The sequence below is a fragment of the Paenibacillus lemnae genome (genome assembly GCF_012933385.1).
Taxonomy (GTDB): domain Bacteria; phylum Bacillota; class Bacilli; order Paenibacillales; family Paenibacillaceae; genus Paenibacillus_AQ; species Paenibacillus_AQ lemnae.
In genome coordinates this window covers 1-57,671 of the sequence record NZ_JABBPN010000003.1, presented here as the reverse complement: position 1 = coordinate 57,671, position 57,671 = coordinate 1, and the positions used below count along the sequence as shown (strand labels likewise).

General features: G+C 45.1%; 39 protein-coding genes (1 of these 39 running past the window's edge). 7 read left to right on the top strand and 32 right to left on the bottom strand.

Going from position 1 to position 57,671, the window contains the following annotated elements; all coding sequences use genetic code 11:
* Positions 1-2,317, bottom strand: the 5' portion of a protein-coding gene (locus HII30_RS04035) for a glycoside hydrolase family 2 protein (RefSeq protein WP_169503743.1). The gene continues 359 nt to the left of window position 1, outside the view; the window shows 2,317 of its 2,676 coding nt (coding positions 1-2,317); it begins with the start codon at positions 2,315-2,317; the stop codon falls past the left edge of the window.
* A 160-nt stretch (positions 2,318-2,477) separates the two neighbouring features.
* Between HII30_RS04035 and HII30_RS04030 the strand changes: the two genes are divergently transcribed.
* Positions 2,478-3,374: an AraC family transcriptional regulator gene (locus HII30_RS04030; RefSeq protein ID WP_169503742.1), complete on the top strand. Its 897-nt coding sequence runs from the start codon at positions 2,478-2,480 to the stop codon at positions 3,372-3,374.
* Between the two features lie 142 nt (positions 3,375-3,516).
* On the opposite strand, the gene HII30_RS21775 is transcribed toward HII30_RS04030, so the two are convergent.
* A complete protein-coding gene (locus HII30_RS21775) occupies positions 3,517-6,093 on the bottom strand; it encodes an S-layer homology domain-containing protein (RefSeq protein ID WP_425495975.1) in 2,577 nt (858 codons plus the stop codon).
* A gap of 251 nt (positions 6,094-6,344) precedes the next feature.
* Here HII30_RS21775 and HII30_RS04020 point away from each other — a divergent pair, with 251 nt between their 5' ends.
* Together HII30_RS04020 and HII30_RS04015 are read left to right on the top strand one after the other, a co-directional pair.
* Complete coding sequence (locus HII30_RS04020; RefSeq protein WP_246246096.1) at positions 6,345-8,657, top strand: AraC family transcriptional regulator; 2,313 nt, start codon at positions 6,345-6,347, stop codon at positions 8,655-8,657.
* Between the two features lie 46 nt (positions 8,658-8,703).
* Positions 8,704-10,437 (top strand): extracellular solute-binding protein, encoded by a 1,734-nt coding sequence (locus HII30_RS04015; RefSeq protein WP_246246095.1) that lies wholly within the window; start codon positions 8,704-8,706, stop codon positions 10,435-10,437.
* Positions 10,438-10,510: 73 nt separating this feature from the next.
* Here the strand turns inward: HII30_RS04015 and HII30_RS04010 are convergent, their stop codons facing one another.
* From HII30_RS04010 to HII30_RS03975, 8 genes are all read right to left on the bottom strand, one after another.
* Positions 10,511-10,999 carry a hypothetical protein gene (locus tag HII30_RS04010; RefSeq protein WP_169503741.1) on the bottom strand — a complete coding sequence of 163 codons (489 nt, stop codon included), beginning with the start codon at positions 10,997-10,999 and terminating at the stop codon, positions 10,511-10,513.
* Between the two features lie 28 nt (positions 11,000-11,027).
* On the bottom strand, positions 11,028-12,404 hold the full coding sequence (locus HII30_RS04005; protein WP_169503740.1) for a hypothetical protein: 1,377 nt from the start codon (positions 12,402-12,404) through the stop codon (positions 11,028-11,030).
* 168 nt (positions 12,405-12,572) lie between these two features.
* Positions 12,573-12,899 carry a DUF6944 family repetitive protein gene (locus HII30_RS04000; RefSeq protein ID WP_169503739.1) on the bottom strand — a complete coding sequence of 109 codons (327 nt, stop codon included), beginning with the start codon at positions 12,897-12,899 and terminating at the stop codon, positions 12,573-12,575.
* Between the two features lie 84 nt (positions 12,900-12,983).
* Positions 12,984-13,607: a TVP38/TMEM64 family protein gene (locus tag HII30_RS03995; RefSeq protein ID WP_169503738.1), complete on the bottom strand. Its 624-nt coding sequence runs from the start codon at positions 13,605-13,607 to the stop codon at positions 12,984-12,986.
* 25 nt (positions 13,608-13,632) lie between these two features.
* Positions 13,633-14,796, bottom strand: coding sequence for a DUF4317 domain-containing protein (locus tag HII30_RS03990; protein WP_169503737.1), 1,164 nt, complete (start codon positions 14,794-14,796; stop codon positions 13,633-13,635).
* A 287-nt stretch (positions 14,797-15,083) separates the two neighbouring features.
* Entirely contained in the window at positions 15,084-15,374 is a 291-nt protein-coding gene (locus HII30_RS03985) for a type II toxin-antitoxin system VapC family toxin (RefSeq protein WP_343045060.1), read from the bottom strand.
* A 170-nt stretch (positions 15,375-15,544) separates the two neighbouring features.
* Positions 15,545-17,434, bottom strand: coding sequence for a DUF2075 domain-containing protein (locus HII30_RS03980; RefSeq protein ID WP_169503736.1), 1,890 nt, complete (start codon positions 17,432-17,434; stop codon positions 15,545-15,547).
* A gap of 11 nt (positions 17,435-17,445) precedes the next feature.
* Entirely contained in the window at positions 17,446-17,781 is a 336-nt protein-coding gene (locus HII30_RS03975; protein ID WP_169503735.1) for a MazG-like family protein, read from the bottom strand.
* 553 nt (positions 17,782-18,334) lie between these two features.
* On the opposite strand from HII30_RS03975, the gene HII30_RS03970 reads away from it, so the two are divergent.
* Complete coding sequence (locus tag HII30_RS03970) at positions 18,335-18,772, top strand: hypothetical protein (protein ID WP_169503734.1); 438 nt, start codon at positions 18,335-18,337, stop codon at positions 18,770-18,772.
* 504 nt (positions 18,773-19,276) lie between these two features.
* Here the strand turns inward: HII30_RS03970 and HII30_RS03965 are convergent.
* The 3 genes from HII30_RS03965 to HII30_RS03955 form a co-directional block, all read right to left on the bottom strand.
* Positions 19,277-19,954: a helix-turn-helix domain-containing protein gene (locus HII30_RS03965; protein WP_169503733.1), complete on the bottom strand. Its 678-nt coding sequence runs from the start codon at positions 19,952-19,954 to the stop codon at positions 19,277-19,279.
* A 296-nt stretch (positions 19,955-20,250) separates the two neighbouring features.
* Complete coding sequence (locus tag HII30_RS03960) at positions 20,251-23,601, bottom strand: HEAT repeat domain-containing protein (RefSeq protein ID WP_246246094.1); 3,351 nt, start codon at positions 23,599-23,601, stop codon at positions 20,251-20,253.
* 142 nt (positions 23,602-23,743) lie between these two features.
* A complete protein-coding gene (locus HII30_RS03955; RefSeq protein ID WP_169503731.1) occupies positions 23,744-24,727 on the bottom strand; it encodes a tRNA dihydrouridine synthase in 984 nt (327 codons plus the stop codon).
* Between the two features lie 283 nt (positions 24,728-25,010).
* Here HII30_RS03955 and HII30_RS03950 point away from each other — a divergent pair, with 283 nt between their 5' ends.
* A complete protein-coding gene (locus HII30_RS03950) occupies positions 25,011-26,756 on the top strand; it encodes a sensor domain-containing diguanylate cyclase (RefSeq protein ID WP_169503730.1) in 1,746 nt (581 codons plus the stop codon).
* A gap of 80 nt (positions 26,757-26,836) precedes the next feature.
* Here HII30_RS03950 and HII30_RS03945 read toward each other — a convergent pair whose 3' ends face one another.
* The 8 genes from HII30_RS03945 to HII30_RS03910 form a co-directional block, all read right to left on the bottom strand.
* Positions 26,837-30,274, bottom strand: coding sequence for an InlB B-repeat-containing protein (locus tag HII30_RS03945; protein WP_169503729.1), 3,438 nt, complete (start codon positions 30,272-30,274; stop codon positions 26,837-26,839).
* A gap of 1 nt (position 30,275) precedes the next feature.
* Entirely contained in the window at positions 30,276-31,934 is a 1,659-nt protein-coding gene (locus HII30_RS03940) for a dockerin type I domain-containing protein (RefSeq protein ID WP_169503728.1), read from the bottom strand.
* Positions 31,935-32,178: 244 nt separating this feature from the next.
* A complete protein-coding gene (locus tag HII30_RS03935) occupies positions 32,179-33,282 on the bottom strand; it encodes a response regulator (protein ID WP_169503727.1) in 1,104 nt (367 codons plus the stop codon).
* Positions 33,260-36,364, bottom strand: coding sequence for a hybrid sensor histidine kinase/response regulator (locus HII30_RS03930; RefSeq protein ID WP_169503726.1), 3,105 nt, complete (start codon positions 36,362-36,364; stop codon positions 33,260-33,262). The genes HII30_RS03935 and HII30_RS03930 overlap by 23 nt, the downstream gene beginning before the upstream one ends.
* Before the next feature lie 163 nt (positions 36,365-36,527).
* The gene (locus HII30_RS03925; RefSeq protein ID WP_169503725.1) at positions 36,528-36,878 is read right to left on the bottom strand and encodes a DUF2178 domain-containing protein; all 351 of its coding nucleotides are present in this window, start codon (positions 36,876-36,878) and stop codon (positions 36,528-36,530) included.
* The gene (locus HII30_RS03920) at positions 36,868-37,107 is read right to left on the bottom strand and encodes a helix-turn-helix transcriptional regulator (RefSeq protein ID WP_169503724.1); all 240 of its coding nucleotides are present in this window, start codon (positions 37,105-37,107) and stop codon (positions 36,868-36,870) included. The genes HII30_RS03925 and HII30_RS03920 overlap by 11 nt, the downstream gene beginning before the upstream one ends.
* A 137-nt stretch (positions 37,108-37,244) precedes the next feature.
* Complete coding sequence (locus HII30_RS03915) at positions 37,245-37,994, bottom strand: DUF4085 family protein (protein WP_169503723.1); 750 nt, start codon at positions 37,992-37,994, stop codon at positions 37,245-37,247.
* 102 nt (positions 37,995-38,096) lie between these two features.
* Positions 38,097-39,113, bottom strand: coding sequence for a GTPase (locus HII30_RS03910; RefSeq protein ID WP_169504067.1), 1,017 nt, complete (start codon positions 39,111-39,113; stop codon positions 38,097-38,099).
* Positions 39,114-39,277: 164 nt separating this feature from the next.
* Between HII30_RS03910 and HII30_RS03905 the strand changes: the two genes are divergently transcribed.
* Together HII30_RS03905 and HII30_RS03900 are read left to right on the top strand one after the other, a co-directional pair.
* Positions 39,278-39,475, top strand: coding sequence for a hypothetical protein (locus tag HII30_RS03905; RefSeq protein WP_169503722.1), 198 nt, complete (start codon positions 39,278-39,280; stop codon positions 39,473-39,475).
* A gap of 325 nt (positions 39,476-39,800) precedes the next feature.
* Positions 39,801-41,564: a leucine-rich repeat domain-containing protein gene (locus HII30_RS03900; RefSeq protein ID WP_246246093.1), complete on the top strand. Its 1,764-nt coding sequence runs from the start codon at positions 39,801-39,803 to the stop codon at positions 41,562-41,564.
* Positions 41,565-42,755: 1,191 nt separating this feature from the next.
* Here HII30_RS03900 and HII30_RS03895 read toward each other — a convergent pair.
* The 11 genes from HII30_RS03895 to HII30_RS03845 all read right to left on the bottom strand — a co-directional run bounded on the left by HII30_RS03895 (position 42,756) and on the right by HII30_RS03845 (position 57,370).
* Positions 42,756-43,616, bottom strand: coding sequence for a hypothetical protein (locus HII30_RS03895; RefSeq protein ID WP_169503720.1), 861 nt, complete (start codon positions 43,614-43,616; stop codon positions 42,756-42,758).
* A gap of 9 nt (positions 43,617-43,625) precedes the next feature.
* Positions 43,626-44,000 (bottom strand): hypothetical protein, encoded by a 375-nt coding sequence (locus HII30_RS03890; RefSeq protein WP_169503719.1) that lies wholly within the window; start codon positions 43,998-44,000, stop codon positions 43,626-43,628.
* A gap of 465 nt (positions 44,001-44,465) precedes the next feature.
* The gene (locus HII30_RS03885; RefSeq protein ID WP_211184424.1) at positions 44,466-45,590 is read right to left on the bottom strand and encodes a DNA gyrase C-terminal beta-propeller domain-containing protein; all 1,125 of its coding nucleotides are present in this window, start codon (positions 45,588-45,590) and stop codon (positions 44,466-44,468) included.
* A gap of 102 nt (positions 45,591-45,692) precedes the next feature.
* Entirely contained in the window at positions 45,693-46,802 is a 1,110-nt protein-coding gene (locus HII30_RS03880; RefSeq protein WP_169503717.1) for a sigma-70 family RNA polymerase sigma factor, read from the bottom strand.
* Positions 46,803-46,827: 25 nt separating this feature from the next.
* On the bottom strand, positions 46,828-47,379 hold the full coding sequence (locus HII30_RS03875) for a hypothetical protein (protein WP_211184423.1): 552 nt from the start codon (positions 47,377-47,379) through the stop codon (positions 46,828-46,830).
* Entirely contained in the window at positions 47,376-49,370 is a 1,995-nt protein-coding gene (locus tag HII30_RS03870) for an AAA family ATPase (RefSeq protein ID WP_169503716.1), read from the bottom strand. Before HII30_RS03870 ends, HII30_RS03875 begins: the two co-directional genes overlap by 4 nt.
* The gene (locus HII30_RS03865) at positions 49,361-49,525 is read right to left on the bottom strand and encodes a hypothetical protein (RefSeq protein WP_169503715.1); all 165 of its coding nucleotides are present in this window, start codon (positions 49,523-49,525) and stop codon (positions 49,361-49,363) included. The genes HII30_RS03870 and HII30_RS03865 overlap by 10 nt, the downstream gene beginning before the upstream one ends.
* Positions 49,526-49,543: 18 nt before the next feature.
* Positions 49,544-51,775, bottom strand: a complete 2,232-nt coding sequence (locus HII30_RS03860; RefSeq protein WP_211184422.1) for a DEAD/DEAH box helicase family protein — start codon at positions 51,773-51,775, stop codon at positions 49,544-49,546.
* A 496-nt stretch (positions 51,776-52,271) separates the two neighbouring features.
* On the bottom strand, positions 52,272-53,063 hold the full coding sequence (locus HII30_RS03855) for a phosphoadenosine phosphosulfate reductase domain-containing protein (RefSeq protein WP_246246092.1): 792 nt from the start codon (positions 53,061-53,063) through the stop codon (positions 52,272-52,274).
* 22 nt (positions 53,064-53,085) lie between these two features.
* On the bottom strand, positions 53,086-56,544 hold the full coding sequence (locus HII30_RS03850; protein ID WP_169503712.1) for a 2OG-Fe(II) oxygenase family protein: 3,459 nt from the start codon (positions 56,542-56,544) through the stop codon (positions 53,086-53,088).
* Positions 56,483-57,370 carry a DUF4007 family protein gene (locus HII30_RS03845; RefSeq protein ID WP_169503710.1) on the bottom strand — a complete coding sequence of 296 codons (888 nt, stop codon included), beginning with the start codon at positions 57,368-57,370 and terminating at the stop codon, positions 56,483-56,485. The genes HII30_RS03850 and HII30_RS03845 overlap by 62 nt, the downstream gene beginning before the upstream one ends.
* Positions 57,371-57,671: the final 301 nt, after the last annotated feature.

Sequence of the window (57,671 nt, the reverse complement as noted above, 5' to 3'; positions counted from 1 at the left end):
CATTGGCATGATTCTTGCTGTATCCATAAGCTTCGCTGCTTGCTCCGTTCGGCCGGTAGGTAGACAGCTCCAGCAGTTCTTGCAGTGCAGGCTGAGCTTTCTCAGGATCATTTTGCACCCTTGGAATGCTCATATCCGGTTCTTGGGCAGTGCCTTCCCCTACTGTTGTAATCTCTAAACTTGCGCTATTCAGGCCCGGTGATGCCGCCTCAATCGTAGTCACGCCCGCATAATAAGAACGGAACGTAATCGCTCCCAAGCCTTCGATTATCTGAAGGCCGGATTCCGCATTCATGACCTTGGAATCATAGGAAGGCAGCTGTCCCGGCCCCGTAACCGTAAGGGTCACATCTGCAGCAGCATCCACTCTGCGTCCGTCTTCATCCACCAGCTCCACGATCAGCTGCACATCATCTGTACCATCGTTTCGGATGCTAGTATCACTGCCCACACCGGGATACAGCTTGATTCGTACCGGAACCCCGGCTTTTGGCCACTCAGGTTCAATGCTGCCCGCAGCAGGAGGGTCAATGCCCAGATAACTGAGCTCCTCGGGGGTCACACCGATTTCCGGCAGGAAATTGAACCGGTACCAGTACCAGGTGCGCAGCGGCAAACGGTAATAATCAACAATTCCCATATGCCCCATATCATTTGCCAGACTGCCGTGGTGGAATCCGCACCAGACTGCCTGGCCGCTTCTCCACACCGGTGCAGCATGGCGGTTGGGGTCTTTCCGGCTCACCGAGACATGGTCGAAGAAGGGGCGGTATTTCCCGGGTCTGTCCATGACCTCACTTCCGTATTCGGAAATCACCTGTGGACACTTCGGCCGGTTCGATGCCGGATCCTCAACCCGTTCTTCTCCCTCCCACTTCAGGTAAAAGCCGCCGCCATCACCATTCAGACCCGCTACATCCGCAATTTCCGGGTCATCCAGACCCCAGCGCTGTGCACCGCCGGCCGCGGCTTTACGTGTAGGATCTTCTGCGTGCGATACCTGCACCATTTTTTTAAGAAATGCGATGGCTTTCTCTTTCACCGAATCATGGCTGAAAAACGGCTCATTGCTCATGCTCCAGACAATAATGCTGGGATGATTACGATGAATTCGAATCATCTCCCGCAGCTGATGAATAGCGCTCTCTTCAAATGCTTCCTGATCTTCTTCCAGTACAGGATAAGCGCTGGATCTCCAGTCTTTTCTCTCACCGTTATCTCCAGCTCCGCCGCCCATCCCCCAGAAGGTCGCTTCTGACCAGAAGAGAATGCCGTATTCATCACATGCGCGCGAGAAGGCCGGGTGATGCGGATAGTGACTGCCGCGAATGAAGTTCATGCCAGCATCCTTAATCATTTTCACGTCCCGGTAGATCGCAGCCTGTGTCACCGCGTCGCCCCAGCCGGCTTGATCCTGATGAACATTCGCCCCGTTCAGAAACACATGCTGGCCGTTCAGATAAAAGCCTCGATCCGCCGTCCACTCCATCCACCGGAATCCGATCTGATCCATAACCACATCCGTCACGACTCCATCGACAATGACTTCCGTGACAGCCTGGTATAGATACGGGTCTTCAGGACTCCACAGCCGGGGGTTGTGAACGGGTTCGCTCACTGCATCAAACTGAAGACTGTAGTCTGCCGGTATTACATCCGTACTCTCCAGTACTGTGAGCACCTGTCCTTCCCGGTCGGTCACTACCGTGCGCACGGTGGTCTTCTCAGCCTTACCGCTATGGTTCAAGACCTCAGCCTTCATCCGTACCTGCATTTGAACGCCTGCATCCTCATTGGAAATAAGAGACGTCGATACAAAAGTACCGTACCAGTCTACATGAACAGGCTCTGTCACAGTTACCGTGACATCCCTGTATATTCCCCCAGAAAAGGTATGCTCTCCTGCCCGGGGCGCAATCTTTCCGTTCCATTCATTGTTGACCCACACGGCGATAACATTATCTCCCGAAACCAGATGCTTCGTAATATCCAGGCTGAACCCGGTATACCCGCCCTCATGCTGCCCGGCGAGATGCCCGTTCACATAAACATGCGCAATTTGGAAAACGCCTTCAAAATTCAAGTGAACAAACTTCCCATCCCAATCGGCTGGAACATGAAGATGCTTGCGGTACCATCCTTCACCGATATACCACTCATTCTCCATGAAATATGGCGTACTGAATGAGTGCGGCAGACCTACATGAGCCCATGCGGAATCATCAAAATGAATTTGTTCAGAACCTTGGGCTTGATACCCCTCCCAATCTCCTCGAATAAATGTCCATTCCCGGTTGATATTCATGCTGTTTCTCAATGGTTACGAACTCCCCTCTATAATTTCGCTCTGGATTCATCATTCATATATAATAAAACTACTCTATAGTTGTAATTATGTAACACTGTATATGGTATAGTAAATAATATAATGCTACTTTAAATGCAACAATACTACGCTATAAGAGGTGAGCTGCCGAATGTTTCGCCATCACTTTCTGCCGGCCTTCGATGAATTCAACTTTTTCTGTTTTCCTCATTCTGTAGGAAAATACACTTGCCCTGCTGACCACAACGTAACCCGCGATGAAGGCGTCAAGGATTTCAGTCTGCATTATGTCGTCGGCGGCAAGGGCTATATTGAGCTGAACGATAACCTGTATACCATGAAGGCAGGAGATGCTTTCCTCCATGTTCCTTTTCAAAGAATGCGTTACTACACTTCCGAGGACGATCCCTGGGTAGTCTACTGGATGCAGTTTAACGGCAGCAAGCTGGCGGACTTTTTACTGGAAAAGGGCTTCTATGAAACCTCCATCTGGTTCTTAAACGATGCTGACCTGCTGGAGCAGTCCTTCCTGGATCTGATGGATGAGATTGAGAGGTATGATATTTCACGCCCTTCCAAAATGTCCGCCCTTTCCTATACAATCCTGACCGAATTTACGACCCGGGCCATTCCGTTCGCCAGCCGAAAAGGAAAAGCCAAAATCGAAATGATTATCGAACTGCTCCCAAACATGCAAAAAAATGCCCACCTGCCTTTCGTAATGAAGGACTGGGCCGATCAGGTCGGACTTACACCCAACTATTTCTGCAACCTGTTTAAAAAAGTGACTAAAACTACGCCGCTGGCCTATATCACAAAATGCCGAATTCACAGCAGCAAACAGCTGCTGCTCAGCCACCCGCACATGCCCATTCATCAGATCGCGGAAGCTTGCGGCTACCCTACCGCCAGTTATTTCAATAAGATTTTTATGGAGATGGAGGGCGTGACACCGACGGAATTCCGCATGAAATACAGCGCTGTGACGGGCGGAATCATTTCGAATAGGGGCGTGGAGGGTTATAATATAGAAAATGCTGAAAGGTAGAGTGCTGGGGCTGCTGATAAATCACACTTTCAAGGGAGGTGCTGTTACGTACATATTGAGATGAAACGCAGATACTGAAAGGCAGGTGCAATAAAGAAAAAGACCCCGCTATAGAGCGAGGCCTCATCACAAATCTAATCTATTATTTCAATCCGGCAATGAGCTCTTTGATCGAGCTGTCGCTTTCCAGAGCACGGATCATCAGTGCTGCAGCTTCGGCACGGGTTGCCTGGTTCTGAGGTGCGAACGCAGCAGCAGATACTCCCTGCACCAGATTGGCCGATGCCGCCTGCTGTATGGCGTTTGCAGCCCAGTAATTGCTGCTTACATCGGTAAAGCTTGCGGCTGTACCCGTGGACAGTGCACCAAGATTCATGATGCGTGACAGAATCGCGACCATCTCAGCACGGGAAATCGGTGCATTCGGCTTAAAGCTGCCATCCGGATAACCCGTGATTACTCCTTTATTCGCCAGAACGCCGATATAACCCGCAGCCCAGCTGGATCTTGTATCCTGAAAAGCTGCTGAAGCTGTACCTGGCGCTAGCCCAAAAGCACGAGCAGTCATTGCTGTGAATTCCGCGCGGGTAACCGGTGCATTCGGACGGAAGGATCCATCTTTATAGCCGTCCACAATGCGCAGCTTCACGGCTGCAGCTATGGCGCTGCTGCCCCAGTGACTGGCCGTATCGCTAAAGGATGTATTCATGTTCATCGTTGCCGCAATCGAGCTGCTCACTGCCTGCAGAACCGCCTGCTGACTCACAATATTCGACAGGAACGGATTGACCTTCACCGGCTCTTGAGGCACTGGCGGAGCTGTTGGTTTTGCCGGCACTGTGACTGGCGGTGTTGTTGGTGTTGTCGGAGGATCTGTTGGCGTGGAGCCGCCCGAACCTGGATTGCCGCTGTTCGTCTTCGGTGTGATGGCCAGCGCAATCTGATTGCCCTGGTACAGAACATGAGCCTGATATTCGCTCGGCAGGCCCTCTATATCCACGGAAGCAAATTGCCCGCTCCGCTGTCCGGCATGCGTGATCAGAGTAAAGGTGCCGGCAGCAGGTGCAAATTGGTTGCTAAATTTGACTTTCAGTGTTCCGTTCAGATCTACTGCGCCTGTAATTTCCAACACGTCGTCCGCACCTGAGACGTTCAGCTCAAGCGTACCGCTGGCACCTTGAGTGAAGTCGCCGCCGATCGTCATTTTTCCATAGACACTCTCTACGACAGAGCCGCCTGTATTGACGACTTCGCCACTGCCAAAAGCTGTGGCTGACTCGCCCTGGAGCGTGCCGCCGAGAATTTCGGTACCGCCGGAATACGTATTACGACCGGCCAGTGTCAATGACCCTGAGCCTTCCTTCACCAGACTGCCAGAGCCGGAGATGTCATTCCGCCAGCGGTCTGCTGCATGAAAACCGCCCAGGCTGCCGTTCATCGTAATTGTGGTATCGCTTACAAGGGCCCCATATCCGTCTGCGGCAGCAAACAGATTCAGCCGTCCCCAGCCCTCTGGATCATCCAGCACCGGATAACCGGACGGAATGCCGGTTGTAGCCAAGACTTCCCGGCGCTGTTCGGCGCTCAGATAAGGCTGGCGGGTTTCCAGCAGAACCTCGGCTCCTTTGGGAACAGGCATTGGCTCTGCCGCACTGTTCACCTGCGGAAATCCGTAGGTCAGACGCTGAATATAATCGGCTTTATTCTGCTCATAGTTCGTGAACCGGTCCTCAGCATTAGCGGGCTGATCCAGCAGAATCTCATGCGCCTGATCATAGGCTTCCTGCTTGAGCTGGGCATTCTCCGGATCATTCAGCGCAGCAGCAGCCAGCGCTGTCGCCATCACACGTCCACCCATGACATCAAACGGAGAATGCATACCGGCTACAATCCGGCTGTTCCCCATTTCCGAGGCCCGGGTCAGCAGCTCCTGATAACGTTCCGGTACGGAATACGCCAAGGACAGTGCCGCAAGATATGAAGCGTTCGTATGTCCGCTCGGGAAACCGCCGTCCGTTTGAGGCGTACTGCTCTTTGCAGGCTCCAGCGTAGGCACAATAATCGACGCGGCCCCCGGATCCTCTATAAGCGACCAGCGGTAAGGGCGCATATAGCTGTAGAACGTTTTAGCGGGATTCGTCGAGGCATAGCCGCCACGGAGGGCTCCGATCAAATCGACCATTTTGCCAAGCTCAGAGTTGATGTCACCTGCTCTATTACCGAATGTGTTTCCATCATCGTATTTCTTGGTGACGGCATCCTCCGGAATGCTGGTAATCGTCGTGTATGTTCCCGAGAGCCTGCGGTATGCATCCTGATAGGGACCGAGACCTTCTGTCGCTCCATAGCTCTGGTTTCTGCGGTCATCATAATAAGCTCTTTCTTCCTGTTCCGGTGTGCGGGTGGCTGACAGATCTTTCACATATTGAATGTTGTAATTCAGCAGTTCTTCGTTCAGCTTGCTGCCGGTATCCCAGGTCGCTCCAGGCTCCCACAAATCCAGAAATCCGGACAGTACTCCGATCGCCGGGTTGGATGTAACGGACAAGTTGTCATTATTATTGTTCTTGTACGTATCGACAAAGTATCCCCATGCCGGTTCTGCAGGCAGCGGGATGGAAGATAAGGCGGCCGATTCATTAGACAGTGGAGCAGTAGATGCTTCAGACGGTGCTGCCGCTGCAGTTTGTCCTGCAGCTGTGTTAGAGATCAGCACCATTCCCATAGCGGCGGATAGCAGCATTTTGACGGATTTTGTTTTCACTCGTATTGGCTCCTGTTCTATGTGTGATTTGATTCGAATCGCACCAAATGTAGCATCCGTACCCGCCGCTCTTCAATATAACAATTTCTCTATTCTATCAATATGGGATCTTTTCGGCATAATTTTGCTATTTTAATACGTATTTAACACACTTCCTGAATACTCATATCATCCAGTCGCTATCCTTAACGCAGGGAGGAGAGTCTATGTTGAAGAAATGGAATTCTGCATTTACGAGTCTTGCTTTTTCCTATATGTCCATTGTGCTTGTTATCGTGCTGGCCCTGTGCTCGGTTTTTTATATTTATTTTTCCGGCAGCTATAAAGAAGAGCTTCGCAGCAAGAACCAGCTCATTCTTGAGAATACAGCCCGGACGATCGAAACCTCAGTGCTTCAGCGGGTACAGCAAATCTACCTAGAGCTCTCTCTGGGCAAAAAAGCCGATTTGCGCTGGGCGGCAGACTCCGCCTTTCAAACCGACCTCAGCCGGGCCGTTGAGCTTCAAGAACTTCTGAAATCCGTGGCGGCCAGCAGCTCCGATATTGTCCAAGGAATTCATATTTATGAACCGAAGCACCATGTTCTCCTCTCTTCGATCTACGGTATGAACTTTCAAGCAGATCAGAGGGAGAGCGCCGTGTATTACAAGGACTGGATGGAGGAGATGCGCAGCAGTACACAGAGCAGCATATGGACCCGGGCCCGATGGGTGCCGGAGGATATTCACTCCAGCGTTCCTGGCGGCAGCGGAGAGAACTTGATCACGTATGCGCACAGCTATCCGTTTCAGTCGTCCGGCGCGGACAGCGACCTGATCATAGCCATTGACGTGAAGGAAAGCGCGATTCAGGGCATTATCGAGAATATGATACCATCCCAATATGAGAGCACTTTCATCTGGGATCCATCGGGAAGCGTGGTCGCAGGCTTAGACCAGGTTGTGGCAGAACAGCCCGGCACAAGCGGCCTGCACCAGTGGATGCGTGAGGAGGAATCCGGCAGTTTTAACGACAAACTCGGCAGCACATCTTATGTCGTCTCTTATGAAACGCTTCCGTCCACCGGATGGAAGATCTACAGCGCAGTGCCTGCCAGCCTGTTCTATGAGCAGTCTCTGGTCGTAAACAAGGTCATTCTAGCGATTTGTTTCCTTGCCATCCTGCTAGGTGTCGTCATGTCCGGCATTTGGGCCAAAGCGATCTACAGTCCTATCAAAAGGCTGGTAGGCAGAATCAAGGACTTATCCGGATGGACGCCTGAACCGGCAGCCAATGCTTATACGCTGATTGATACGGCATTTGTAAAACTGAACGATAAAGTCAGCACCCTTGAAGAAACCCTGCAGGCGAGCAGTCCGCTGATCAAGCGAAATGCGGTCCTTCATCTTCTTCACAGCGGACGCACCGGCCTGCCTCATGAGGAAGAGCTGAAGCTGCTGGGCATCGGCCGGGAATACCGTCATTACGCCTGCCTGCTGCTGAATTCCAGGGAAGCCCTCGCGCCCCTTAGCTCCGGGAATATGCAGGCAGTGATGGAACGGTTGATTCATCAGCTGGAATCTCTGCACCTGCCGGAATGCCGCGTGATTGCCGAAGAGCTTCCGGACAAGAACATTGTTGTCATTCTTTGTGCCGATGAGTCCGCAGATGTGCTGCTGGAACAGCTTTCCGAACAGGTACTGCCCGAGGCCAGGCAGTTCCTGGGCCTGGACACTCAGCTTTCGCAGAGCTCCTGGGCAGATACGCTCAGCGATATTCCAGCCATTTATACGGAAGCACAGACACTGCTGAAATACGCCTATTTCCTGCCCGGCCACCACGTCCTGAAGGACCGCCGTCTCCTGGAGCGCGAGGACAGTCTGGAAGAAATTCCGCAGACCATGCTGCTGAAGTTCAAAGATAAACTGCAGGCCCGTCATTATGCAGAAATTGAAGCAGCGGTTGAGCAGATGGTTCAGGCTATGCGGGAGGGACGGTATCCTGCAGATTACTGCCATTTTATCCTGGCGAGCACTGTCTTTATCTACTCTGATTATTTAAAAAGTGTCCGATATAAGGATCCTTCACAGGGTCATTCGGATTTGTACAATCAGTATCTGAAGGTTACGAGCATCCAGTGTTTTCAGGAATGGCTGCTGGACTCAGTTTCCACATTCCTCGCCCATACGGAGAAGCGGAACAGCGATCGCGCCCTCTCCACCCTGGAATCAGCCAAGCATTATATTGAGGATCATTTGTCTGGAGACCTGTCTCTGGAGGCGGTATCCAGTCAGGTATTTTTGAGCGCGAAGTACTTAAGCAGGCTTTTTAAAGAGGAGCTCGGGATTACCTATACCGACTATGTTACCAGCCGACGGATGGAGCGGGCCAAGACCTTGATTGAGAAGCAGAATATGACGGTCGAGCAGATTGCGAGTACGGTTGGATACGCGACGGCGGCTTATTTTATCAAAAAGTTCAAGGACAACTATGGATGCACCCCCGGAAATTACTTGCGCAGTATGGCAAATCGGGCATGACCGCTTGTCAGAGACGAAAGGTTCACCCGGAAAGGAGGTTCTGACGATGGACACAATGATGAATACAAAGTACTTGCTTCGATATTCTTTTTTTGCTGCTGTCATGGTGCTACTCTTACTCAGCGGATGTGATCTAGGATCAGACGGCTTCACTGGATCAGGCACCCCCTCGTCGGCATCGGACAATCCGTCTGGAGCAGCAGGCAGTACGTCTGCCGGGGCAGAACGTCAGAATTCCGCTGATTCTGCAGCTTCCGACGATTCTGCTGCTGCCGGTCCCCGGTACACTATTTCCTGGACGATGCATCAGAATCTCCCCGTGCCTGTGGATGCCGAGTTGGTCCAGCAGGTGGAAGATCAGTTTGATGTCGATCTCGATGTCTGGAACCTGGAGAATAACCAATATGAAGCTCTTCTCGATATGAAGCTGGCACAGGGAAGCACGCCTGATGTGTTCCGGATCCGGCAGCACCAGGATCTGCTGAAATACCAGCAGCAGGGACTGCTGGTCGAAATTCCGGAAGTGACGCTGAACCGGTATGCGCCCAATATTATGAAGGCAATCCGTGAACATGCCCCCGGCTATGAAGAGGTAGGCACCATCGATGGCAGGTATTACGGCATTCCGGTCATCAATCCGACGAACAAGTACCGTATCCCGGTCGTTTACCGGCAGGACTGGCTGGACAAGCTGGGCCTTGCGGTGCCCGAAACATTATTTGAGTTTGAAGAGGTCATCTATGCGTTTGCTCACAACGATCCGGACGGCAACGGCATAAAGGATACCTATGGATTGTCACTGGAAGGAATGAACGTAGTGTTCGGCGCTTTTGGACAGATTGTGTTTGCAGATCAGCTCTACTTCGGAATCAAGGACAAAGATCTGGTCATCGGCGCTTTGGAGCCGGACATGCAGGAAGCCTTGGCCTATCTTCAAAAATGGTACAAAGACGGGGTTATTGATCCGGAGTTTGTTACCGGGGAGAACAAGGGCGGCTACAAGCATTTGTCTCATGCTTTTATCAACGGCAGCATCGGCATGACCTCCATGGGTAATTATTATCACTGGATTCAAGACGGCGATTATTCATCTTGGACATACGAAGAGGAGCAGGGTATTCTCGAGACACCGGTGCAGGCAAGCTATAATATGAAGGAACTCACCGCAAAAAACCCGGAAGCCCGCATCGTGTTCGGCCGGCCCTTCAGCGGACCTGACGGCAAACGCGGTTCCAAAGGCTACGACATGCTGATGAGCTTTACCGCGATGGGCGCGAATGCCGTTACAGAGCCCGGCAAGCTGGAAACGATTCTGCAGATCCTGGATTATGTGAGCGCCAATCCAGATCCGGATATGTATACTACCATGAAGCATGGGATCAAGGGAGAGCATTGGATCTGGACCGGCAGCTCTAAGGAAGATATTGTGGTGCTGCCTCCTTATGACCAGGAGTTCAGCTATCACAATACCGTCGGCGCGCATCTGGGCATGATGGTTCCCCTTCCTCCAACTACAAATCGAGAGCAGTGGGCTTCCACTTTAGGGCTGGAACAGGATGGCATCTACAATGCCTTAAAGGCGTCTACTCCCTCTCTCGTCAAACATGCTCCAGGGCTGATCAAGCTGAGAAACAAAGCTTATATCTCCTTCATCACCGGCGACCGTCCATTGGAGGAATTCGGCAGCTTTGTTCAGGAATTCATGGCCGCTGGCGGCAAGGAGGTGCTTCGGGAAGCGAATGAGGTGCACAGGGGTGCTGCGGGTGCAGGAGGTGAGTGAGGGGTGCCGGTTTGCTGCGGATGCGGAGAACCAGGAGCCATCCGGCTGAGCTGAAGCTGCTACATGTCCCTCTTCAACTATCGGGCTCGACATGCTCTACAATGACAAAAGCATCCTCTTTGCCGGTCATTTTATAAATGACATTCTCCGGTTTAAACACATGCTCGGCATGATCCAAGGTGACGAGATGAAATTCCCTGTCCCGCCATGTGGTCTGGTAGATTTTATAAGCCTGAGATTGGATTAATTCGATGAACCTTGCTGGCGGGAGGGTTAGTTCAATGCCTGTGATATAACCGTCACGGTCCATATCAATGCCAAATTCGGTATCGCATCCATTTTCGTTAGCTTCTTTAAACGTCTGCGGGGCGATGACCATCTGATCCAGATAAGCACTCAATGCTGTATCTGCCACATAAGAAATTGTGATTTTATCGGAAGTAACGTGCTGTAATATTTCATTGTCACGGTTATCGTCGATGTCCAATTCATCTTTTGCCCGCGGCATTAACGTAATGTAGCCCATATTTCCGCTTATACCGTAATAACAGGTGATTTTCATAACTCTCGCTCCTTTACTGTTTTCACGATTAGATATTGTCTAATTCATCTAAAAAAGCCGGGCGCTTCGCGTATTGGGCTTTTAACTGCTCGATGAGCTGTTCCTGACGGGGTTTCCCCGCTATCTTTTTATATCTCTTAAGTATGCCGCATACACGCCGGTATTCTTTTCTATTGGAAGACGAACCGGCTGCACTGCTGATATAGCTGCTGTAAATCTCTGCTGTTTCCTCTGGATACTCTGGGAATAGGCGCGGTGCATAATCTTCGATCATGTGAGGGTTGGCTTTTACATACATCATCATCTCATCCAGATCATTTCTTTTAGAGATGAGCTGAAGGTAAACTTCCCTGGCTCTCCAGCCGTCAGCCTGTTTCAGTTCCTTCAATATGCTGCGATATAACTCCTCCTTGTCCCCCTGATGTAGATTCTCCAGTTCCCGATAATATGCATAATCTCCATCCAGCAAAAGCTCTTTCGCCAGCCGCTCCTGTTCCTGCGTGAGAGACAGCTGCTTGTAAGCTTCATATCTGGCGGCCTTCCATTTCGATATAAGACCTGGTAACTCTTGATCCTGTATCTCACCTTCTTCAGCCAACTTCAAAGCGCGGCGGTAGTCCCCGCTTCTCATATGTTGTTCAATGGCCAGCTCTCTGAAAAACTTGATATCCAGATGCTCCTCTACATATCGCTCACCTTCCTCTGGCGTTCCATAATCCCGAATAAGCTGGAACAAGAGTTCCTGCAGGACATCATTGAAATACCGTTTGTATTCATCCTTCAGATTGGAGGCGATCAGCTGCTCCATCGTCTCTCTGAGTCGCTGTCTCGGCGTCTCTAAATCGGCGAATTCAGCACAAAGCCGGAGCAAATCCATCTGAAAATCTTCCCATCCCCGGAAAACCTGGCTTTGGCTAATTTGCAGCAAACGATTAAAAAAGCGTTCCCGCACTGCAGTCTCCCGACTTTCCAGGCTTAAAGCTATCGCCCCGACACGCTCCAAAGCCCCCTGCACCAGCATCCCAATCTCTCCATTGGAATCATCTGCATATTGGAATGCTTCAACTCCTTCTTCCAGCAGAAGCCAAGCTGTCTCAAGCGCTAGAAATGGATCCATTGAATCGTCTATTTCATCAAGCATCAGCAGCATTTCATTAACAAATCTGCCCGTTTCGCGGTAAGGGATAAACCCTTCACGTCCTTTATATTCTTTTACAATCGCCTTCATCTGCTGCTTGCATGACTTCAGCTGCTGGGTAAGGCCGCTGTTCGTATCTTTGGCGTACTTATGTAAGATCGTGTTTTTTAACACAGAATCCTTGCTGGCGGCTTGGCCTAGAATTTGAACAAGTTCTTCTTTAGTCAACATATTTAATACAGCTTCAAACGAAGATGGTTTCGGCATGGTATTCACACTCCATGGAGGTAGTTGTAAAGACTTTAATGCATCCATATATAAAAAGAGCCGGTTGAATACCGACTCGAAGCATCCTGAACTATGACTTCGTAACGCGCCGATCCTATTGGAACATCGCACACTCCAAGGCCCAGTAATGTACCACTACAGACAGGTCTACACGTCAATCTCGGATTCCTCGCTGTCCGCAATGACCTGCAGAGCATTTCCAATTGACTGCAGAACATGTCCAGCGATCATCAGATCTACTGCCTGTTGATTGGCCGCTTTCGCTCTAAGTCTGTCCGTAAGCACGGCCTGTGCTGCATTGGCTGTGGATTGCACTGCATTCCCTAGAATGGACAGCTGAACCGCTTCTTTTTGATCCCGCTTTCTCGGGGACAAGCTCTTACTCTGACCGATTGCCGCTATAATCGTCCCTAAAGCTTGAAGCCAGGCAAAAGCGGCTAGCTGCTCCTCCAGACTTAACTTCTTGGCTGGCATTTCGCTCACCTGCTTTCCCGTATCCCACATTATACGGCGGTTTTGCTATTTTGGATGATGGCATTTATCACGATCTTCGCTTCTTTAGGAAGCAGGGCTATATTTCTTTTTCCAAAGTCTATAGATGTACATGGTCACTGTGAGAAACACTGCGTAAACTGCAATCGTCAAGACAACATTCCTAGGATCATTCAGCAGGCTGTCACCGACCAGAGCGAACAACAGCATTGCAGGAATTTTGCCTAATGATGAAGAGACAGCATAGACGCCAAAAGTAACGCGGCTCAGTGCAGAGTATGCATTGACAATAATCGACGGAATCGTCGGAATCATACGGGCGAACAAGATGAACAAAAAAGCATTCCTCTCAAAAAGCGCCGTGGCCCGCTCGATATTTTTAAATTTATGAAGGACCTTCTTGCCCCAATCCTGATATCCGTAACGAATAAAAAGAAACATCAGTATCGAGGCAGCCGTCGATCCCGTCCACGTCACAATCCCGCCCGTGACAGGTCCGTAAGCGGCCCCAATCACCCCTCCGACTACAGGATAAGGAATAATCGGGAACAAAGCCATGACCGTGGCCATTGCAATCACTTGAGTTATACTGTCCGTCTGGCGAAACCAGACTAATATCGATTCTCCATAAAGATAGATCAGGCATGCAATTCCGAGGTAAAAGATGGCTAGTGCTATTTTTTTATACATGTCTAGCTGTTCCGCCTTCCGTGTTCTATAACTCTTCCGTGCTCAACGTAAAACCTTCAATAATGACATCCTCGTCAACCTCGATCAAGATGCTCTTTCTCCCTTGATAGTTCACCTGTTTGATATACTTCAGGTCCTGCGGACTTACCGAAATCGTCGCAACCTTCGTCGTGATCTTGATCGATTTCGAATTAAACTTCGGGATGACGCTGCTTGCTTTGAATTCATAGTTTTTATTGTCAACGATACTCTCGAATGCCCGCTCTACTTTTTCTGGCGTCACATTCTCCACACCGCTCACCGTGAGCATCCGTTCCACATCTTTATAATCCAGCTTCGGCGGCTCTTCCTCTTCATGGGTCTCGATGACCTGATGAATTTCCTCGTACACACTCGCGATCATGGAGGCATCAAGCTGATCCTCCGATACTTCCTTCACGATCTCTTCAAAAATAGACCTTTCTTCCAGCGCCGTCACCGTCGTTTCAGCATTCAAGACTTCCTCGATAAAATGTGCGTTCGGTTCATTCGCCCTTCCTGAGCAGTACAGGATCCGATTCACATCGGAATAACCGTCCGTCACGCTGGGGTAGAAAAACCCCTGTTCTGGTGTGCTTAATTTAATGATCGGATCCACGATGACATTGTATTTAAATTCCCGTTCGACATAATCGAACTGAAGGGTTTTACGCGGCTGTTCTGTGGAGTTTACGCTGCACAAAATGAACGGATTCGAGAACATCTCATTATTTTCACTTTCCTCGGCTTCATCATTCCTGGCCTGGGTCGGCTGGTAATATTGTCCGCGCACAAAAGTAACTACCGTATCTTTTTCATATGTGGTATCTGCCAGCATCTTCTCCACCAGCAGCATCATCAGATCATGCCATTCTTCCGCATCACCTGTCACCAGGCCTTGATGGAGCATGACCCGTGTTGGCGCCTCTGCTTCCTCATGAAGCCTCAGCTCGAACAGCTTTTGGTCCAGTTCTCCGAGCAGCAGCTTCTTAAAATTTCCCATGTACAGCTCCTGTTTCTCCCGGTCCAGCAGCTCGAATGGCTGACGTTCGAAATGGTAAATCTCACTGCTGTCCTTCATAATGTACACATTCAAAATGTCATAAATATGAAGCTTTTCGTGGTCCAGCTTAAACTGCTTGCGAATATATGCTATTTCTTTTTTCAGCATGTTAGATTAGACATCTCCTAGAAAGTAGATTACTCCCGTCAAATGGGACGCAGCTTTCATTATACTTGATGCCTTGACGGCATTCTATCAGGAAATAAAAAAGCACGCTCAGCTGAACACCTTTCAAAGGTGATTAGGCTGTGGGTGCTTGTACTTAATGATCTGATGGCAAGCGGTTCAAGATCAATATCAAAGTCTTGGGCTTGAATCAACAAAAACTTAGTTCCTTCCACCCGAGACTGCGTCTCAAAATAGGGAGAAAAACTGCTATACCCACATCACTTTCGTCATCGTCCGGCCATACGATCCTCTTGAACAGCCAGCAGCTCTTCACGAAGTTTCATCATCTTCTCGCGGCGGGAGAATGCCTCGATCTCCATTTCGTGGGCAAAGCTCATATCAGAGTCTCTGGACACTAAGGTGAGTCCATGAAACCACGCTGTCGCAATAATAAGTGCATCTGGGGTTTTTAGCTTACGGCCTTTCCCTTGAAGATCCTTGCGTAATGTTCCGTCCACTTTTGCTATTTCTGTTGTGACATCAATACATCTTCTGCTCTCATGTATTCCAGTCCTCACGCGATCTGTTGATTTCTTCTTGGAGCTCTTCTCCACGTTCAGGCGTTAATGAACCAGCAGCCTCCAAAAGGTCATCAACGGAATAATTCTCTTCAATAGAGTCCTGTCCGTTAAACTGAGTTTTTTGACCATAAATTGTGTTCTTTAATAATGTACCCTTATGCAAGAAATTACATGATCGCCGCTTGGCTTTGGATCGCCAGCCGTCTCTGCAAATAAGCCTTCAAATGAGGGTCTACACAATAAATATAACACCCCTTCGTTCCCCGGGTCATCAATGTTCTGTAGGTATTCCGTATAATTTGATCCGCCATTTTGAGCGCCCTGTCTTTATCTTTCTTATACAATGTCTTAAAGCCCGAAAGAGACTTATCTGTTTTCGCACGCTTGAATGGATCAGTAATCACACGGTTATTTTCAAACCGCATGTCCTCACCAATAATGACACCGACATAGTCGAACTCCAGCCCCTGGGAGGTATGTATGCAGCCCACTTGATCTACCGATTCTGAGTCAATGGCCCAGGTAGTCGTATTACCAAGGTTCCAGCTCATGAAAAATTGAAATTCATCCAATTGAATATCATGAATGCCAGGATTGTTTTTTCCGTCCTTCTTCCACTCCCAGCAGTAGCCGGCCAGCATTCTTGCTTTGTTATTCATCTGGTTCTTGCTGAAAATTTCTTCTCTTAATTGATTCGGGTCATCAAAGAGTCTGATTTCATAGTCAAAATCAAATCCTTCGGCATTTGCCGTTTCACGAATTTCCAATACGTCTTCAAGCCACGCCAAGTATCCATCTGATCCGTTGCATCTAAATTGAGAAGCCAGCGTCATTTCGGTGATATCGGCATCCATCTGCTCCGCATACCATCTGATCTGCTCTTTACTGCCAGCATCATGCATGGCGATTTTCTGGTATTCATCAATAAAGAAGACAGAAAACCGGGAAGCATGAATAATCTCCATCGTTTGATTGATGCCTTTATTCTTGAACAAACCGGATTTTTCATTTAATCGATGTGCCTCGTCCACGATCAAGCAGTCGAATTCATTGGGGAGTGCTTCATAATAAACGCCTGACGACTTAAACAAGTTATCAATGACTGACTTTTTCACTTTTTGCTGAAGCCGTCTCATATATACCGCCCGAGGTGCGCTATTTTTGGTTACATATTGGCAGACCAGATCGCGTGATGTCACCTCTACCAAAAGGTTGATCCCTAGGACCGATTTACCAGTTCCTGGCCCGCCCTCCACGATCAACACTTGTTTCTTGCCTGTCTGGGCTTTCTGCGCTAATCGCAGTGCTTCCTCATATACAACCTTCTGATCGTCGATCATGATAAACTCTTGGTTTCCTTGCAGCATGCTGACAAGAGAATCCTGAAGGGATTTGGATGGTTTGATTTTGCCATGCTCAATGAGATAGAGTGATTTGGTTCTGTCGGTTTTCTTGATGTAAGTAGAAATAAATCCCCTTAACTTAAGAGCATCTCCTTTAGAGAAAACGGGGGCTGACTTCAAATATGGATCGTATACCGGATGCAAAATAGGGTCGTTATCGACTTTGACATAATTATGCATATAAGCACAAGGATAAAGCTGGACCGCTTCGTTCTGCACGGCCTCGTTATAATCGCTGATCAGCTGTGCATAAGACCATGCCTGAAAAGAGGGATGCGGCGTCTTTGTCTTCGTCCGGTTAAAATAGGTTTCCACGATCCCATCCGCGTTTTCAATCGCTTCGACGCTAGTCCACTGCTTCAGCTCGATGATTACAACGGAGAATTGGTCCTTTTCGTTCAACCCCGTAATCATGAAGTCGATTCTCCTTGAGGATGCGGGAACTTTGTATTCAATTGCTATACCTACGTCATCCGGAATGGTTGCAGTATTCAGCACTTTATAGAGGTAATTCATGGAATTGTTCCAGGCATTGATCTCTCCCATTGAAACCCTGCCGACTTTCTGCACGAACTGGGTATGAATCTTTACCGCAATGCTGTCTTCGGTCACGTCGTTCATGAATTGCTGCTTGGTCGATTCATAAATAATCATGACAATCTCCTCTAATCGTTCTGTGTTGTGTACTTATTTGAACTCCCTTTGAATTGAGCAGTTGGATATTTTTCCGCATTTTTATTTATTTTCTGAAGTATGGCGTTCTTCACGTCAATGTTTAAATCATGCGCGAGCGTTAGTGTATAGATGAGAACATCAGCGATTTCGTCTCGCATATCGGAATGGTGTTGATCTATGGCTTCTTGACTGCTCTTCCATTGAAAGAGCTCCAGCAGCTCGCTTGACTCCAGCGAGATAGAAAGAGCAAGATCTTTGGGATCGTGGAACTGCTTCCAGTCCCTTTCATCCCGGAATAGAATGATCTTTTCGATGAGTTCGTCCATGTTGTGTACCTCCGTCTGACCGCCCATGGGCGATCATCGTTTTATTCATAAATAGTTATATTTTCATATTACAGAATTTTTGCCTCTCATAAAACATAAATTCCGAAAATAAAACATCCCTCCAGCATGATAGGGATGTTCTTCTTATATGACTCAATGATGCAGCATCCGGCTCCAATATAGACTGAACTAAAGAATAAACCCTTCTATAGCGGAGGTGACAAGTGATTCTGGAGAAGCGCTAGCGTCCGCCTTTGCCTCCAAAATGCCACCATAGATTATAATTTCAAGCATTTTGGAGGCAACAGCGGTCGTAAGAACACTTGCCATCGAAGCCATCCAGAACGGTAACTTTTTACTTCAGTCTATATAACAAATAAGTTAGAGACAACAACTTAAAGGAGGAGTTAAAAGAATGCCGCTCAACAAGCATGAATATCAACGTCTAAATATTTTTTTAAGAGACTTTCTTGCCAATAACCGAGTTATATATGTTACTGATGTTCTTCAATCGCTGGAAGAAGAAGGTCCTGAGCTTGCGGACATAATCGTATTGAGTAAGAAAAAAAGGATCGTTTGCAGACACTGCGCTGCTCCAGTTTCCGAATATTATTCGATCAACTACCTCGGCGACTATTTCTGCGGGGATCTTTGCCATGAAACGTTTCATGAAGCAAACGAGGAGCAGTTCGACCACTGCGACGAGGACCACCCTGATCATTTTGATTATTCGTCTATTCGCAGGGAATATATGTATTGGAATGATCATTGGACAGAATTGCTTCAAGAAATCACTAAGAATTCAAACACCTACGCCCAGGAAGCTAATGATTTCATTCAAGAACTGGATGAGATCATTGAGGCATACAGTGACTATATCCTGACAGAGGGGGAAGATGGAGTGTTCGCTTACGAAATTTATCAGTACACTTTAAAGCTTGGAGAGATTCAAAGGCATATCCAGGATTGGACATCAGCATCTAAATCTTAAGAAAGCACCCATAGTCTGGACACCTTCAAGAAGGTGCTCAGACTATGGATGCCTCTTTTAAAAAGCCGTTCTTGGATCTGTCTTTCTTATCCCTATCTATTTGCTTCTGAACGCCTCAATCGCAGTATGTGTGGCTTAAGATGCTCTTCTATGACATCGTGAATAGTGTACTCCGGTCTCCACGTTATTCGCTCACCCTCGACATCATCAATACTTCTAGGTACATGCCAGTGCCATGGATCGAATTGCGTGATCTCCTCAGGCGTTCCACTGGGATGATAGTGAGCATGAAATTTTTGAATTATATTTCCGTTGCTTGCATACCAATCGTAATAATATTCAATAAGCTCAGTGCCTTCGAAGATTTCACGACATCGAAGGTTGCCATCGTAGTAGTGAAACGTAATTTTGGCATTGATTTCTCTGCCTTTTTTGTGGTCAAGCTCATTTCGAGGAGTTTCCAGGAAACTAACCTCTAATATATCGTTATAGAGGTACTCAAGGTTAGAAAACGTTGTTTTCTTTATTCCGAGAAATTGCTGTCGCACTAGATAACCTCGCTTTGTATGACCACCAAACCGAAGCATCTGTGTCTTCCTCTGTCAGTTCTCTGATTGTCTTATCACCAAAAATCTCTTCGAATGGTCCGCCGTATTTTTGTTCGAACTCTTGAATCGACTTATTTAAGTATACTGCCTCATCTACTTGAGGTTCTTGATTCTCCGCTTCCCAATTCGCTTTTAAGACGGAAACAGGAACTGCTTTGCCATGGGCAAACGTAATTACTGCATCCTCAGGAATTTTAGTCCAGCGATTTCGCTCTTTTTCTACACCACTAATTTTGCCTTCACGAATCCACGTGTTTACGGTTTGAACGGTTACTCCAATGTACTTGGCTACCTCTGTAGTCGAAAATGATACATGGCTTGGGTGTTCACTGCTGGATTCCCGGGATATATGCTGAAGCAAGGTCGAGGCGTATTCAGATAGCCTTTCCCTATCAAGGAAGCAAGTTTCGTCCCAGAGATGAATATAACGCTCAGCTCCTTTTACTGTAAAAAGCAGGTTCTTTACAAGAGCTGCCATTAGAAGTTGATCCGTCTCCACCATTTTCTTAACGAAAACTTCAGCGCTTGGTCCTGTCAATATCGTTCTCTCAATCACAGTTGGTCGCATTACCATTCACCTCACACCTCCTATTATATACTTTATGTTCAGTTCGTCAATAAAGTGAAAAATAATTGAAAGTAAACTTAAATTTCATTATTACGTTTTAAAATTTTTTTAAACCAAACTTTCATGATTATTCAAACGACGGGTTGTCAAATTAAAAGAACATCCCTCCAGCATACTGGGGGATGTTCTCCTTGTTTAAATAAATAGCATCACGATTTCATGTCAGTTGGTAAGTTAAGCCCATTCATCCCAGTCAAGCTGATTCTGCTTTTCGGCCATATATAACATCCCCCGATCTTTTCCTACTCCAGAACAGTCCAAATATCCAGTGCCGCTAAACGTATCGCCTCATGCTCATGGTTCCGGTACTCTCTTAAACGGTCGGAGCAGGCCTGATTCCACAACAAGGCATCTCCCGCAACCTTCAGTAAAGAAAGACCGATACATTGGGCCGTAAACGACTGGCTTCCTTTCAAATGATCCACCAGATTCACAAGAGCCTCTGGTCTCCAGTACGCTTGGCTGGCATTGGCTGACCGAGTGACCTGGCTGGAGGCATAGTCCAGCAGATACAAATGTGTATCCACCATTTGAATCACAGGATTCAAATTCAGAGCAGCTTTTCCAGCCTCACTCCATTCAACCATTGCTAAATACAACTTGATTACGAGAGGTCTCAAGGTTTCTTGGAATCGAAGAACATCGATAATGCCCGTAAATAAAGGAATAAGTAAGCGTCTTGCATTCCATGGCAATGAGATCAGCGTCTCGATCAATACGGATAGACGCTGACGCTGCGGAAGATCTCTCTCGGGTGCAGCATTCCATTCTGCCTTCATTTTCATATCAGCCAGCTGTTTGCAAACGTGGATGACTTCATCATTCACCTTTCCGTCACGGCAAGCTACATTGAGCGTATCCATCGCTGCCTTCCATTTGACATTGTCGTCCATATCCAGAATCGTTCTGCTGACGGCAGCTGCTATCCTTTCTTCGCTTCCATTCATCCATTGGGTCATGGCTTGGAAAGCTTCTCTTGCCACAACAGCATCGCTATGTCCTGCTATCTCAATAATCAGTTGCAAATACCTTGGCCGGGCCTCCAATGTGAGTCCGCTTGCATGCTGGTAAAGCAGACTTCTTGCGATATCCCGCTGTGATGAAGCAGCCATGGCACTCATTATACTCCAGCTGCGTTCATCATCAAGCCATTGCCTGGCAGCGTGACCGATTGCAATCATCACATCTTTGTGTACATTCGGTTTCTCGAATTCAGTGATCAGCAGCGACATGCTCTCACTGTTTTTGTAAGCTCCAAGCAGCCGGATGGCCTCTTTTCTGACCGTAATTTTTAACTTCTCCCGATTCAGCAGGTCCGACAGCAAAGAAGTCAGTATCACTGGACTCACCCTGCGCATGCATCTGGGGATGGAATACATCGCAACACGAGCACGGTCTCCATCCAGATTGTCCAGCAGGACAGGCAGTGCCTTCTCCGGCTGTTCCCCTAACGAATATGCATGAAGCGCTGCCTCGACGACATGCACTTCCTGATCCTCCAGCAGGATCTTCAGCTTATTTGATTCATAATCCGGCATAACAGCAAGGCTCTGCATCGCTGACGCACGTTCATGGAAACTTCGTTTATGATCCAGAGCTACCCGCTCCAAAAGAGAAGCGAATTCCTCTTGCTGGCGCGGCAGCCACCGGTGAAACCCATTATGGACGGGCAATAAATAAATTGTTTTTCCCGACAAATGTCTGCCCTTAATGACTTTCCCCGAAATGAACGGGTCCAGCCACTCCTGCCGTTTCAGGTGCAGATGCATAAATACGTCGTAGAACGAAATAAAGGTGGGGTCTCTGTCCAGCAGTCTTCTAACTCTTTCATCTCGAGTTTTATAGGGTGCCAGCCAGTAATGGACCGCCTGCGGCGATACGACCTTGGCCTTCATCAGATCCTCCAGCAGAAGCTGAAGCTTCGGCAATCGATCCACGGCTTTTCCGAATAAGATAGCCATATGCAGGACTACATTAACGTTATCGCGTTTGTTAGCATCTGCACCAAAGGCATAGATTTCATCAAACAACGCTTCCAGTGTCGAATCTGGTATACTGTCCCAATCCATAGCGAACAACGCAAACTGAGCATCCCGCATCGTTAATCTTCCAAAAGTTCTCAAAGCGAACCTAAAAAGCTTACCCTCCGGCTCAACTGCATGTTCCCGCAGTATGGCAAAAGCCAGTTTCTCCACAGCTGATCTCGTTCCATATGAAGTGTCTCTGGCTTCAATTACGATATCCACCAGCGTCGTCAGATCGTCCACATGCTCATTCTTAAACATGGGAGCAGGGCACTTTGAGAGCTCGAGCATGATCTTCCATCGGACTGGATCCTGGTCGTTCTTGATTCGAGTCAGGAAGCGCAGCGTCTCATCCATGCCGTTCCGGGATAGAGCCGTGCTTCGAATGAGGTAGGCATATGCCGCAGCACGCTCATCACTATTAGACACCTGGACAGCTTGCTCCAGCTCCTCTCTGGCGTTACCAATGAGGCGGCGCGCCGTTGTTTCGAGCATGACTTCCTGATCATCCCTAATACTGCGAAGCTCCAGCATTCGGGCAGCTTCCTTGTCGCGCAGTGTATGGGGCAGCACATCCAGCAGAGACAGAGGCAGAATCCGTGTCTTCCGCTCGTCAGCCTTATAAGCGGCATTAAACATTCCTTCGCGAAGAGACGGCGCAATAGCATCCAGCACCTTAGCTGTATGTTCTGGCTGATCTGCCAGCAATATAGTCAGTGTGGTCCACTGTGCTGCAGTGAAATATCTTCTCTTTTTCAGAATTCCTGCTGGAACGCCATGATTTCTTAGATATCCGCGTGTCTCTTCACGGGTCAGCAGCTGAAATACACTCTCAGGGCTGGCCTGAATCAGGATGCCCAGCTCCTGTTTCAGTACCGGATGAAGCATTTCCGCTGGTCCAAATGTAAGGGCACATTCCAGAACGACTGCTGGTCTTAAATCACTTAATACCTCAATCGCCGATGATAACGTCCACCATATATTGGATTTTTCCCGATGCGCTGCATTTTGTAAAGCATTCTTGAAATACGCTGCAACGTGATCCGGATAGTACTTCGTCAGGAGCCGCCAATTCTTTAATGCATAGCCCAGCTCAGAAAGCCTGCTGCTAACCGTCTCCTCGCTGCATGCTGCCAATAATGAGGACGCTTCTTCCGCACCCCACCGGCGAAGCACGAGCGGCAGCAGCCGCTGTGCCCAGTCCTGGCGATATCTATTTAAGACACTCCGCAGCAATTGTCTTCGGCAATCGTACGACATCTGAACAATTTCGGTTTCGATTGAAAATTCCCGATCTGTCACCACTTTCGGCAGTAATCCAGCTGCCCTTCCCCTAACGCCTGCCTTGGGATGCTTGAGAGCAAATAAAACCGCTCGTGCATCACTTACTACGTCGGCACCCGTTAATGCCAAATGCGCCTCGTAAGCGCTGCCGCTTTCTAGCAAAGATAAGAGCAGTGCGGAATAGCTTTCATCTCCTGCATGCTGGCGCCCCAGTAGCGCCATCCGTCTCATTCGGTCCAAATAACCGAGGGAATCAAGCTCTTTGAGCAGTTGCTTTTTGTTCATTAGGTCATTGTTATATGACATTCACACCTCTCCCCTCGTTCTATCACCGCTGCTGGCGGTGTATACAAAAGAGATGACCCCCGGAGTTCATAATTGAACCTTTGAGTCACCCCTTTATGTTTAATCATATATATACTCGAATTTAAATCTCCTCCGCCCCATCCTGCTCCCTGCTCCCAAACTCATCAAGCAGCGCACGCGCTTCACTCGTGGATTTCGTGTTCATCAGATTATTCCTTAACTCACCCGCCCCGCGAAATCCGCGGACATAAATCTTGAAGAAGCGCTGAAGCGGCCTGAACGAACGGGGTTCCAGTGCGGAATAGTGATCGTGGAGATCCAGATGCAGCCGCAGCAGATCCAGCAGCTCCTCGCTGCTATGTTCCCGTGGCTCCTTCTCAAACGCGAAAGGATTGTGAAAAATACCGCGCCCGATCATAACGCCATCCACCCCATACTGCTCAACAAGCTTAAGGCCCGTCTGCCGATCAGGAATATCCCCGTTAATGGTCAGCAGGGTATGAGGTGCCACCTCATCCCGAAGCTTCTTAATCTCCGGAATCAGCTCCCAATGCGCGTCGACTTTACTCATTTCCTCCCGGGTGCGCAGGTGAATGGACAGGTTTACAATGTCCTGCTTCAAAATATGGGTTAACCACCCGCGCCACTCATCAACGGCCGTGAAACCGAGCCTTGTTTTGACACTGACCGGCAGTCCCCCGGCCTTGGCCGCTTGAATGATGTCTCCTGCGAGCTCCGGACGGCAGATCAGTCCGCTGCCCTTCCCATTCTCCGCAACATTCGCTACAGGACAGCCCATATTAATGTCGATGCCCTTAAAGCCTTCCTCCGCCATCCCGATACTCATCTGACGAAAATACTCCGGTTTATCCCCCCAGATATGTGCGACCATCGGCTGTTCATCTTCAGTAAACGTGAGGCGTCCCCGCACACTTTGGTTCCCCACCGGGTGACAGTAGCTCTCTGTGTTTGCAAACTCGGTAAAAAACACATCCGGTCTTGCTGCTGCACTTACAACATGACGAAACACAACATCCGTCACATCCTCCATCGGTGCCAGTATAAAAAAAGGCCGCGGTAAATCAAGCCAAAAGTTGTCTGTCATATCAAAAACCTCTCTATAGAAATCAGGACAAGTCCTTATTTTGAAATATGAAACGTTTATATTATAACCCAGATGAGAGCATAACTCTAAGAAAACCGAAGGCAGAACCTCGGGCCATAATTTCAGATATATGCAGGGAGGGAAAAAAGAACTAGATGTCGAATTTAATTACCTATCAACTCACACATTCGATACAATTTTGGAAGGGGTTTCACCTATGCGCAGCTTACTCATTCGACTCCTAGTGCAGGTAATACTCCTGACCATATTCTGTACTCCCGTTATGGCTAGTGAGCTATCGTCGTCTCCCAAGGCGGCCGATGGCATTTTCTACATTCTGGAGGATCCCGTACATCCCGTTGATTTAGATGGAGATTGGACATTTTATTGGGAGCAGCTCATAGATCCTTCTGGTGACCGTCAAGAACAACCAGGCCGCAGCCTCAAGGTTCCAGGCCTATGGAATGAGGGCGAATCTACAAGACACGGTTATGGTTCTTATCGCCTTCAGGTGATGCTAGGAGAAAAACACGAGAATTTAGGATTATACATTAAAAATGTATCGAATTCCTATAAAATTTGGATTAATGGCAAACTGCTCGGAGAAAACGGCCGGATCGCAGACAATAAAGCAGAAGCCAAGCCATCAAGACGTGACAGGCTGTTTCTAATTCCGGAGCCGTCCAAGACGCTTGATATTGTTATCCATGTGGCGAACTACGATCATCCTCGCGGTGGCTTGACGGAGAGCATCCGGCTCGGTTACGCAGCTGCTCTGCAGGCTGAGATGGTTCGTTCTTCCTCGCTGGATATGTTCGTTATAGGTGCTCTGTTCATCATCGGGCTTTATCATTTGGGATTGTTTTCGGCGCGGAGCAAAAAACTCTCTCCATTCTATTTTTCAATATTCTGTATCTCCATATCTCTTCGAAATCTGGTTACAGGGAAGACCTCGCTTTACGTCCTGCTTCCTGACTTTCCTTGGGATACCGCAGTACGTATTGAGTACACGACTATGGCCATTGCTGTCATCTCTTTCTCGATGTTCGTCAGATCCTTATATCCTGAGGAATTAAGCAGATGGATTCTAAGACCCGTGCTTGCCTTGTCTGTCCTTTACGGCTTGCTGTGCGTGGCGGCTCCCGGCTGGCTCTACATGAAACTGCTGCCGGTGTATCAGCTGGTTATTGTGTTTGTAACGATATCATGCGTGATTGCTTTTGCGCTGGCCGCTTGGCGGAAGAAGGAAGGAGCTGCGCTTGCGCTGGCAGCCGCCATTTTCTTGGCCGCGACGGTCCTTAATGATGTATTGTACAATCGGCACTTGCTGATGACGGGTTATTACATTCCGCTGGGCCTGCTGGTGTACGTGCTTGCAAATTCTTTTGTTCTGGGCCTTAGCTTTTCGCGGGCGTACGCTTCTACAGAAAATCTCACATTCAAACTGCAGGCTTTAAACAATACGCTGGAGGAGAAGGTTGCTGAACGCACAGCAAAACTTGAAGAAGCAAATCAAGAGCTGCAGAAGCAGTCTCTTCTGGATGGGCTGACGGGTATTGCAAATCGGAGGGCATTTGAAGCAGACGCTCAAGAGATGCTGGAGGAAAAGGAAAGAGACGCTCCCCTCTATTTATACCTGATTGATATCGATCATTTTAAAAAATTTAACGATTATTACGGACATCTAGCCGGTGATGATTGCCTCAGACGTGTGGCCGAAATAATTGACAGAACAGCGTCAGCGGCAGGCGGCAGCGTATATCGGTACGGGGGCGAGGAGTTTTGCTTGCTGTATAGGGGAGATCGTGAGTCCGCCGAGCATCTGGCAGAGCGTATTATAAAAGAAGTTCGCGCCATACGCATTCCTCATGAGGCTCCTGGAGCATCGGGCTTCATTACAGTGAGTTTCGGGTTTGCAGCAATGAAGACAGGAGACAGCGACAAGATTGACGAGCTTATAGAGGCTGCCGATCTGGCCTTGTATCAGGCGAAGCAGGCGGGGCGTGATCGGTATTGCGTCTCCATATAAAACAAACCAGCTTCCCTCACCCTGCGAAAGGGAAAGGAAGCTGGTTTTTTTGTACTGCTGTAGAGCGTCTCTTTATTAAACTAGTTGTTGTTTCCGTTATCGATCAGACTGGCTTTCATCAAAAACCGCTGTACAATTGCTGCAGTTTCAGCGCGGGTCAAGTTTCCAGCCGGCATCAAGCCTTTATTCGATCCTTGCACAAGTCCAAACTTTACAGCTGCAGCCATGGCTGGCTTCGCCCATGGAGCGACCTGCGCCTGGTCTGCAAACGGAGACAGTACGGAATCTGCATTCACCTCGTCAGCCTGAAGGTTTGCCTCCTTCATTGCACGGGCCATAATGACCAGCGCTTCCTGACGGGTAATGGTACGATTCGGAGCGAAGGTTCCGTTATCGTAGCCTTCAATTAAACCGTATTCTGCAGCCTTGCCGACAGCGCCTGCATACCAATCTCCCGGTTTGACATCGCTGAAGCTGGCACTGCTGCTGTTTTCTTCCAATCCCAAAGCCCGTACTACGATGGCTGCGAGCTCTGCACGCGTAATTACGGCATTCGGATTGTATTGGTTCTCGTTCATGCCTTTGACAATCATGCGAGAAGCCATATCATTGACAGCCTGCTTCGACCAATGGCCCTCTACATCTGCAAATGTTTTCGGATTCCATATGAGGAAATAGTCGCTGTTCGTGAGGCTGTTCACAACCGCAAAATGATTGCCATTGCGGGTCGTAATATAAGTAGGGACATGACGTACGCTGCCATCACTATTCAGTACAGCAGCCGTTGTCACTTTACTGTGGTCAAGGCCCGCAGGAAGTGGGATTTCACGCTCCACGTAGCTGCTGAACTGATCGACACTGACTGTGCTGCCATTGTAGGAAGCCGTTACATTAAAGGTGACTGGCGGAGCCGCAACCTCAAAGCTTCCTTGAGCTGCCGCAGCTCTTGCAAGAATCTCTGCAGCTTCGCCGCTCTTGGTAATTTCCACATGAACGACAATGTCCGAAAGCTTGACCTGTTCGCCCAGCTTGGAAGAAATATTGTCGATGGCAATTTGTCCTGCAGGCAGCTTGTAGGTACCGATTGGTGTCTGGATCTCGAGCACTGCCTGCTTGTTTTCCATCCCCTTCACGGCCTCACCCGTCAAGAGTACCATTACTTTGTCGACATTTGCAGTTACAGGGATAACCACTCTGGACTTGTCTGCCGACTGATTGAGCTGATCCGCCAGCTTAGCCGGGTCGATTGTAGCCGTCAGTACAGACTTGCCGTTCTCATTCGTCGTCACTCCCGCTGCAATCTGATCCTTCACAACGCCATTCACGATGACTTGGAGGCCGCCAGGAGGATTCACAGGTGCCGGTGTGTTTGGCGTACCAGGATTGCTTGGAACGGAAGGCGTACTTGGGTTGCTTGGTACGGACGGCGTACCTGGGTTACCTGGAGTAACTGGTGGATTCGGATTTCCCGGGTTCTCTACTGTTACCTTACCGGAGATCAAGGTTTTCTTCATCTCCACATTAAAGGCATCTGTAAAAGAGAACCGGCCCGGTTCACTCGTCTGCACTGTCAGGGCTTTATCGCCCGGTTTCGAATTATCTTTAATGATAAAGGTTACCGTAAAGAGCGTCTCGCCCGCCATAATCGGCGTATCGCCAGCGTTGCTGTCTATCCACGATGTCTTGATCCAGCCTGCTTGATTATCGTAGTGGGAATCATAGTAGGTTTCCAAATTTCCTGTAACACCTGATACTTCCAGGCTATCCTTGTCAAAATCAATCTGGAGATCATATGCCGAGATGCCGTAGGTGGAAGCGTACACCGTGACCGGTACGCTCACCTCGGTACCGGGTTTCCCGCTCACCGAGCCGATCTTAATCTCTGCCGAGTGGCGCGTCCATTTCGCGTACAGCGTCAGATCAGACGTCACCTTATCTTCTTCAAAGTCCCAGGCATGGCTTCCTTCTTCTGCTTCTGTATACCAGCCTTCGAAGGTATAGCCCGCTTTCGTTGGTGCTTGCGGCTTGTTGATCGTCGTGCCGCTGGTCACATCAGCGATGTCGTCTACCTCACTGCCTCCTTGTGAATCAAAGGCTACGGTGTACTGCTTGGCCTCCACCGTTACCTTGCCTGGAATGAGCGTGATCTCCATCTCTTCAGCTGACCAATCCCACACAGAGAGGTCATCCGTATCCACCGTCAGTGCCGTATCGCCCGGCTCTGCATCTTCCTTAATGTCGAAGGTTACCGTGAACAGCGTGTCACCCTCTACCATCGGTGAGTCTCCTGCGTGATCTTTCCATAATGCCTCAAGCCAGCCTGCATCGTTATTTTTATTCGACTGAAAGCGATCGTCATTGCCTGTAATACCCGATATTTCCAGACTCTCTTCGTCGAAATCAATCTGGAGATCATATTTCGAGATGCCGTAGGTAGATTCGGTCACCGTGACCGGTACGCTTACCTTGGTACCGGGTTTCCCGCTCACCGAGCCGATCTCAATCTCTGCCGAGTGGCGCGTCCATTTCGCATAAAGCGTCAGATCAGACGTCACCTTATCTTCTTCAAAGTCCCAGGCATGGCTTCCTTCTTCCGCTTCTGTATACCAGCCTTCGAAAGTGTAACCTGCTTTCGTCGGTGCTTGCGGCTTGTTGATCGTCGTGCCGCTGGTCACATCAGCAATTTCCTTCACTGCACTGCCTCCCTGTGAATCAAAGGTTACGGTGTACAGCGCCACCGTTACCTTGCCTGGAATGAGCGTGATCTCCATCTTTTCAGCTGACGAATCCCACACAAAGAGGTCATCCGTATCCACCGTCAGTGCCGTATCGCCCAGCTCTGCACCTTCCTTAATTAAGAAGGGTAGCGTGAACAGAGTGTCCCCCTCCATCATCGGTGCATCATCTGCATCAAACCAAGCTGCCTCAAGGCTGCCTGCATCGTTATTTACATTCCACTGTAAGTCATCGTCTGTAATTTCATCCAATATTTTTAGGGTTTCTTCGTCGAAATCAATCACAAGATTATATGCCGAGATGCCGTAAGTAGATTCGATCACAGTGACCGGTACATTTACCTCGGTGCCTGGGCTCCCGCTTACCGAGCCGATCTTAATCTTTGCCGAATGGCGCGTCCAATTCGCATACAGCGTCAGATCAGACGTCACCTTATTCTCTTCAAAGTCCCAGGCATGGCCTGCTGCTTCTGTATACCAGCCTTCGAAAGTGTAACCTGCTTTCGTCGGTGCCGGCGGCTCGCTGATCGTCTTGCCGCTGGTTACATCAGCGATTTCGGCTACCTCACTGCCTCCTTGTGAATTAAAAGTTACAGTGTACAACACCTCCTCTAACGTTACCTTGCCGGAGGTGAGTACTGCATCGGACGAATCCTCCACAGAGAGATGATCTGGATCCACCCTCAGTTCCTTATCGCCCGGCTCCGCATAGCCCATCGTGCCAAAAGGCATCAGCAGCATGACCACCAATAAGATCGAAATCCATTTCTTTAATCGCATCATATCAACCCTTTCCAACGGATATGGCAAGGATCGCTTTGATGTCCTCTTCGTCCCATTGCCCATCACTATTCATGTCAAGCGCCTGCAGCTGCACCTGCGTCAGTGTAATCTTGCCTTTGATAAATTTGTTCAGCAGCAGTGCATCCGAAGACGATACTTTACCGTCGCCATCCGCGTCCCCCAATAAAAACGCCGTGTAGTACGCGGTAAAAGTCACATCCGCCGTCACTGCCAAGCTCGCTACCTCTTGACTGCTGAGCTTAGTGACACCACCATCACTGCTCCAGCCTATAAATCGATACTTATTACTAGGCGTAACCACCGGCACTGCTGCCGGGTGTCCGCCAAGGACTACCTGCTCGCTCGTACTGCTGATTGTGCCGTGATCCCCTGGCAAGTAGCTTACGGTTACCTGCTGCGGTGCCGGATTCTCCTGAAGACTGTATACTTGAATTTTCGAACCATTAGACCAGGCTAGATACGCCAAGTTGTCGTGCAAGGCATACGATGTGGCTCGTACGGAGTTCGGCAGCCCCTCGCCCGCAGCACTCCAATTTCTGCCGTCATAAAACTCGACCCGGTTTTTGCGACCCATCCCGCTTGAATTTTGATCGTTCCAAACTGCAAACAGCTTGTCGTTGTATACAAATAGATTCGGGTTTTGCGATTCATCCTCTTCCAATTTCTCCAGATTCCCACTGCCTACAGGGCCCCAAGTATTTCCATAGAAGCTGCTGACTTTTAGCTGAGCGGGGTTGTTATCTCTCCATACCGCGTACAGCAGGCCATTATAAGCTTGTAGAACCGAACTTCCTGCAGATGTCGTTGTATTCGTAATTCCCAAATTTCCTGATACGTTTTCCCATGTAACTTCGCCTCCGTTGACCGTTCTTTTATAAACTGGAATGTGGGATGAGGACTGAATGCCCGGCACCTCCTCGCTCCAAGTTAAATAAAGTTCATTCTGATATATGGCGAGCCGCGGTCTATCAACTACACCATTTTCAAAGAATCTCAAATCTAACTTTTCGCTACTCCAAACGTTACCGTCATACTTCATGACTTGAACTTTTTGGTCCTGCGTTTGGTTCGAGTCACCCTGCCATGCCACATACAATGCGTTGTCATAGACAAGAAGAACTGGATTTTTCCCTCTACCAGATCCGATTACCGGGATATAATCCTCTATTGTAGACACCCATTCGTCTCCGCAATTTTTTTTGGCTATAATCTGGTGGATACTCTGATCCCCTAGAAGTGAGGGGTAACCTTCTATCCAGGCGGCGTACAGACAGCCTTGGTATACCGCAAGCGATGGATTGGTTGCATTGCTGTGTCCATAATAATTCAGACCGGTTCCGCCATCAGCTGCAGACCACTGGCTGCCATCCCATTTCATGACTCTGATTTCCATTCCCTGCAGCTCTGAAGAAAAATTGTAAGGCTTTGCCTCTGACCACGCTGCGTATAAATGGTTGTTCCAAGAGACAATACTTGGTTCCCCAGAGGTGGGAGCGCTGCTTGTTCCCGCCTGGAGCCCTCCCCCATCAATCGAATTCCAAGCATACTCTGTGGCTGCCGAAGCCTGTCCCGGAACTGCCAGCGTTGGTAGAATCGACCCTAGCAGCATAACCAGACAGATCATGATAGATGTCACCATCCTGCCAGTCATGCTGTTCCTCTTCTGTGCTTTCATACCTGACCCTCTCTTTCAAAAGCAAATTACAGACCTTATGTTCCTTTAACTGCCTGCATCTGAGTCCATTGTACTGATGGGCACTCAACATTTTCACAACATTTCACCATGAAACGACAAAAAAAGCCTTCAAATTTGCATCTGAAGACTGTCTTTTTGCATTTTTTTCGATTATCATCCATTTCTTTCGACCTACTCCGCCCTTATACTATTCTCCCTTTAGCTCCATCTGCTCTTTCATCGCCATCACCCGGCGGATGCCATCCTCATCACCGGCCTGCTGCAAGCTGTCCGCCAGCAAGTCATAGTAGGGCAGATGGCTTGGCTCAAGCTCAATCAATTTCCATAGAAGCTGTGCGCGAAGTCCCTTAGGCACCACTCTGATGACTGCATTCATGCTGGACATCACGGCCGAACGGAGCTCCATCCGGTAAGCATTCGCCCATTCGTAATGCTCCATCTCCAAATAGTCCCCGCCATACATCTGAAGAATACTCTCGGCATTCGCTGCCGCTTCTTCTTCTTTCAGCATACCAAGGAGCTCTTCCAGGTCGCTGCGAATGACCGTTGGATCCACCCAGTACCGCTCGTCACCATACTTCACAAATCCCTCGAAGCCTAGTGACTTAAACTGGCTCCGTAAATAATAAAGTGAAGTATGCAGCAGCTTTTGACCGCGCTCTGCTGCATCATCCCGCCACAAATGCTCCAGAATGGCATATTTGTAAACCGGCTGTCCCCGGTGATGCCACAGGAATGCGAACAGTTCCTTCGTTTTCTTCGTACGCCATGTTAACAGCCGGCCATCCGGAGCATACAGCTCCATACTACCCAGCACTTTCAGTGACATTAATGGTTGATGTTCCTCCTGACGATCTGCAGCCGCGGCCGAATCATCAGCATGAAGGTGGCTCACTTTCGCAGCGTTCCCTCCGCGGCTTGTCTGTCTGGTCTGCCGGTTTGCATACCGAGACAGTACTGAAGCCAGCTTGTCTTTTGCGACAGGTTTAAGCAGGTACCCCATGGCGTCGGTGTCGTATGCATCAATGGCATAGTGATCATGGGCCGTGACAAAAACAATGTCTGCACCTGAACATTTTTCAGATAACATCCCTGCAGCTTCCAGCCCGCTCACACCAGGCATCTCGATATCCAGAAAGATTAAATCCGGTTGAATGGCTGCACATTGTTCAAGCGCTTCAGCAACCAGCTGAAACCTGCCGGCCACTTCCACGCCGCCCACCTCGCCGAGCATGATATCCATGACGTCCAGCGCGATCTCTTCGTCATCAATCAGAATGGCTCTCCACATAACGCCCCTCCGTTAAATACATGGTGATTGTGGTTCCTTGGCCCGGACGGCTGGAAATCTCGAGGTCTCGCCCGTACCTCATTTGAAGCCGCCGCTTTACGTTGCCGATGCCAACCCCTCCGGCCTTCCCTAGTTCCAGCCGGTTCCGTGTCTCTTCGTCCATCCCAGCTCCGTCATCTTCGACAATAATCATAACGCCCTTGTCTGTGCGGCGAATGATGATGTCCACGTTGCCTCCCTCAGGCTTTTGCCCGATCCCGTGGCGGACTGCATTCTCGACAATGGGCTGAAGGGTGAGCGGAGGCAGCAGGCAGTGTGCATCTTCATCAATATTATAATGGACAGCCAGCCGCTGGCCGAAACGAAGCTGTTCAATGGCCAGATAGGACCGTACCAGCTCCAGCTCACGTTCCAGCGGGATTTCATCTCCATGAAAGACAAACTTGAATTTGGCGCGAAGATAGGTGGTTAAATGATGTATCGTTTCCCGCAGCTTATCCACATTCTTATAGCTGAGCCCGACCAGGGCGTTCAAGCTGTTGTACAGAAAATGCGGTTGAATCTGTGCCTGCAAAAAATCCATCTCACGCCGCACTGCCCGTTCTGATGAGCTTTTCATGACCAGCAGCGACTGCACCCGGGCCCGAAGCTCTGCCAATTCAAACGGCTTGTGCAAAATATCGTTGGCTCCTGCAGCAAAGGCAGCCAGGATATCGCACGTCTGTCCCGAGGCGGTCAGCATCAGCACCGGAAGTTCAGCCAGTCCATCCAGCGTCCTTACTTCCCTGCAAATGTCGAGCCCCGATACGCCAGGCATCATCAAATCGAGCAGCACGAGGTCGGGCTTTCTTCTCCGGAGTGCCTCAAGTGCCTCTGCCCCGCCGCTTGCTGTCGTATACGTATGTCCCATAGAGGCAATGGCATCCATAGCCACCTTTAGATTGGAGGGCTCGTCGTCGACAATCAGAATATGGAACACTTCCTGGTCGCCGGACAGTGAAGAAAGCTCGGACAGAGACGACACATCCTGCTGATACGAAGTGAAGTCTCCATACTCCGCGTACGTATCGTCTTCTGTTTTTTTGTCACCGTGAGCTGTTTCCGTGGAAATGGCCGCCTCCTGCGCTCCGCTCCAGGCAATCGGCAGCGTGAAGGTGAAGCAGGAGCCCTGCCCAACCTCGGATTCAACCTCCAGCTGCCCGCCCTGCAGCTCAACCAGCTGCTTGGAGATGCTCAGACCCAGCCCGATGCCATCGCGCGAACGGGAGCCTTCCTCGTTATGCTGGAAGAAAGGCTGAAACAGCTTCTCTCTGATTTCAGCCGGGATCCCCCTGCCCGTGTCACTGACCGAAACGGCCAGCAAATCTCCACGTCTTTCAGCCGAGATCGAGACCGTCCCCTGGTCGGTATACTTGAGCCCGTTCTCGAGCAGGTTGTGCAAAATCTGCCGCAGCCGATTCTCGTCTGCCAGCACAAGGGGCAGCTCAGCAGGCAGCTTCTCTTCAAGCCTGACATCCCGCTTGATCGGCGCGATCGATAACGTCTGCATCACAAAACGGGTCGATACATAAAGATCCACCGGCTTCTGCTGCACATCCAGCTGACCGTGCCGTATCCGGTTCATATCCAGGATGTCATTCACCAATCCGGCAAGCCGCCTTCCGATCAGATGCATCAGCCTGATGTTCTCACGATGCTCTGCGGCAAGGGGCGGCTCTTTCTTGTCCAGCAGCGCCTCGGAGAGATTGATAATCCCGTGAAGAGGCGTGCGAAGTTCATGCGAGGTTTTGGCCAGAAATTCATCCTTCTGCCTGTCTTGGACCAGCAGCTGCTGAGCCAAACGTTCACTCCGCTGGTAAACGCCGTGAATCCGGTCCGCCATCAGAAATGACTGTGACAGTACAACCAGCAGCAGCGTAACGATAATGTAATAAGGGCTATCCAGTGCCAGCTGATACCGCGTCTGGGCGAAGACCCAGCTGATAATCAAGAAAAACACGCCGAGCAAAATATAGTAAATCCGCACCCCATGATACCGATTGCGAATAATCGAAGTGAAGATAAAGCCGAAAGCTACAATCTGCAGCAGCACACCTGGCCACAACAGGATCAGCAGAGAACCATTGGGCAGTACGACCAACAGCGCCAGGTAAACATAAGAAACCCATCGGAATGCCCTGAACCAGGGTCCGCTCTTGTCATTTAGATAAAGGCGCACATAGTAAATAAAGAACATAATGGCCAGGTACGGCAGGATAAACAGCAGCTTTTGCAGTAAAAGAAAGGACATGGAGGGGATCAAATTCGCTACCACGATCTCGTTATCTATGCTGAAGAAAAGCCCCAGCGCCAAACAGAACAAGCTGAAAAAAATCAGGTACGGTTCTCGCCGCCACTGCCTGAACATGCCTGCAAAATAAATACCAAATACCAGCAAAGTCGTAATGACAATCACATCAGCCATCCGGGCGTTGTCCCGGCGGCTCATAACATCAGCGGTCAGTCCGAACTCGGGAGCCTGTACAAGTCCTCCCGGCAAATACCGGTGGCTCGCCACCTGAACGATCACGTCGATCGTCCTTTCTTTTACCTCAGCCCTCCCGAAGAATGGCACATTGCTCGGCACAAAACCGGCGGCAGACAAGGCAGTTTGTCCGGTACTGCCAAGTTCCTGCCCGTCCATGTAGATCCGGCTCGACATGCGGATCTTTTTAGCCCGGAGGCCGTAATCATCAAGGTCGTTCACCTGCAGGCGCAGCCGGTACGTTCCCGCACCATACCCATTGTCGGACACCGTCTTGTTCCATCCTCCCGGGACCGGGAGAAAGTGCCGTTCTCCCTGCAGCTCATCTTCATGATCCGCAAAATCCTGGGGTGTCAGCAGGCGGTCCTTGTAAAACTCCCACTCCCCACGAAGCGGGATGATTCCCTGCTGCGAAAAGTCCCATGTCCTGACGTCGAGCACGCCTTCACGCGCCTCCGGATAGCTGGTGCTGGAGTGAAGCCAGTCATAGATGAAAATTGAGGTAGCCGCGGCAAAAACCAGCATCATGCCGGTCAGGCTTGACAATTGCTTTTTCATGAGGTTTGAATCCCTTTCGTCACTGAGGCATTTTTAAGCAAAATATGAAAAGATAGCCTCATTGTATCACAGGATTTTATGAGATCGGCAAAAAAGTAAGCGCTTTATATAAGTGCTGCATCCTTCGCCAGTATGACCCATGACAACTTAATCGGATTCCCCCTTACGACAAATCCTTTTTATATTGGACAGCCATGTAAACTCCACCGGCTAAAATGGCCAGCCCATACTTGAACAAGAAAAAGATGTTCCACATATAGTCCTTAGGAAAAATCATGTCACATAGCATAATGGTCAACAGCATAAAGTAACTGCTCTTTAAGAAGATAGTATTTGTCCGTTCGTCGCCTTGCCCAATCTTTTTGTAAAATACATAGGCAAATATCGCACTACCGAAGAGCAGTAAAAACCCCACTCCAATTAAGATGTTCCAATTCCCCGCAGATTGCTCAGCCCAGGACTTTAAGGGGTCAAAAATTGCGTTATGAATACCTGACATAAACTTATTTATCATGTTGATCATTTCCTTTCACATAAGTAAAAATCTCATCTACACGTACATTAAAAAATTCAGCAATTCGATAAGCCAACAGCAGAGTCGGAACATAATTTCCTTTTTCCATGACGAAAATCGTTTGTTTGGACACCCCGACCTGCTCGGCTAATTCCTGCTGAGACATTCTGGCAAGCACACGATATTCATACACCTTATTCGATATGGAATCCCCAAAATCTTTCTTCAATCACCATCACCTCGTGTATCACATTATAAACTCATATTTTACAAAAGTAAAGTTTACTTATATAAAATAATATAATTATTTATATCTGCATAAAAAAAGCCTAAGCGGCTGACTTCGCTTAAGCTCTTCTATTTACATTATTCATTTGCAGCTGCAGGCTTAAACATAACATCCGATACGGTCATCACGAAATCAATCAACTGCTTCTTTTGTAACAAGACGTGGATCTCATATCCATCTTTCGTTGTATAGATTTCATCGTACAGCCACCAGGCGCCGTGCAGCGGGGTATCCTGCTTGAGTATGGAGCAGTTTTTAAACGTAATTTCGCTGATCGCTGTAAATCCTCCGGAATGATCAAGTGTTAGAACGAGATCCTTCCCTTTTCTCCGAGAAGAAACCACCTTGCAATCATGAAAATGAAATTGCTCCGCAAAAGACGGCTCACCCTTTTTGAAGTTATTCTTGTATTCTTTCCAATAAGCTGCAGCAGTGGATTGCACCGTCTGTTTATTTGCTTTGCAGTAGGCTGTGATTTGCTTTTTCACATCTGCAGACGCGCGGTTTAAAGCCAAAACCCGGATATCTGCAACCTGATGCAAAATATCATCGGGAAGACTTTTTGTAAGATGACGAACATTATGCTGTAATACCTGCTTGAAATTTTTCTTTTCCTGCTCCGGGTCAAATACAGCCTGAACCTCATCTGGGACAACATCTTCGAATTCCACTTTCGAAACATCTTCCTGCAGCTGCAGCCATACCTTTTCTTCACTGTTATAAAGCTTCTGAAAATACTCTTCAGAGAACACCTCTGCCTTCTTTGATACTTTCAGCAGCAAATGCAAATCCGTTTTCTGCATCGTTTCGTACCATTCTTTAGTCATGTATTTCACAGCGTCACCCCATTGTTATGGCCAGTCGTCAGACCTAAGGTCGATCTTCGTGGAATCGAACAGCGATGTAATCTCCGATCTTAACCCATAGCTCTATTCGGATTTATCTTTTTTACTGAATTGCTTGTAAAGATCCTTCAAATTATCTGCATTAAGATCCACGTTATGCTCATACGCATATTTCACCGCATACCCAAGTGCTAGCGTCATCGCTCCGGCAACCGAGGCGCCTGCAACGGATCCAGCACCCGGGATTATTTTTATCACTTGTCTGAATATGCTCTTGCCAATGTTCCCGACAATCGTAGCCACAACCAGCTCTTTGGCAGTCTCCTTGGATATCGGCCTGTCGTAAAGCACGGCTAATCGGGTCAGCAGCCCGATCTGTATTCCCGTTATGGGAATCATGTCTGAGCCTGGAACTGGGGATGCCCCCACAGCGCCTGCGGACACAGAAGCACTAATGATCCATGCGTTGGCTGTCGATGATTTCTCTTTTATGCTTTTCGCAAACAGGATGTCCTTACTTTTTTTTTTGAGAATTTCAAGGATACTCTGTCTCAGTTTATCCAAGTTCTCACCCGTACGGGAAGATATCGGTGAAACCTCATACTGTCCGCCTGTTTCTTGACGGATTCTAGCCACCAATCGATCAATCTCGTCCGCAGCATCAATTTTATTGAGCACAATCAGTATGTTCTTATTCACACTTTGGATTCTCTCAAAAGATTTCTTCTCCACCTCAGAAAACACAGTCCCCGCCGCGTTCAAGAAAAACAAAATAATATCTGCCTTCTTATAATAATTCAGAGTCATCTCTGAATGGTCCTTGTTCACATCATTTAGCCCAGGCGTATCGATAAAATAAAGGTGCTCCTTATACTCATACGGCTCGATCTCAACCGTTTCACCCGGCTCTGCGCCTACCCCGGCGACTTCTTCACCCACAATACGATTAATAGTGGAGGATTTCCCGGTATTCACATCACCGATCAGAGCAATAAGAATCTCCTTGTCCAGCTGGCGATTAATCTCATCCATTTCTTGCTCATATGCTTCTTCCGCAGCCCTACTAATCTGCTCTTCCCACTGTTCTCCATGCTCTATCATAGTCAGGCTCCATTCATTATGGTTTGTATTCAAATTCAACGCACAAACACCAATCCCTTTATGGTCACTACCTGTTAAGATTTATACAACCGATATGACAAAGCCGAATCAATAATATCCATACGTTAACGATCAACAGGATTAAATAACTCAGGAGGGATGATATGAAAAAGAAAATAATAGGATTAATTATTGTGGTTGGTTTTATTTATGTCGTTACCGACCTCACTCTTGCCTTTCTCAGGTATCCTACTTTATATAGCCATGTAAACCGTATAACAGATCAAGCTCCCCAAATTCACCTGAATGAGAAAGCATTGATATATGCTGGTTCAATTAAAACCGACGCCAACGATAAATGAGTATGAGCTGCCGTAACCTTCTAATTTCGATAACGCCACACGGGCGAGAATACCATGCGATAGCAGGATGTCCCTGCTCCTTCTCTATGTAAAACTTTAATCTCTCATCAAACGTATGCAATTCAAATTTGATTTATTTACCAGAGAGAAGCTTATACAAGGTATAATGGAGCCAGATGACCATTCAGTGTGATCCTATGACCATCATAATGAAGGAGGGACATTCGTGGCGTTTATCCCGTTAAACTGTCCCAATTGCAACGGAAAAATTGAATATAAAGAGGATAAGATTTTAAAGTGTCCCTATTGTGAAACAGAGCTTTTATTGAAGCAAAATCATGTCTATTACGTTGACCAGACCATCAATCATTACCACGGAACGCCCCCTAAAACACCGCCGAAGCAGAGCGCCTCCGTAAAGCTAATGCTGATCCTGATGTTAGTCCTAATGGGCGCCATCGGTACTTATTTATATTCCAGCACCAGCTCCACCTATTCAAAAACAGAAGCCAATCTGCCTGTGCGAAAGATGCCCGAAAGCGAGGTTCTGCTCTCATTTCTGCGAGATATCTTCGATAAAGGGTCTGCCTTGCCGACAGAGGAGGAATTGGCTAGCATTCGCTATTTGACCGTACAGTATTCAGAGAATGATCAGTGGACGTTTACATATAGCCTCTCCGACCCTTTCAGTGATGAACAGGCCGAGAAGATCACCTATGTTACGGAGGACAAGAAGCTGAACAGCCAGCGGATTGATCAGCGGGATTTTGAGGCGTTTAAGGGACTGACGGCATTGGATCTGACCAACACCTATGAAATTTCCCAGACAGACCGAACCACGCTCGCCCATATGCCCGGATTAAAAAGTTATGGAGGCGCATTTAACGAATCCTTTCGTACATTTGCGGGCTACTTTGGCGACAAGGCAAGCATAACGGAGCTTACCACGCAGCTTCGCAGCAATCAGGAATTGGCCCTGCTGCTTGAGTTCCCTAATCTGAGCTCTTTATCCATTACCTATGTGGATGAGTCGATAACGGATTTCTTTCTGCTGAATCAACTGCCGCTCAAGTCCCTGTCGCTCACCTTTGTCGATGAACTCGGTTGGTTGTCGTCCATGACCGGACTGTCATCCTTGTCCATACAGCACAGTGAAGTCACAGACCTGCAGCCGTTGTACGCCTTGACCCAGCTTCAGGAACTCAAGTTATCCTATTTAGCGAATGTAAAGTCCATCGACTTCGTCCAAAATATGCCGGCTCTACAAACGCTGGATCTCGAAAATGTGAACTTTTCCAGCCTGGATCCCTTGAGCGGCAAAAACTCCATCACTACACTGCGCCTGGCTTCGCTCAGTCAGCTTGGCTCGGTAAAAGCTATAAACAGTCTGCCCTCTCTGCGGGAATTAACGTTGTCCGGTTACTACGAGGAGGAAGAAGCGCTGACATTACCTGATGTCGTGTCCGTTGAAATACCGAGACCCTTTCTTCCGGGACTGAAAGCACCCGCCGCAACCAACCTAACGCTCCGCGGCGGAAGCGGTGAATTAGATTTGGCGGCGCTGGGTAAATTCCCGAAGCTGAAGCAGCTCTCCCTCTGGGAGATCGATGAAATCACCCGTCTTGCCGCGCTGGACGACTTGTCCGGCCTGGAGACCCTACACATTTACGACTCGTCCCTGTTCCAAGAAAGCGATGCCTTATTTCGCTTGAAGCAGGTGACATCTCTACTATGCTCCGAATGCAGGCTGAACTTTAAACAAAAGGCGGCCGCGGACAACAGTGCACTTGAACATTTGACCTTAGAGCAGCCCTATTTGAGCATAAACAACACCTCTGTTATGGAAGATCAAATGATGCCATACTTTGCCAAACTGTCCGCTCTACGATCCTTCACGCTGCAAGACAGCAATTTGGCTTCTCTCGAATTCATGAGTAACTGGCAGGCCATAGAAGAGCTTCATCTCGAGAACAACGCCATTTCCAATATAGCGACTCTAAGCCAGCTGCCTAATCTGCAAAAGGTATATCTGTCTGGTAATTCCGTGCAGAACAGATCCGTGCTTGGCACGGGTGTGCGGGTGTATTGAATGACGGCTGACACCAGGATCACTCGCAAAATATGTGTATGTTGCAAAGTGAAAGTGCTCAGTTTTGCAGCCAAATTTGATTCAGCCTAGCAAAACTGGTTTTACATGGAGAGGTGGGCATGATAGGCTGGCTAGCCTCTGCGAAGCTTGTGGCTTCGCCCTTTCGCAAGGAATCATGCCCATAGAGGCTCCATGTCAAACCTACGTATAAAATTACTTTTTGCTGTATTTTGATTCAAAACATCATTGCAAAACTCGGCACTTTTCGATTGCCAAATACAAAAATATGGGATGGTATTGAACAGAAGGGGTTCGAGAATCGTGTATACATTCTCGAACCCCTTGGGTTTGTGTTTAGTGTGAAAGTCCTAAATAGTTTACTCACGCATGTCACCTTTCCCTTCACCCTCTCCGCCTTAGAGCCACAAGGCTTCCCAGCCTTTCCTCCCCTCTAACCCCAATTCCTTCGAGCAATTAAAGTTTGCATTAGAACAGGAGAAAAACAGAGTCATATTCGGGGAAAATCGGAGCCAAAAATGCAATTAAAGTTTGCCTAAAGGCAAGAGGAAAAGAAAGGGTCGCGGGGCTTCAGTTAAAGAAAATGATGGATAGAGGAATCGAGAAAAGGCCTGATAAAACAAGGATTTTGATTGGTTTAAGCTTTTTCCTTCCCCCTAATCCCTCTCCCCCTGAATCAAGAAAAAGCCGAAGGAAAACAGGAGTAGATCCTGAATTTCATTCGGCTCTTAGGCAAACTTTTTATGCTTTAGGCAGACTATTTAGGCTTTGGGCAGACTTTGAGTGCTATTTACAAACCACCCTTCACCAACAAAGCCACCGATTCAACATGCACCGTATGCGGGAGGCGACCTCGTTTCCGCGGCATCTGTTATAGTCGCTTAATATCGTATAGAATCAATGTTCTTGCAGTCGGTTTTCTTGGTATTCTTGTTCATTACTATACTTTGCCTGGAATTTTTACGGCAGTTTTACGGCAAGTAACATTTTGACTTCAATGTACTTACAAAAATATAATAGTTGATGAGGGAACACAGGCTATTGGGTCGCCGCTGCACGTCAAAGTCCTGATTTATAAGGACATTCTAGATTTGAACATAATTCCGTTTGTTTGCAACTTCATCCCTAATTCCTCATGGTGAATTATATACTTTGACAGTATTATCTCTTCAATTAACGTCTAATAACCCAATGATATAATTTTTCCAACGTGAATTCGTATTCTTCTCCTTTATAAAATATATCTAAAAAATACAATAGAACTAGACCAAATGGATTAATTACATTTTCCTGGACAAAACCAAATTTGAATGGGACTAAAAAAGAATTATCAGGTTGTATACAATCACCTTTCAGCCAAAGCTTATCATCAAAGAATATCCAATCAACATCATTGTTATATTTAATAACCTTTGAAAAATATAAACTTACGTCCAGCATTAGATCATAGATGCCTTTAGGAATCTCCTTTATTTCAATCCCAGTTGCCTGCGTAAACCAAATGTAGGAATTTAATATCTCATTCTCATCAATTAATGTATTTCGTATATTTGCTCTTGGTTTCACATTAGCGCTATTATTAAGTATTTCCAATACACTACTCTTAATTATTTGTGAAATTTGCTGAAGTGAATTTGGATTTTGGATTAATCTATCGGAGTGAGTTACATCGGTTACTTGCAAGTAATTTTCTTGAGCTAATTTAATAAAATTATTGAATAACCATAACCTATTGGGCATGAGATTCTCTTCTAGCCAAATAATATGATTTTTATACCCCTCTTTATTTGTAAATGATAGCCCTTCTGGGAAGGTTAAGTCTTGATAAGTTCCCTCTTGTATTACTACAAAACATAAATGTAAGTTAGAATCACAATTTATAATACCTTTCCACTGATCATTGCCCTGCTTAACTTTAACTATCATACCCTCTGTTAGAGCAAATAGAACAACATCTTCCTCAGATATCAATGGATGCATAGTTTCAGGATATAGCTGATTAAAATCAATTGGAATTATAATGTCTTTATCCATTTTGGTTCATCACTTTCTCCAATAATTTGTTAACAACATAAAATTTTCAGATAAGTCCGCCGCTTGTTTATCCGTTAATTGATCATACGGGCATAATATTGCTACATGGTTAGGAGATGAACTCGGGTCATCAATTACATCCCAATGATCCTGAATATTAATCAAACCACGCACTTCCCCTACTGATATAAAGCTGATAGTTCCATTGGGAAACGGAGAACTTTCGGCTAAAAAATCCACTCTTCTGTTTTTTAAGATTGATCTTGCTGAAATATGTCCCCGCTTATTTCTAACATCTTTTGCGCAAGCTTTTTTTAAAGTCTCAGGCGAACTTTCTCCTCCCCTTACCACAACTTGATTATTAGGAAATTTTTGAGTTTTCATTGGCTATCTCCATTATAAGTATATTATTATTTACTATTTTTTAATCATATTCTATTAAAGCGTGTCTTCAAACTTAAGTAAGCGAGATTTAGCCTAGAAGCCAGGATAAAAAGGCCGCGAAGGTACAGGGCAGGGTGGGGTAACCGTTAAGGCTTGTGTTCTTGCAGCAGATCGAGGGTCCGATTCGAATCATCTCCTCGATCTGCGATAACTAGCTTATCGGTCAAGTCTATATACTGAAGCATCTCGTACCCGATCACACTATCATGCGTGTTTCCGGGGAAGGAAGACTACAAAGTAAACATCCTAAGGCATCGATCACTGCATGCATTTTGTTGCTATAACTCCTCGGGATCGTCCGATTACATGTTTGTCTGGCCTCCTTTTGCGCCAGCATCATGCTGATGACAGAAGCATCTATCGCCTACTCGTATTAATATTTTAAATTTCAATTCCACTCTGTATTTACTGTCTACGGGTAACTTGTGTTACCGCCACAACCTCATCTTGTTCATGAAGGTTAATTAACCTCACTCCTTGCGCATTTCTCCCCATTTCAGCAATTTCTGCAACGGAAGTACGAAGCGTCACACCTAGCTTAGTAACTATTAGAATTTCTTTATCTTCATTAACGACTCGCAGTCCAGCAACCCAACCATTTTTATCTGTACAATTCAGGCTAGTAAACCCCTTACCGCCACGCACCTGTTTTCTGTATTCATGGATTGATGTTTTCTTCCCATACCCCAATATCGTAATGACTAGGATTGTGTCTAGAATGGAGTTTTTTTCGCTAACTGTGTCCATACTGACTACCCAGTCATTTTCACTTAATTGAATACCTATAATACCTGTTGTATCGCGCTTCATGGTGCGTACATCTGCTTCAGAGAAACGAATAGACATGCCTTTATGAGTAGCCATAATGATATCTTGATTACCATCTGTTAGACAGACACTTACTAATTCATCGTCATTGCGAAGGCTTAAAGCTTTAATTCCAGTCTTAGGTATGTTTAAGTAGTCAAACAGAGCGTTTCTCTTTACCATTCCTTGGCGAGTTGCAAAAACTAGATTTCGCCCCATTATTTCATTAACTGCCATTGACGAGATGGGAATCATGTGGGATATAGTCTCATTAGGCACAAGTTGAAGTAGTTCATTAATAAGCTTACCTTTGCCTAAACGCCTAGACTCCGGAATTTCATATGTTTTTATTTTGTGTATTCTTCCATGATTCGTAAAAAACAACAGATAGTCATGAGATAAATTAACATACATTTGATCAACGAATCCGTTCGCTCGGGCTTCAATCATTGACACCCCTCGCCCACCACGCCTCTGGGTGTTATATGAAGCAAGCGGTATACGTAAAATATAACCCCTATGGGATATTGTGATTACTACATCCTCAACTGGAATCGAGCTTTCATCAATTGTATCTGGGGCAGTGTCCAGAATTACAATTCCATATGAAATTATTCGCTCGAATAAAATATCTACTTCTTCTAACGTTAAGTTTTTTTTCTCCGAGACTAATAGAATATCTTCCGTAGTCAAATAGCCAACAGAGTTGTACAACTTAGTCAAGACATTTAATATGTTATCTACAATCATCTACTCTAACTTAGCTCCCTCATTTAAAAAATCAACCTTGATCAAATTAAAGCATTAAATGAAAGGTATCTTATACTACACCTCAAACATCAGTTTTTTTGCTGAATCTAGTTTCCGAATCTTCTCAAAAGCTTTCGACTCAATTTGACGAATTCGCTCTCTCGTAACACCAAATATTGCTCCAACTTCCTCTAGGGTCTTGGGGTTACTATCAACCAACCCATAGCGCAGTTCCAGAACTTTTTGTTCCTTGTCTTTGAGCATAGCCAATACTTCTTTGACTTGCTCTTTCAATGCCTCTCTTCCAAGCTTTTCAATAACTCTTTCAATACTTTGCCCGTCATCCGACAGAGTAAAATCTTCAATATCAGATAAATATTCAACGCTTAAGGGTTCACTCAAGAGATTAAGGCTTGATATAGCATCATCTTTATTTAAGGAAAGTTCAACACAAACCTGTTCTATCAATAGATGACAGTATTTGTCACCAGAACAACCAGTACACTCATGCTTCCTTTTAATAATTAATATCGGAATGAGCTTTTCATTTACATGAACAGGTACAGTATAAAACATTTTGCATATCGATTGAGATTTACGTCCAATGTATTGTCTAATCCACCAAGGAGCATACGTTGAATATCGATTATTTTTCTCTAGTGGAATTTTATCAAGAGCTAACAACAGTCCAATGTTAGCATCTTGCAATGTTTCATCTAAATTAAAACCAAATTTTTCATGATGCCATAAAGCAATTCTTAATGCTACCTTGAGGTACATGGAAATTAGTCTCTCACGTGCGTATGGGTTGCCTTCTTTCGCGTGATAAATAAGATTAAATTCCTCCTTATATTGAGGAGGAACTATATTCTTTAATCTTCTAACGTAATTTGTTAACGATTTATCAACTGTAATAACACGGTTATAAATAGCATCATAATTTAATTTTGTCTTGTCAAAAGTCGGCTGGGTGACTTCTACTGTAAGTGCGCCATCAGTTTCATTCTCTTCTCTAAGAATAATGCCTTCCGACATTACTTGCTCACAGACTCTTTCAACTTCATCAATTGGCAAGTCATAAGAATCAGTTACTTTTATAACTTCGTCAAATGTAACAAATCCCTTTTTAACTGCTAAGATAGATAATTGTGATATAATTTTTCCTTTTATTAATCCTGCATCCATAAAAACACCACTTCACAGTTAAGTATTAACTTCGAGCTAGAGCACATAAATCTAAAATCTTTTCGTCAGAGATGGTTTCGTTGTACCTTTCGTTAAATTCCTCAATAAAATCATACAAATTGTTTAAATAGTCCTCAGTATTTGTAGCATTTTCAATTAATTTTTCATAGAGTAGTTCAATTCCACCAAGTACATATTGATCATATAACTCCTCATCGGTAAGAGTTTCGGGGCTGTTATTTCCGTAATAACGAAATGCTTTATTAATCCTTTCATCGAACGAAGGTTCATGTTTTTTGTCCAATAATAATATTAGTTGATAGTTATACTTCATGATTGTTTCTTCTCTAATTAGCTGATCAGTGAAGATTTTAGTAGTAGTATCACTACCCTTTCGATCCTGAGGTGACTTTCTTCCATACAAAAATCCAATGATTGGGGCAAGTACATAAACATCTATATTGCGAGAAAATAATTTAAACGATGCATCACTATCAAATTGAGATGTGAGTCTGTTCACCTTATCAGCATGTGTACCCCGAAAAGAATACTCTTTTTGAAATAGCATTTTCTTCACCTCGGTATCAAATATGTTTCGAATTCATTCTTCTTACTAAAGAGATACCTTTTTCCAACCATAGCTCCCATATATTCTTCAGCAAGCTCGCCATCTGTATCCTTAATAAAAATAATTACTTGCTCTGCAATTTTAGGCAAGGCATCGCACACCGATTTAATTCTACGACGATCAAATGCAGATAAAGGAGCATCCATAACTAATGGGTACGGTTCGGAATCCAACAGTTTGTTCTCACCATCTTGTTGACTACCGTTCTCTCGAGCCATCTTGATGATTCCAGAAATAAAGGCAAAAATCACCGAAATACTCTGTGCCGTTGATGTTTCAACGTCATCACTATAGCCATTTTCATCCTCTACTAACACTTGGATGTTATAACGCTCATCAACAGTTATCGACATGCCACCTTGGTAAATGCTTCTAAAAATTTCATTAACATACCTTTCGAGCTTTTGGCGAGTTTCATCTTCATTCTTTTTATAGACTTTGTTTAATTCGTCATACATAAATTGTGCATATGCCTTATAAATCTCAATTTTTTTATTTTTCTCGTCACGCAATGTTAACTCTGCTCTTTCTGATATAAAGCGATCTCTAGTTGTTTGTAAAGAGCCTTTTCTTTGATTAATTTCTTTTAGCTCATTAATACGATCTCTTTTGATCTTTTCATACCGTGACAGATCTTGCTGGAGATGACCTATGCGTTTAGTGTCACCGATTTGTTTTTCAATCAACTGAATATCAGCAGTGCATTGTTCAAGCTCACTTTCATAGTCCCTAATTGCCTTATACTGATCAGTAATGCTTTCAAAAAGGTTGTTAGATGATTTGATTTTCAGTTCCGACTCCACAACGAATTGATTGATGGACATGCCAATTGACTGCGGGGGCAAATACTCCAACGCTTTATTCAATTCTTTATAGGCATCGTTACCAAACTCAATTTTTGCGCCACACACACAAGTAGCACGTTTGATTAAAAATTCTATTGTCCGTGCATGCATATCAGGAATACCTTTATCAAGCTTACTTGCTTGTGACAGTTCTTCTAAGGTTCTAAGAACGAGTGACTTAGCAAAATATGTTGAATAATTGGAATTAAACTGTTTTAAAATCGAGCCCATTGCTGAGGAGCGTGCCTGCCTCGTTTTTCCCATTGAATTAACCAATTTCATCTTGTCTTGTTGTAGCTTCTCCGTTTCTGCCATAGTCAGTAACAATGCATTAATTTTATCTGCTTGCTCTTGTGCTTTTTCAATTTCATTATTAATTTCATCAAGCCTTAGATCGATCCGATCAACCTCTTCTTGTGCTTTCTCAATTTCTGTAGTGTACTGCGATATCCTCTGGTCACTCTTCGAATCGTAACTATCATTATAGCTTCCAATTACTCCATACTTCGATGTAGGTTTCAAATGTTCAAGCGCAGAAATAAATGCGTTTAAACCTAGCAGCCCTCTAACAGCCTTTGCAAAATCTTGACTTTTCCCTTTCTTAATTTCTTTACTCATGTTACCTATTCGTTCACCGTCAAAGAAAAAATACCTTGAAAGTTCTTTAGGTAATATTTGCTTCAAAAGAGGATCAACCTCAAGATATTTTACAAATTCTTGTTGTCCATTCCTCTTATAAGCAATACTTATAGTAGTATTATTCCCCTTGAGTCTGCCTTGACTATCTTTCTTATGTAACTGCTCTCTTATTATTGTGTAATCAATGCCATTATGAACTAAACTTAGTTCTACTCTTACTACTGCCTCTTGATTAGGAAGCATCTTCCTTTCAAAAGAACGATTAAACACTACTTTATCTTCGAAGTCTGTATCACCAAAAAGGCACCAGGTAAATGCTTGTGCTAAAGTTGTTTTACCCGACCCATTTTCCCCCATTATAACCGTAACATTTTTTTCTTCATTGATTGCAAATTCAACCGTCTGCTCACCAATGAACTGTCGGAAGTTTGTTAGCTTTAGTTGCTTCAGTAGCATTCTGCTTCCTCCTCGATAGCCTTTTTGATTTTTTTCACCATTTCAGCATCATTAAATTGCTTAGTTCTTAAATTTTGCTTCTCCATGAGAATTAACTTCCTCAATAATCTTTCTGCTTTTTTTACATCAATCTCTATTTCATTCGTACTATTCATGATACATGCCCTTCCCTTCTATAACGAGTCATCAACCATAATCTCTTCATTCAGTCCGTAAGCCTCTTTTATTTCTTGAATAACTTGATCCGATTCCATTGTGTTCATTGCTATTCTAGAAAACTCTTCAACTCTTTTGAGTTCATTTCTAATTAAGGATAAGTCTTTTTTCATATCTCCATGCGTTAACGATGAAACTTCATCAAGCGCTCTAGGAATTGTTACAAAATCATAAATCTCAGCATAATCCTTACCCTTTGAAAGGCGAAGAACACGTCCTCTTCTCTGAATATATTCTTTCGGATTTGTAGTACTTGCTAGAATAAAGGCTACTTTAATTTTAGGTATGTTAACGCCCTCGTCTAAGCATTTAATCGCGATTAATGCTTGAAGATTCTCTCCTTGTTCAAATTCTCTCTTTAAGATTTCTCTTTCTTCAACATCTTCTTTTGATGTAAATTGAGACACCTTCATATTTAGTTCATCACCCAACATACGAGTGACAGCATCAATTTGTCTAATTTCGTCCTCATCAACTTCTGTATAGTCGGCAGCCTCATTTAGCAATGAGGCTGCCCCACAATAAACTAAAAGAAAGCTATCTTTAATATAAGGTCTTATTTTTTCTTTGAGCATTTCTAATTTAGATACAGCAGCCGCTACAAGCCTTGCACGTTTTAATGCTATTCTTTCCCCTTTTTCTGAAAGTTTATTTTTTCCATTTTTCCCAACTATAATGCATTTATTTATCTCATTGGACAACACTGTGTAAGCTTCTAATTCGTTCTCACTTAGGGTCACTATAATAGGAAAGTACTTATAAGGTGTGAGTTTTTTTTCGTTTATCGCCCTCTCTAAAGAGTACTCAATACATTTGGATCCAAAGTAGTTTAGAAGCTTCTCTGTACCTTCTGTATCGTTATGACGTTCCAATGTAGCTGACAAAGCTAGACGATAACTAAACTTTTCGGATAACATTGAACTTAATTTAGTGGACCCAAAATTATGTGCCTCATCAATTACTAATAAAACATTTCCTTTGACTTTTTGTATTGTGGACTGAACAAATTCAGAAGTAAATGTTGCGTTCGTACATATAAAACAAAAAAAACGTTTGTTTTTTACTTTTAATTTATGATCTCTTACAGCCCCATCAAGTTTTTGCTTCCAGTCTTTTTGGGATGATCCACTATATCCTATTATGGGTTTCATATTAAACTTCAAAATGTCTTCAACCCATTGCTCAACCAAATGCTGATACGGGCATACAACGATCACAGCTAGTTCATGGTTTAATATTTCAGACAGCCTAGAAACAGCACCTAGTCCAGTGTAAGTTTTCCCCGTACCAGTTGCCATATCGAAAATCCCTCTAAAACCATGCCTTTCCCACTCGTTTATTGCTCCTACCTGATAATCATGCAGCTGGAACCCTTTAGGAAAGGATGGACCATACTGAGGGGTAGATACATTTTCTATTTGGGGATATTCCTTTTGATAATCATGCAACTGAAATCCTTTAGTAAAGGATGGCTCGTAATGAGGGGTAGGTACACTTTCTGTTTTGGGATATTCCTTATTGTCAAGTTCAAAATCAATTGTTTCTTTTTTATATGACTGAAGTTTTTCTTTTGCGATAATGGGAAAATCAAGTATTTCCATCTTCTTAACTTCATTATTCCATAATGAGTTAAATGCTTTACATTTGACGCTAACTCGATCCGCGTCTTCTGTCCAAGAGCAAAACACATCTATTGTCTCATAGTTATGTGAAAATGCAGTACTTGTTTCGTTTAAGGAACCAGTAAAGACAACACAATTACCACTATAATCATAGATAAGCCCTAGCTTTTCATGATAAATACCTAGAATTCCATTTTCCTCCAATAAAGCTATTTTAATATCTAATCTACCGTCTGCAATTAGATTTGCTAGAATGCTAAGACGTTCTGCTTCGAAGTAGTTTTTTGGTTCGGAAAACGATGTCATAATTGCTTTTTCTATCACACTTTTCCGTTCCTCATATCCCTTTTCAATAGCAATGATGTCATCCTCTTGAAGACGTGGCGAAGCAATCAGCTGAATTTTACCGCCATTCTTGAGTAACTCCGTAAGACCAAATGATAATTCAATAAGGGCCGATGAAGAAAAAAAGCCTACTGCTCTTTGGTACAAGTTAGCTCTCTTCAGCAATGGTAAATAGAAAGAGTTTACAATATCATCTGTAAAAGAGCGATATTCTTTTTTCAAGATCACATCACTAAGTAGCATTTAGTCACCTCGTTAGCAATATATCTTATCTTAATAACAATTCTATGATAAAAAAATCATCTAACTTTCCTGAAATCTTAGCAACAGCGAACTGTGTCCTTTATCGGACGATTTTCCTAAATATAAATATTATGGCGCTACTATTTCTCAACGAACCGTGCAATCGCTCAAGCGAGTCAATCGAGATTGCAGCTAGGGCCGCTACTTTTGGAAAATCGCGCGCAATCAAATAATTTTGAAAAGAAGTAGGTCCTAAGATCCCTTTTTTGATCTTCCAATAAAACTTTAATACGGGTTCAAACATACTACTCAAGCCGCTATATTCATACTCCCTACCCATTGTACCCCCAATGTTTTTTAAATTGCATCTAAAAATTACAATTATGAACAGTATTCGACATAGGTATTTCGATTCCTTCTTGCACATAAAAAATGCGCAAAAAGAGTCGGTCTTATGACCGACTCAATGTTACTTTTAAGTAAACACACAAACACATGGTAAATCATTTTCTTCTTCATCCAAATTACTTGGGTACACACCCTCTATTTCCATGCGAAATTGCTCTAATGTAAGTGGTTCTCCTTTTCTTTTAAGAATAGTAAAGTCACCTAGGTTCTCTCTGAACCTATTTTCCATCTGTTCTTGCGCGAGATACTTATCTGGCCAGACGTTATAAAGATGACGATAATGGTTCATCCCCCCACGAACACATCTCCCCCCGCAATTTGCATGGGAAAAGCCTAGTTCATACATATGTGGTAACTTAATTTTCCATTCATTTTGAATAATGGCTTTAATATCGATGTCTCTTAGGTTGCCTTCTATGAGAGGAAACCTGGTCTCGACCGTACCGGTTGTTTGATGTGAATAAAAGTCCACTAAGTTTACTTTTCGATGCGCTTCATGTGGACCAATTCCGAAGTATAGTATCGGTTCATACCCCTCATCCCTAAGCTCCTCGATATAAATCACTGTCTGTCTTACTTTCAGTTGAGATGAACATTTCGCCAATCTAGAATTCCCCAAGAATCTAGTTTCCTCAAAAACTTCTTCTGGAGTTCTACCATCTCTTCGCTTAATAATTTCTAGACCAAGGTAATCTGCAACTTCGAGCATAAATCGGTTGTTATCTTCGTGCTCCCAGAGAGTGTCCGTAAAAAACAATTTACAGTTTTCCTGCCCATGCATATTAACCATTAAATAGGCTACATATGCGCTAGCAGCTCCGCCACTAAACATTGCTATATGAATTGGTCTTCTTTCCATTAGTTAGACCTCCATTTAAATACTAAGAGTCTAGTACAAATTCTTTGAGTAATTGTAACAAAAGAGATTGTATTTCTTCTTTAGGTACAGTTCTGCCCATTAACTTCACGTCTTGTTTCAGATTATTAAGTATCAATTGCGATTTATCGGATAGTTGTACTTGTGGAACAGCAAGAGCCTCTTCACCTAGTTTAACTTCAATATATGACTGATAGGACTCCTCAGAAAGATTGTTTAAGTAGCTCTCAATCTGGCTCATAAACAATTGATCTGTTGCATCTGACCAATTCTCGCGATTAACTCCTATCAATTTCTTACATAGGTCCTCAACCCAACCCTCACTGGATGAATCAAGAATGGACTTTACTAAATCATTTTTTACTTTTACTACCGACGGCTTTTTAGAAGCCCACTCTTTTAAATCAACATATGAGGATGTATTGGTTGAAAGAAGTATCTTAGAACATATGTCATTGGAGTGTTTCTGGCTAAATGTTTCACATTCGTTTTTTAATTCGATAAAACAGCTGTCATTCTTTTTATACATCTGGAACAATTCAGCTAAACATTCATCCGGCTCTATTTCACCCCTACGAATTAGGGTTCTAAATCTTTTAGCACTATCACTTAGATTATTTGTATTTTGAGTTAGCCGCGGTAGGGAACGCAGCCACCTTAGCAAAATTTTATTTGTATAAACTGCAGGATGTAATACACGCTCTGATGTTTCTATGAAGCCCATGTAGATTTCCTCAACCTTATTAACTAACACTTGGTACTTTTTCTCGTAAGGATGATAAGTGAATGTATAATCTTCGGGATTCTCGATCATTAAATAAATAAGTTCGCCATTAACCTCCGAGTTAAAAACACCTTTATTATAAAACATTATGTGTTTCCACTCTTGTTTAAATAATGAAACTAGAAGCAAAGGAATAAGGGGTCGCCTAATGCCAAAAGGTTTACAGATAAATACATCTATTAGTTCCTCTAGCTTACCTTTCCGTTTAGCTAAAACAGCTAGAACCTCATCTCTTAATTTTCTTAGCTGAGGATTAGCTATTGAGTCAGGATTATCACAGTTAATTCCGGTATTCATAATAATTGTTTTATAAATAAATGCATCTGGACCATTACCATCAAAATTGATGTCACCATTAGATTTAAGCAGTCTATTAACAACTTGGATGGCACTATTTCTTTGTATCTTCGAAACACTCCTCCTATTAAAGGCTTCGTTTCGAAAAATCGGCGTTTCACTGTAAACCTGGTGAAATACACCTGATAAATACTTATTAAGTTCAACAGAACTACCTATTTCTATATTTTCACCATTATAAAGCCAATAGCCTTCGGTAAAAAGCGACTCTAAATCTAATCTGGAATTTAATGCATAAACCAAATCAGTATACATTCTTTCTAGTTCATCATGGAGATAAGAATCCTGGCTTAAGAAATACTGATCTTTTTGTAGCTGCTTAACAACTGACAGTTTATTAATGAGATCATTTATCTCACTCTCGGTAAGTTTTGAAACTGTAACGATAGCTCTTTCTTCATCTTTACATAAATTCCTTAGAGCCATTATTTCTTTTTCAGTTGTGTGAGATTTATTTACTACCAATAAAATTACCGCATCTGAATCACTCAGTGTTTTCAACTGCTCGATAGTTATTTCATTATTTATTATTTCGGAGTATAACACTGGTTGAACTGCAGCAAATCGGGTCATCGACCTCATATCATTGTAATCTTTAGACAATATGAATCGTTGCAAAAGCGTCTCACCTAGCAACGTCATTCTATCTCTATTACTTAATATAAGTTTTTTTATTCTTTGATTTATTTCAAATTCTGTGTCTATAGAGCTACCTTCAAATAATTCCCAATATCCATCCCTATGATTTAAACGCACCACTTTTTTCTCAGATAGAGATTTCATGACTAAAGAGACATCTTCTATACTCCATGATAACGCAAAGGCAATCAGCTCTTCTGTAGGCAACTGTTTAACATTAAGTCCAGCAATATTCCATAATGATAACAGTTTTAACACTTTTAACTCATTAGCCCGTGTATCTAGGGTATGCAGCTTTTTTTGTAATCTTTGAAACAATGCATATGAGTGCCCTACTAGTGACTCTTTTTCAAAATCCCCAATTGAAGGCTCAAAGTAGTCGAATAATGAATCGACCCTGTACCAGTCCTTATCTTTCTGATACTGGTAAACTAGCCCTCCCAGTTCGTCACTCTCTAGAAATGTAAATAATGTACGTTCATTTTGGGCAACTTGATTAGCTAAATGTGTCATTACGAAGAGGGTTACTGGGTGTAGGGGATAGGCCCCTTTTATTACCAAATTCTCAACCTCGTAAAACGTAAGCTCGTCGAACAAATTGAATCGTCGTAATTCACTTACGTATTCTTCATAATCCCTTCCAATTCTATATTGAGAGGTAATCGAATTAGCTAATCTTACAAATGTAGAATGGTCTGTTAATGTATAATATTGACTAAACCGTTCTTCAATCTTTTGAAATTCCTTTTCAAGATCTTCATTTTGATATTTCATTGCGTATTGGCGCATATTTCTATGTGAAATAAAGAGAACATGTAGATTCTGAGCGTCATCTTTATTTGCGAGTTCTGCCAATTCTTGAAGGTCATGCATTGCTTCATGTGTCTCTTTTTTTTCCAGCGTTTGCATAAACCGCCCAAATTCATCGTACACAATGAATAATCCATATCCTTTTGATTTTAGTTCTTGAAGTACAAACTCAAGTTGAGTGACAATATCACGCTCGTATGCCAACGACAACTTCGAACCATTAGTAAGTTGTGTATATACTTCTTTGAACCAACCAATGGCTTTCATATCATAACTTTTAACGCATAGTAAAAACTGCTCTAGGTTCCAGCTTGTCTCATCTAAACTGCTTAAGAATGATTCGTATGCACCAACGTACTCATTCTTCCAAAGTTCAATTGTACTTTCGATTTCTAATGCTACGCTAGACATAGAATAATCAAATCCATGCTCTTCTAAAGTTTGATACAACGCAATCATTAGATTTTTTCTAAAACTTCCCTGATTACCATTTAGAACGACTGGTATATACGTAATTGGCTGATTATAAACTGCTTCGAGGTAATCGGATGTCTCCCTATTTTCGTCCACAGATATAAATCTACTCAGTAAATTAGAATACGATTTATGTTCAATTGTTTTAGAAACAATACCTGCAATAATGGTAGTCAGCAATGATTTGCCCGAGCCATAGGATCCAATCATAATATGAGCATGTGAACCCTTGTTTAAAAATCCTTTAATAATGCCTTTTAATGATTCTGCATGCGATGGAGTTGGTAAGTAACGGTCAAGAAATTCATCTCGACCTAAGTCAAATCTAATGTTTACACTAGGATGTAAAAATTGAGTTTGAGTCAACATAGGTTTTCCTTCCATTTCGTTTATATTCATCCTCTAGGAACCTCATAGCACTAACATCAGGCAAGTGTATCGTATCGAGTCTATTTGTTCTATCAAACCTTATTTTATGATAAGGATGAACGGTTAGTTCCTCAAGTGCTTTAATTATTTCATTTCTTTGCAAATTATAAACTTTACCCCATAGAGATTCTTTCTTCTCTATTTCATCAACAGAAAGGACTGATATCCCATGAACAGCTTTATATCTAAGCAGAGAATACAACAAAGCTCCTGTCCCTATGTCTGAATATCTCGGAGAACGTTTTATTACATTCTTATTTTCTTCAGCAACCAAACCGAGAATGTTTAGCGGGCTTTGAATAACCTCCTCAGGATCTTCCGGTCTTTCTTTATCACAATATAATCTAACTAAACAATCAATATCTCTCTTAAGAGATGACTCAGAGGGTTTTTTCACATCATTCTGAGCTATCCAACTTATTAAATCAGTTAGAAGTTCTTCCTTGGTAGCAACCTTTCGAATACAATGATTAAAATACCAATACCACGTAGTACTAGGTTCCTTGTTATCTGTAAGATGCAAATGAATAATACTTGCAGTATCTCTAAGTTCGATGAAACGATCATATCTATTTAATAGTTGCCCAAAATCCGAAATATGTAGTGTAGCCTTTTCTATTCGCACGACTTCCGTTGCTTCAACCCAATAACGTAATGATTGAACCATGTTTTTACCTAAACCTAGTTGTTCAGGAGCTTCAACCTTATTAAAAACCTTACCTTCCTGCAAATGCTTTAAAGCCTTTCTTAACCAATTAATCCTTAAATAAAAACTTTGATGTTGGCCGTAACCCATAATTTAATCCCTTTCTCCGTCTGGATACTTTTCTCCAGACAGATTATAGCATATACTATTTTATAAATAAATCTACTTCGACATATAAACGACAAATTTCACGAGCTAAAGGATGGATGAAAATGGATCATGGTAGGGTAAAAACGAATTTAGAAGCCCTTTATATTGATTATTATGATGGCCTGCTTTCCGAACATCAGTTGAAAATAGTACTTGAGCATTTTGCATAATTTTAATTTCGACGTAAAGACAGCAGGATTCACTCGGATCAAAGCGGATCCGGTGGCTTCATTTTAAAAAT

Excerpts from the sequence above, each read along its gene's own strand:
- HII30_RS03930 (WP_169503726.1), bottom strand. The coding sequence starts at position 36,364 with ATGAAAAAGCAATTGTCAAGCCTGACCGGCATGATGCTGGTTTTTGCC.
- HII30_RS03880 (WP_169503717.1), bottom strand. The coding sequence starts at position 46,802 with ATGGATGCAGGATTAATAAAAGGAAAAATTATATCACAATTATCTATC.
- HII30_RS03935 (WP_169503727.1), bottom strand. The coding sequence starts at position 33,282 with ATGTGGAGAGCCATTCTGATTGATGACGAAGAGATCGCGCTGGACGTC.
- HII30_RS03850 (WP_169503712.1), bottom strand. The coding sequence starts at position 56,544 with ATGAATATAAACGAAATGGAAGGAAAACCTATGTTGACTCAAACTCAA.
- HII30_RS04020 (WP_246246096.1), top strand. The coding sequence starts at position 6,345 with ATGTTGAAGAAATGGAATTCTGCATTTACGAGTCTTGCTTTTTCCTAT.
- HII30_RS03890 (WP_169503719.1), bottom strand. The coding sequence starts at position 44,000 with ATGAAAACTCAAAAATTTCCTAATAATCAAGTTGTGGTAAGGGGAGGA.
- HII30_RS03950 (WP_169503730.1), top strand. The coding sequence starts at position 25,011 with ATGGCTAGTGAGCTATCGTCGTCTCCCAAGGCGGCCGATGGCATTTTC.
- HII30_RS04030 (WP_169503742.1), top strand. The coding sequence starts at position 2,478 with ATGTTTCGCCATCACTTTCTGCCGGCCTTCGATGAATTCAACTTTTTC.
- HII30_RS03980 (WP_169503736.1), bottom strand. The coding sequence starts at position 17,434 with ATGATTATTTATGAATCGACCAAGCAGCAATTCATGAACGACGTGACC.
- HII30_RS03915 (WP_169503723.1), bottom strand. The coding sequence starts at position 37,994 with ATGACTAAAGAATGGTACGAAACGATGCAGAAAACGGATTTGCATTTG.
- HII30_RS03895 (WP_169503720.1), bottom strand. The coding sequence starts at position 43,616 with ATGGATAAAGACATTATAATTCCAATTGATTTTAATCAGCTATATCCT.
- HII30_RS21775 (WP_425495975.1), bottom strand. The coding sequence starts at position 6,093 with ATGGTGCTGATCTCTAACACAGCTGCAGGACAAACTGCAGCGGCAGCA.
- HII30_RS04005 (WP_169503740.1), bottom strand. The coding sequence starts at position 12,404 with ATGCCGAAACCATCTTCGTTTGAAGCTGTATTAAATATGTTGACTAAA.
- HII30_RS03990 (WP_169503737.1), bottom strand. The coding sequence starts at position 14,796 with ATGCTGAAAAAAGAAATAGCATATATTCGCAAGCAGTTTAAGCTGGAC.
- HII30_RS03940 (WP_169503728.1), bottom strand. The coding sequence starts at position 31,934 with ATGGTGACATCTATCATGATCTGTCTGGTTATGCTGCTAGGGTCGATT.
- HII30_RS03960 (WP_246246094.1), bottom strand. The coding sequence starts at position 23,601 with ATGAACAAAAAGCAACTGCTCAAAGAGCTTGATTCCCTCGGTTATTTG.
- HII30_RS03870 (WP_169503716.1), bottom strand. The coding sequence starts at position 49,370 with ATGCTACTGAAGCAACTAAAGCTAACAAACTTCCGACAGTTCATTGGT.
- HII30_RS03925 (WP_169503725.1), bottom strand. The coding sequence starts at position 36,878 with ATGATAAATAAGTTTATGTCAGGTATTCATAACGCAATTTTTGACCCC.
- HII30_RS03965 (WP_169503733.1), bottom strand. The coding sequence starts at position 19,954 with ATGGTAATGCGACCAACTGTGATTGAGAGAACGATATTGACAGGACCA.
- HII30_RS04010 (WP_169503741.1), bottom strand. The coding sequence starts at position 10,999 with ATGAAAATCACCTGTTATTACGGTATAAGCGGAAATATGGGCTACATT.
- HII30_RS03845 (WP_169503710.1), bottom strand. The coding sequence starts at position 57,370 with ATGGGTTACGGCCAACATCAAAGTTTTTATTTAAGGATTAATTGGTTA.
- HII30_RS03865 (WP_169503715.1), bottom strand. The coding sequence starts at position 49,525 with ATGAATAGTACGAATGAAATAGAGATTGATGTAAAAAAAGCAGAAAGA.
- HII30_RS03975 (WP_169503735.1), bottom strand. The coding sequence starts at position 17,781 with ATGGACGAACTCATCGAAAAGATCATTCTATTCCGGGATGAAAGGGAC.
- HII30_RS04015 (WP_246246095.1), top strand. The coding sequence starts at position 8,704 with ATGGACACAATGATGAATACAAAGTACTTGCTTCGATATTCTTTTTTT.
- HII30_RS03945 (WP_169503729.1), bottom strand. The coding sequence starts at position 30,274 with ATGATGCGATTAAAGAAATGGATTTCGATCTTATTGGTGGTCATGCTG.
- HII30_RS03905 (WP_169503722.1), top strand. The coding sequence starts at position 39,278 with ATGAAAAAGAAAATAATAGGATTAATTATTGTGGTTGGTTTTATTTAT.
- HII30_RS03855 (WP_246246092.1), bottom strand. The coding sequence starts at position 53,063 with ATGGAAAGAAGACCAATTCATATAGCAATGTTTAGTGGCGGAGCTGCT.
- HII30_RS03910 (WP_169504067.1), bottom strand. The coding sequence starts at position 39,113 with ATGATAGAGCATGGAGAACAGTGGGAAGAGCAGATTAGTAGGGCTGCG.
- HII30_RS03995 (WP_169503738.1), bottom strand. The coding sequence starts at position 13,607 with ATGTATAAAAAAATAGCACTAGCCATCTTTTACCTCGGAATTGCATGC.
- HII30_RS03955 (WP_169503731.1), bottom strand. The coding sequence starts at position 24,727 with ATGACAGACAACTTTTGGCTTGATTTACCGCGGCCTTTTTTTATACTG.
- HII30_RS04000 (WP_169503739.1), bottom strand. The coding sequence starts at position 12,899 with ATGCCAGCCAAGAAGTTAAGTCTGGAGGAGCAGCTAGCCGCTTTTGCC.